Source organism: Spiroplasma monobiae MQ-1 (assembly GCF_002865545.1).
GTDB lineage: Bacteria > Bacillota_I > Bacilli_A > Mycoplasmatales > Mycoplasmataceae > Spiroplasma_A > Spiroplasma_A monobiae.
In genome coordinates, this window is sequence record NZ_CP025543.1 from 230687 (window position 1) to 288357 (window position 57671).

Here is a 57671-nt window from a genome sequence, read left to right on the forward strand (position 1 = left end):
TAATTCTGGTTGACGTTTTAAAAAATAAACTAAACAAATAATAAAAACTAAAGAAATGGAGAAACAAATATGGCAGATATTAAATTTATGGCCCTTGGTGGTCAAGACGAAAGAGGAAAAAATATTTTTGTTATTAGTGTTAATGATGATTTGTATATTTTTGATGCTGGTATAAAATTTCCAGAAAGAAGTGTTTTAGGAATAGATGTAATTATTCCTAACTTTGAATTTTTAAAAGCAAATGCTAAAAAAATTAAAGGTATTTTTTTATCAAACCCAAGCTCAAATAACTCAGGAGCTATAAGTTATATTTTGAGAGAAATAGATGTACCAGTTTATTGTAATGAACTTACAACAACTATTTTAAAATATAGAAATATGAAATATAGAATTAAAAATAGAGAGAATAACTTCAAAATAATAAATGATAAAGATATTGTTTCATTTGGTGATGTTAAAATCGAAGCTTTTAGAACAACTGCAGCCTTCCCAGAATCATTTGGATTTGCAATGCATACTGAAGATGGTGTAATTGTTTACGCTGGAGATTACATTATTGACGGAAATGAACAATCATATTTTTCAACAGACATGAACCATTTAAATGAAATTGCTAAAAAAGGAGTATTAGCTTTGATTAGTGATGCTGAATACGCTTCGAGAATTGGATATACTGTTCCAAACCACAGAATCGATAAATTTATAGCAGCTCCAATGAAGGACAAAAAGAGACGTTTAATCTTAGGTATGTTTGAAGAAGATGTCTTTAAACTATTCGAAATTATTAAACAAGCCAAAGCAAATGATAGAAAAATTGCTGTTTATGGAAAAACTATAACAAAGGTTGTTGAATCAAAAGTTATTCAAGAAAGTTTACAAATATCAGAGAAAGATATTATAAGCATTGAAGAATTTACAAAATCAGAAGATGGTATTTTAATGTTAACTGGAGCAGGAGATTTGCTATATACTAGACTTGCAAAGATTGCTGCAGGTAATGATGATAAAGTAGAATTTACTGAAAACGACACAATTATATTAGCCACCCCTCCAGCAGCAGGTGTTGAAAAAAGACATGCTGAAATTTTGGATGAATTAGCAAGAACTAATGCTAAATTAGTTTCTTTAAGTGATAAGAACATTTGATCAATGAGAGCAAGTTATGAAGATATTAAATTAATGACTAGAATCATGAGACCAAAATCATTTATACCAATCAAAGGATTATATAAAGATTTCTTATCTGCTGAAAGAGCTGCAATTGAAGCTGGAGTAGAAAAGAAAAATATTCAATTAATTAATAATGGACAAATTTTAAAAATAGCAGAAGAGGGTAAATTGATTATTGCTTCTGATTCTATTAAAACAGCAGATGTTTATGTTGATGGAATTGGTGTTGGTGATATCGGAGCTGTTGTTTTAAATGAAAGAAAACAACTTGCAACTGATGGGGCTGTAATTATTGGTGCAAATGTAAATAACAAAACAAAGGATTTAATATCATTGATTGATATTCAAATGCGTGGAGTTATCTACATTACTGAAGAAAATCCAATATTTAAATTAATGCAAAAGCAAATAGTTGATATATTAGATAAATACAAAAATGAATCTAAAACAAACCCAAGTGCATATGATTTAAATGCTATTAAAAAAGAGATTGTTTCAAGAATTAGAACAACACTAAAACAAGAAACGGGTAAACAACCAATTGTATTGGTAATAATAAATGAACTAGATGGATCATTCTTTGAACCAAGACAAAATAGAACAAAAAACTCATAATTTAGTTATGGGTTTTTTGTTAATTGATTAAAAAAAATCTCTAAAATATATTAAAATCATATGGTAAGGGCAACAAACGAAGGTGGAATCATGAATAATTTTAATGGGCTAAACAATGAAAATGATAACGATCGCACAAAAGCCTTTACTATACAAAAGAAGCAAAGAAAATCAGATTCTGTTTCTTGAATAGTAGGGGCGCTATTATTATTCTTCTTAAATTTAATGTCATTAGGAAGAATTACAATCATCGGACAATTTATAGACGATGTAATTTTTAATTTACCATTTGGTTGATTTAAGTACTTTTTATATTTGTTATTCTTTATGATTGATTTTGCAATATACTTTGGAATTAAATTTAAACCTAAGAAAAGATTTTTAGCTATGGTTATTTTAACTTGAATAGTTTTATGCTGAATAATATCTTCAATATTATTCATTGTTGCATTTCATACAAAAACAGAATCATTTCAAATAGAAAAAATATGATCAACTTCTATACTTAAAGATTCTGTTGGTTCATATATTTCTAATTGAAAGGCAAACTCTATGTTTGAAAAGAATAGTGGAAGTATTTGAATAGCTGACCCATCAACTTACTTCACTTTTTGATCTGGTGGAGGATTAATTGGTACTGTTCTTGCTGGGATTGGTGCATACACTTCAATTTACTTTGGGTTAATCATTGCTCTGTCATTTTTTATAATAGATATGGTTTGAATTTTTACAGGAGATCCCTTCTATTTCTTAAAACCTAAAGGAAAACGAAGAGGTAAAAGATTAAGAATTCTTTCTTTGAAAAGTTTTGCCTATTCAAATACGAATCAAAATTATAAATCTAAAAAACCCAAAAGAACTAAAAGCATTTTCAACTTGATTAACGTTGAAGATGAAGATACTTTTGATGAAAGAATGATTATTTCTTCTGTTAAAGAATCAGACTTTACAATAGAATTACCAAGTTTCAATAGGCATAACGAAAGAAATATATATGAAGAAGTACACACTGATTTCTATAATGATGACTTTGCTAATATAAACTTGGAAGACTATAATCCAAATCAAAACTATAAAGATGAATTTATCATTAAACCTGTTCAAAGCATGAATAGAGTGGTTGATTTTAATTTAGATAAAATTAGAGAAGAAGCAAAAATGCGCGCCGAATCTTCAATAAAAGAAGAACCGATTTATTCTCCTAATTATGATGAAGAATATGATTATAATTTGCCACTTCCATCAGAATCAAAATATGGTCAAGTTTCTACAGAACAAGCCAGAGAAAGATTGGCTAAAGAAACAAACATTACACCATTTGGTGCAAATGGTAAAACTCAAGAACTTTTAAATTCAAGAATTAAAAAAGATTCTAAAAAAGAAGTTGCTCCTGAAGGTCAAATAACTTTAGACTACTTTATAAATGAAACTAAAAAGGAAAAAGAAGAAGCTAAAAAAGCAATGGAGGATTACAGTGACTACACTTCTCCAATGCAAGAAAATCTAGCAAGAAATATATTATTCCCATCTTCAGGTTACCAAGCGAGAAATAATTACAACCATACAATGGAAGTAAATACTAAAAAGGCTGTTGAAAAAGAACAATATGTAAATGACCTATATGAATTACCATCAGCTAACATATTAAAGGATCAAGAAGTTAATCAACAATATCAAGAAGAAGTTAAAGCTGCTGCAAATAAAAAGGCAGAAATAATCAATGAGACATTTAGACAATTTGGTGTTAAAGCAAGTGTTACAAACATGAGTATTGGACCAACTGTTGTTAAATTTGAAGTTCAACCTGAACCAGGAACAAAAGTTAATAGTGTAACTTCACTTGAAAATGATTTAAAATTGGCTTTAGCGAGCCAAAACGTAAGAATTGAATCTCCAATTCCAGGTAAAGCAGCTGTTGGTATTGAAATACCAAATGATAAACCAGAAATTGTTCCTATGAAATCTGTTCTTAATGGAGCTCCTCCTTTAAAAATGGGAAATAAATTATTTATGGCAATTGGTAAAACTGTAACGGGTGAGAACTTGTTTGCGGAATTAGATAAAATGCCTCATTTGCTTGTTGCAGGATCAACAGGTAGTGGTAAATCAGTTATGATAAATGGAATTATTTCATCTATTTTAATGAGGGCAAAACCACATGAAGTAAAATTTTTGATGATAGACCCTAAAAAAGTTGAATTATCAGTTTATTCTTCAATTCCTCATTTATTAGCTCCAGTCATAAGTGATATGAATATTGCAAATAATGCATTAAAAAAAGTTATAAACGAAATGGAAAGAAGATACGCTTTATTTACAACTCATGGAGTTAAAAATATAGCAGACTTTAATAAGAGGCAAGAAAATTCTTCCACTAGACTTCCTTACTATGTAGTTATTATTGATGAACTTGCAGATTTAATGATGACTTCTAATAAGAAAGATGTTGAAGACTCAATTATGAGATTGACTCAATTGGCTCGTGCATCTGGAATCCATTTAATTGTTGCAACACAAAGACCATCAACAGATGTTATTACTGGTGTTATTAAATCAAATATTCCTGTAAGAATTGCATTTTCTGTAACTTCTGCAATTGACTCAAGAACAATTCTTGATGCAAGTGGTGCTGAAAAATTAATTGGTAAAGGAGATTTATTATATACTCCTCCAGGAAGTTCGAGTTTAATTAGAGCGCAAGGTGCTTATATTAGTGATGAAGAGATTGAAAATTTAGTAAGACATTGCTCAAGTCAACAACAACAAATATTTGAAGCAGAGTTTATGAAACAAGATGAAGATAATCGTTCTATTGAATCAGGTGCAAGTTCAGATCCTTTATTTGAAGAAATAAAAGAATTTATAATTAAAACAAAGGGAGCTTCAACAAGTTCAATTCAAAGAAGATTTAATGTAGGTTATAACAGGGCTGCTAGAATAATTGATGAATTTGAAATGCTAGGTTTCATTGGGCCACAAAACGGTTCAAAACCAAGAGAAGTTTATATTACAAATGAAGACATTGAATAAAATCAGCAAAAATAAATGCTGATTTTTTTTAAGACTATATAATAATACTGAGGTGAGATTTTATGGAAAACATAGTTAAAAATTTACCAGAAAAACCTGGATGTTACTTATATAAAAATAAAGACAATAAAATTATCTATGTTGGTAAAGCTAAAAATCTCAAAAAAAGAGTTTCAAGTTATTTTAATAAAGCTCATAACTTTAAAACAACACAACTTGTCAGAGATATTGTTGATATTGAAACGATAGTTACAGATAACGAAAAAGAATCTCTAATATTAGAGCAAAACTTAATTAAAAAGTATAGACCAAGATATAATATTGTGTTAAATGATGATAAAAAGTATCCTTATATTGCAATAACAAAAGAAAAAGACCCTGTCTATGTTTATACAAGAAATTTTGATAATAAAAATCAAATATCTTTTGGACCATTACCAGATGGCACAAGCGCAAGAAATATATTAAAAACATTAGAGAGAATTTATCCCTTAAGAAGATGTAAAGGTAACTTAGGTAAACCTTGTATTCATTTTCATATAGATCAATGTTCGGGTGCTTGTTTTCGAGAAGTTGACCCAAAATTCTATGATGACCAAATTAATAATGTTAAGAATTTTTTCAATAGAACAAATGAAGACTTCAAAAATAAGTTGGAAGAGAAGATGTTTATAGCATCTGACAATCTTCAATTTGAGGAAGCTCAAAGAATAAAAGACATTATAAGTCATCTAAACTTTTCTGTGACCGAGCAATTTGTAGACTTTAACGATAATCTGAACAGAGATGTATTTAACTTTTTTGAAACAGAAGAATATATTGCATATGTTGTTTTATTCTATAGGAGTGGAAAACTTATATTAAAAGATCAAATTATAGTAAAAAATAAGTCTCAAGATCCAAAAGCTTTGTTTGAAAATTTTATTATGCAAATATATGCAAAGAACATGCTTCCTGATTTTATTGTTATTCCTAAAGAATTAGAAAATACAAGTTTGAAACTTTTATTTAAAGACAAAATAACTTATGGGAATGACGAAGGAAATTTAAAGGTTCTAGAACTGGCAAAAAATAATGCAAAAGAATTTATTAGACAAGAAGAAATGTATAAAAGTCAAAAATCAATTAGTAAGGAAGAATTACTAGATAAGTTACAAAAAACTCTTAAGCTTCCAAAATATCCATATCATATTGAAATGTTTGACGTAGCAAATATATTGGATGAATTTGTAACTGGAGCAATGGTTGTGTTTAAGGGTGGTCAACCTAGCTTTAATGATTTTAGAAAATACAATATCATAATAGATGAAAAAGGTGATTTTCAAAGAATGCAAAACATGATATATAGAAGATATCAAAAAGATTTAAATCAAGAAATTAATTTACCGGACTTGATTATTATGGATGGGGGTAAAATTCAAGTGCATGCTGCAAAATCACAATTAGAATTATTAGATTTGGATATACCAATTATTGGTTTAGTAAAAAATGATAAGCATAAAACAGAGTATATATTAGACACTAATGAACAAGAAATTAGATTAGATAAAAGTTCTGAAGAGTTTAAATTTTTAGAATTGGTACAAAATAGAGTTCATAACTATGCAATATCAAGTTTTAGAAAAAAACAAGCAAAATCATTTTCTAAAGATGATCTTTCTTCAATAAAAGGAATTGGAGAGAAAATGATAATAAAAATAAATCATTCATATCCTTCTAGAAATGACTTTTATAACGCTAGCCATGAGGAAATTAAAAAAATAGTAAAGAAAGATGAAATAGTTCTTGCAATCAAAGAGTTGAAAAACAAATTAGAAATCAAAAAATAGAATAATATACTTATTTTTCAATCAAAAAAATGTATAATATTTTAGTTAAATAAAAGGGGATTAATATGACAGATAAAGATATTATTTTAACAGCTGAAGGGCTACAAGAATTAAAAGATGAATTAGCACATTTGATAAATAACATTCGTCCGCAAGTTATTCAAGAACTTGTTGAGGCTCGTGCACAAGGTGATCTATCAGAAAATGCTGATTATGATGCAGCAAGAAACAGACAAGCAGAAGTTGAAGCTAGAATTAAAGAAGTTGAAGCAATGCTTTCTAAAGCAAAAATTATTGAGGACACTAACTCAAAAAACAAAGAAGTAAAAATTGGAAGCCAAGTTACATTTACAAGTCAAAAAACTAAAAAAGACATGAGTGTAAAAATTGTTGGTGCTATTGAAGCTGACCCATTTGAAAACAAAATCTCAAACGAATCACCATTAGCAAAAGCTATGATGGGAAAAGTTGTTGGAGATTCAGTTGAAGTTAGAGAACTTAAAGAACCTTACAAAATAACAATTAAAGAAATTAAATAATTTGACCTAATAAATCTATTAGGTTTTTTTATACAAGGAGTAAACTATGCTAAAAATACAAAGCACATTTAAAAATGAGTTACCTACAATTTATTTAGTTGGAACCCCGATAGGGAACCTTGATGATATATCAAAAAGAGCTATAGAAGTTTTTGAAAAAGCAGATGTCGTATATTGTGAAGATACTAGAGTTAGTTTCAAATTATTTGAAAAACTTAATTTAAGCAAAAAACTAAAAACTTTACACAAGTTTAATGAATACTCTATAAGCGAAAGTTTTATAGAAGATATAAATAAATATAGCAATATTGCTGTTATAAGTGATGCTGGAGTTCCTTGTATAAGTGATCCTGGAGCAATTGTTATAAAACAAGTTTTAGAATCAGATGTTGAAGTTAATATAACTTCAGTAAATTGCGGTCCTGCATATGTACATGCTATAGCGGCATCAGGTTTTGTTTCTAGAAGAAATCTTTTTTTAGGGTTTTTAGATAAAAAAAATATTGAAAAAGATATCAAAAAAGTTATAGACAAACAAAAAAATGAAGAAGTTATAATATCTTTTTATGAATCTGTACATAGAATTCAAGCTACTATAAATCAACTTTCATTAATTTTAAATGAAGATACAAAAGTTGTTATTGCAAGAGAATTAACTAAAATAAACGAAGAATATCTAAGAGGTACTGTTAAAGAGGTGAGTGATTATATAAACTCTAATCTTTTAACTCTAAAAGGAGAGTTCTGTGTAGTTATTGATTCTTGGTTTGAATCAAATAACGGCTCTGAAATTGATATGGATAAAATAATATCTGAAGTTGAAAAACTAATTAAAGAAAATATAAGCAAAAAAGATGCTATAAAAACTATATCTAAAAAATATAATGTAAACAAAAATGACTTAACAAAATATTTTTATAAATAATTACTTTTTTAATATTTAAAGCGATATAAATATTGGGAGGTTTTCATATTATGGAAAAACTAAATTTAAATCAAAAAAGAGAAATTGTTGGTGGTAAAGGCATTACTGGTGCGCTATTGAGTGGAATTGGTTCGATTGCAAAAGGCGCAGCTGATTTTTTAACTAATACAGTTGGGGCTATATCAACAACTGTATTTACTGCTATGTCATTGAATAAAGTTGACAAGTTAGAATCAAAAATTGGTAATTCTACTTTTAAAACAGATAATACAACTTCTAATAAAATTAATTTAGAAGCTGATTATAAAACTCCAAATGTTGTTAGTTTATTCTAAGGTCTTATTGACCTTTTTTATTAAAAAAATACAAAAAACTAATATTTTTATATTAATTTAGTATAAAATTATTTAGGTTGCTAGTTTCAACCGCACTTTGTATGTAAGAAAGTAGTTTGAAAAATAACTCACATGCAAGGCGAGTCTAGACTGGAGGAATAAAGATGTTCGCAATTATAAAAACAGGTGGAAAACAAATAAAAGTTTCAAAAGATGATGAAATCTACGTAGAAAAATTAGAAGTTGAAGAAGGTAAAAAAGTTACTTTTAATGAAGTTCTAATGATCGATGGAACAGTAGGGTCGCCTTTAATCAAGGGGGCAACAGTTACAGGAACTGTTGTTAAACAAGGTAAAGGTAAAAAACTTAGAGTTGTTAGATATCACCCAAAGAAAAACGTTAATAAAGTTTATGGTCACAGACAACCATATACAAAAGTTAAAATTGATGCAATTTCATTAGGTGGATCAAAAACAACAACAGATTCAGCTGAAACAAAAACTACTGCAACAGCACCTAAAACAGCTGCTGCACCAAAAACTACTACAGAACCAAAAACTGAGGAATAGTAAATGGTAAAAGCTAAGATTGTTGAAAAATACAATAAAGTAAATTCATTTGTAATAAAAGGACACGCAAATAGTGGTGAATATGGTCATGATCTTGTGTGTGCAGCTATTACAGGGATAGTGGGCGGAGCATTAAATGCATTTGATATTAAATTTAATGAAAATGTAAACATTAATGTTACTGAAAATGAAATAAAAATTGAAGTTATCAAAGAAGATGAATTACTAGATTCTTTAATTAATTTTATGATTATTCAGTTAGAAACTATTCAGGTGCAATATCCAAAGAATTTTAAAATAGAAAGGATGATTTAATATGCGTTTCTTATTAGGATTACAATATTTTGCTTCTAAAAAGGGAGTTGGGTCAACTAAAAACGGGCGTGACTCAGAATCAAAACGTTTAGGAGCTAAAAAAGCAGATGGACAATTTGCTAATGCGGGTTCAATTATTTTCAGACAAAGAGGAACAAAAATCCATCCAGGTGCAAATGTTGGACGTGGTGGAGATGATACACTATTTGCTTTAGTATCAGGTATAGTGAAATACCAAAGATTTGGTAAAAACAGAACTAGAGCTGTAGTTATTCCACAAGAATCTAAATAATAATACAAAAGGCTCGTTTTTCGTGCCTTTTTTTAGTGAGAAGAGGATTAAAATTGTTACTAATATTAAGTTTAGGGTTAACTTTTATTATTCTTATATTTATAATATTTTACTTATTAAAAATATTTAAGAATAAAAACAATAAAAGTGATAATAAAAATATAAAAAAGGATTTAGAGGATTTCAAAAAAGTATATCAAAATCAATCAAACAAGAAAGTTAGAATTGAAGATGTTGGTGTTGTTGAAACATTCAATAGATTTCCATTTTTGAGTGAATTTAATGAAGTTTTTAAAAAATTTCCAAGTGAAACTTTGATTAATTCTTTAAAACATACTCAAAAAAGTTTTTACGAGTATTGAGCCAATAAAGAGTTTGATTTCTTTGTTATTTTTGAAAAACTCTCAAAAGAAAAATTAGTTATTTTTGGATCTGAGAGTTTAATAAAGATTTACAATGAATTTTGTATAAGCATATTCAATTTATATAAAGAAACTTTTATAAATTCTGTAATACCAGCAACAATTTCTAAATTTGAAAATGAAGTTTATAAGTTAATGAATCCAGAATTTTTAAATGATTTTGTGGATTCAAAATTTCTTGAGTTTTGTGAGGGTATTGATAATATAATATCAACAATAGAAAAAGAAATGTATCTTGGTAAAAACGGTCGTCAAAAAACAGAACAACAAAATTTTGATGATAGAGAAAAAGAAGAAAAGTTAAGCAAAGCATATAGGGTGTTGGAAGTATCGCCATTGGAAACTGATGATAAAATTAGAAAATCTTATTTAAGATTAGCAAAAATTTATCACCCAGATAAAAATGATAAAGATTATGCAAAACAAAAGATGTCAGAAATTAATGATGCTTATGACACTGTTGTTAATGATAGAAAGAAAAATTAGGTAAAAATAAATGAATGTAGAAAAAGAAATCTTGCTTGGTCAATATTTTGATCAAGCTTTAGAAGAAACAAAAAAAATAGTAGCAATCCCTTCATATAGAAGAGATTTGACTTATGGAGCACCAGTTCATGAAGATACAAAAAAAGTTCTTGATCATTGTGTTGAACTTTTAAATACATTTGGATTTAAAACTTTTATAGCACCAGATTATAGATATGGATATGCGGATTACGGTGATGGTGATAAATTATTTGGAATTATTTGTCACTTGGATGTGGTTCCTGCTGGAAATATTGATGAATGGGAAACAAATCCTTTTGAACCAATTATTAAAGATGGTAAATTAATTGGAAGAGGAACTTTTGATGATAAAGGTCCAACAATGATGAATATATTTGCTTTTAAATATTTAATTGATAATGGTTTTGAACCAGATTATAAAATTCGCTTCATATTTGGTACAAGTGAAGAAACAAATTGAGAGTGTATGGAAGCTTATGTTAAAAATGAGCAATTATGTGATTTGGGATATGTCCCTGATGGTCATTTTCCTGTTGTATATGCAGAAAAATGAATTGCAGATGTTGATTTAATTGGCAATTTTGATTCAGAGTTCGAATTGAGCGGTGGAGAAGTATACAATGCTGTAAATGACATTGTTAAATATAAAGGGCCAAAACAAAATGAAATAGCATCTTGATTAAAAGAAAATTCAATTGAATCTTATGAGAGCGATGGATACCTTTTTGTAAAAGGGGTTTCAGCTCATGGTAGTTTGCCATTTAAAGGAGTTTCAGCTTCTACTTGATTGTTAAAAGCAATCCATGAAAATGGTATATATCACCCTTTAAGTAGTTTTGTTTCAGAATATGCTCATTTAAATTTTGATATGAAAGAAATTTTTGGAGATTTATCTGATGAAACAGGTGATTTAACTGCATGTAATGGTATTGTGAGTGTTTCAAAAACAGATTACAGATTCACAATAAACTTTAGAATTCCTTGTACAAAAGACCCTAAAAAAGATGTTGTTGAGGTTTTGGAAAAATTTGTAAATGAAAAAGGACTTAAAATGAAATTATCTTCAATAGAAGATAGGGTTTATTTTCCTAAAGACAGTGATGTTGTTAAAAACATTATGGAAGTTTATAAAGAAGTCACTGGTGATTTAAAAGCAGAACCAATTGCAATTGGTGGAGGGACTTTTGCTAAATCTATGCCAAACATGATTGCGTTTGGGGCAGAATTTGATTTAAATGACTCTACAATGCATGCTTATAATGAATATGTAAAAATTGATGACTTGAAAAAAATGATGGAAATTTATGCAAAATCTTTAGTGAAATTAACTAAATTTAAATAGTGAAAAAAGAACTTAAAACATTCAAATACGCTTCTATGAATGAAGCTAATTCATACTTGTTAATTAATAAAGAAAATAAAAAGGCAATTCTTATTGATGGTGGTTACCAACAAGAGACAATATTAGCTTATTTAATAAACTACAACTTGGAATTAACAGACATACTTATAACGCATTTTCATCACGATCATACTGTTGGTTTAGATAAACTGGCAATTAAAACAAAAGCGATTATACATATACATGAAAAAGATTATCCATTTTTATTGGACAAAAGAATTAATGGGAGTCAATATGGACACAATATTAATTTTGAAGACGGTTCAATAAAGTATGATTTATTTAATGATTTAAAAGAAATTGTACTAAATAATTTTGAAATACAAATAATACCAAAAGGTGGTCATTCAAAAGGAACTACTTTTTATCAAGTAGATAAAGAACATTTGTTTATTGGAGATACATTATTCATTAATGGATTTGGATATCACAAAAAAATGTTTCAAAATAGTGAACACCCTTTAAAATTAATGTTTGAGTTAACTTGTGATGATAAAATATTCTTTGAGTCAATAAAATCTATTGGTAAAGAATATTTTAATTATAAGCTTTATCCAGGGCATTGAGAATCTGGATTTAAATTGGTAGATATCACAAAACAAGAAGATCATCCTTATAATAAACTTTAAAATAATGCTTCAAGCATTATTTTTTTGTTTAAAAGAGTAGTTAAAAAATGTTATACTATACTTGTTTGTATATTTATTTTGGGTATGCAATCACATTTGGGAATTTTAACTCCCAGTGCTCGTTAACTTTAATTAAAACGAGTGGAGTTATTTAGAACCATAATGGAAGACTAACGAATCAAACTTGAAAGGAGCCTTAAACATGGCAAAAGATTTAACAAGAGAACAGTTATGAGATGCTGGAGCTCAATTTGGACACCAAACTAAACGTTGAAATCCAAAAATGAAACCATATATTTATGGTGCAAAAAACAAAAATCACATCATTGATTTACAACAAACTATCTGAAGATTAGAGGATGTTAAAAAATATGTTACTACAATTGGACAAAAAAAAGAAAAAATTATTTTTGTAGGAACAAAAAGAAGTGCTAAAAATGCAGTTAAAGAAGCTGCATTAAGAAGTGGAAACTTCTTTGTAAACTCAAGATGATTAGGTGGAACTTTAACAAATATGAAAACTATTTCATTAAGAATTAAAGCTCTATGAGATATTGAAAATGAAGAAAAAACTGGAAAAATTAATTTAAGACCTAAAAAAGAGCAAATTCTAATTAAAAAAGAAAAAGCTAAATTAGAAAAAACTTTAGGTGGAATTAAACAAATGCATAAATTACCTGCAGCAATGTTCGTAGTTGATCCAAAAACTGATGAAATCGCAGTTAAAGAAGCAAGAAAATTAAGAATTCCAGTTATCGCTATTTGTGATACAAATGTTGATCCAGATATGGTAGACTTTGTAATCCCTGCAAACGATGACATTCAAGAATCAGTAAATATTATCACTAACTTTATAGTTGATGTTTATGCTGATGCTGCTGGAATCAAAATGCAACCAAGTAATTTAAAAGTTGTTGCACAGAAAAAAGAAGACAGAGAATACAATGGTGAAAGAAGAAATTACACACCAAGAAACAATGATTCACACGGTGAAAAACCAGCATACAAAAAACCTGCAGTTAAAAAAGAAGAAACAAAATAGGAGAGATCAAAATGGCAGTTACACCACAATTAATTAAAGAATTAAGAGAAATGACTTCTGCTGGAATGATGGACTGTAAAAAAGCTCTAGAAGCTACAGACGGAAACATCGAAGAAGCAGTAGTTTGATTAAGAGAAAATGGTTTAGCAAAAGCAGCTAAAAAAGCTGACAGAGTAGCAGCTGAAGGAGTTTCATTTGCTAAAGCTAACGATAAAAGAGCGATTGTTTTTGAAGTTAACTCAGAAACTGACTTTGTTTCAAAAAATGATAAATTTATGTCATTGATTGAAAACATAGGAAATGCTTTATTGGAATCAAGCGCTTTAACTTTAGAAGAAGCATTGGAAGTTAAATTATCTTCAGGACAAACTATCAAAGAAGCTTGTGTTGAAGCAACAGCAACAATTGGAGAAAAAATTGAGTTAAGAAGAATTGCTGCAGTTGAAGGTGGAAAAGTATCAATTTATAACCACGCAAACAAAAGAATTTCAGTATTATTAGGATTCGAAGGAAACATTAATGACGAAGATGCATACAATGTTTGTATGCACGTGGCAGCTATGGCTCCAAAATACTTGACAGAATCAGATGTTCCTCAAGAATTTAAAGATAATGAAATGCACATTATCAAAGAAACAACAGACCTAACAGGTAAACCTGAAAATGTTGCTGAAGGTATTTTAAAAGGTAAGTTAAACAAAAAACTTGCTGAAGTTACTTTATTAGCACAAGGGTTTGTTATGGACGAAAAACAAACTGTTGGTAAATTCATTGAATCAAAAGGCGCTACTTTAACTAAGATGTTTAGATTTGAAGTTGGAGAAGGTATTGAAAAAGTTACTACAGATTTTGCAGCAGAAGTTGCAGCACAATTGGCAGGTAATTAATTATGAATTTAACATTAGCTTCATTGAGCAATAATAACTTGATGTTGTTATCAATAATATTATTATTGGTGATACCTCTTGCTTCTATATCTGCTTGATATCTGACAATTAAATTTAAGAAAAATAAGTCAGAAATTAAATTTGTAAATACACCAGTTTTAGCAACTATGTTGACATTGCAAATTACATCAATAATTACTGCAATATTGTCATTACTATTTTATTTGGGTTTCATAATTGAAATACCTGCAAATGAAGAATTAGCATTGACAATGATGATAGTATTCATTGTATTATCTGTAGTATTATCTGCAGCATGATTCTCAATGGTTATTTTCTTTTCAAATCAAATATGATTTTATATTGATAAAGAAGAAGGAAAATTAGTAACTTTAGGGGAAAACATAAAGTTATCAAAAATAACAAAAATTATTGAAGATGAATCAAAAAGTGCTGTTTATATAAACTATTTAGAGGGTAAAAGAACACTTAAAAAGCTTAAATTTAGTAAAACCACAACAATTGGTATGTATTTTTTAGAAAATGCATCAGCAACTGGTTTTAAAGTTGAAAATGGTAATGAAATAAACTACTTTAAAGAAGAAGTTGCAAAAATTAGAGCGACAGCTTTGAATGTTTCTAAACCTGAAGATAAAAAACAAGAAGCTAAAAAAGAAAAACAAGAAAATGAAGATAAATAATTTTTAAAACACATTTTAAATGTGTTTTTCTTTTATTTAAATATAAAATTATATTGAAAAAGGCAGAGGTAGTTTGAAATTCAAACTTGAGAAATACTCTTAGAACCTGATCTAGTTAATACTAGCGTAGGAAGTCCTTTAAAGACAGTTCTGCTTTTTTCATGGAGGATTTCATGAAAAATAAATTATTTAAAATTACAATAACATTAACAATTTTAAGATTAATACTATTTTTAACTTTAACAATTTGTTCTATAATAGCTGTTTCTAATGCCATTAAAATTAATGGTGAATTAGTTCTAAGTAAGATAATTACAATAAGTATCTGTTTTGTTTTGGTATATTTAATATTTTTGACTATGAATATATCTCTTCTAATAAATTATGTCTATGGCGGCATAAAGAATAATAAAATAATGATTTCTTTATCAATTCTTACAATTAATATAGAAATGCTTGTAGCAACCATTAAAGAAAGTGAAATTAGATTTAAAATTAAAAAAATTCAAAAATTAACAATATTTGATTTAACTGCAATCTCAATTTTACTATGTTTATACTTTGTAATTTCATATGTCACAACTTTTATACCAACAACACAATTCTTTTATATTGAATTAACGTTTAAATATATACCATTATTTTTTGGTGCCTTTATTCTAACTAAAACTTCAAGTTTTATACTTTGTTTTATGGCAGCGAGTCTCACTATTCTTCTTCCTGGAGTATTTTTCTCTTTTTGACAGTTCTTTTTCGATTATTGATTAACAGCATTTTGCATATTTATTTCATCATTTTTTGCCCCTAATATAAAAGCTAAAAACTGATTTATTAAAATGGCCATTTGGTTTTCATTTATAACAATACCTATGATAATAATTTACTTTTCAAGAGTAACTTCAGGTGTTATTTTTTGATTGAATCCAAACAAACATGAACAATGACCACAATTTGAGTGATCAAATACAGTTGGTTATTCATTTATATATAACTCAGTAAATACAATTTTTGATTATGCTATGTTGATGATATGTATACCTTTAACTTGTGAATCGCTTTGAGTTATTAAAGAAAGATACTTCATAAATAAAGAAATACCAACAGAATAAAATAATTTACCCATATCTTTCCAAAAAATATGGGTTTTTGTTATAATCAATCTAGCGAGGTAGATATGGCATTAAAATATAAAAGAGTTTTATTGAAAATATCAGGTGAAGCACTTAAGGGTAGCGGAGATATTTATGATAAAGATAAATTAGATGAAGTTGCAAAGCAAGTTATTGAATTAACAGAGCAAGGATTACAAATTGGAATTGTTATTGGTGGAGGTAATATTTGAAGAGGTAAGTTGGCAGATACTCTGGAATTATTCAGAATTGAAGCTGATTACATGGGAATGCTTGCAACAATTATGAATGCATTAGCATTTGAAGCAACATTAAGAAAATTGGGATTTGATAAAGTTAAAGTGTATTCATCTTTAGAAATCAAAACAGTTACAAGTTCATATAATTATAGAAATGCAAGAGAAAAACTTGATGAAGGTTATGTAACAATATTTGCTGGAGGAACTGGATATAGTTACTTTACAACAGATACAGGAGCAAGTATAAGAGCTATTGAAATTAAAGCTGACGCTTTATTAATGGCAAAAAACGGAACAAAAGGAGTTTATGATTCAGATCCAAATACAAATTCTGAAGCAAAATTCTTAGAAAGTTTAACTCATAACGATCTAGTTGCGGGAAATCTGCAAGTTATGGATTCAACAGCAGCTGCTCTTTCAAGAGATGGTAAATTAAAAATAGTTGTATTTGACATGAATGGTCAAGACAACATAATCAAAATAGCTCACGGTGACTTAGAATGTACTGTGATTGATTAAAAAATTAAGAGAGGAAAAATAAAAATGGCACACGAAATTATTGAAATGACAGAATTAAGTATGGAAGAAACTATTGATAGTTTCAAAGATTATTTAGCAAAAGTTAGAACGGGTAGAGCAAATGCTAATATGTTGAACAGTGTTATGGTAGATTTCTATGGCACACTAACACCGATTAATCAAACATCACAAATTTCATCACCTGAACCACAGCAATTGGTTATTAAACCATATGATAGAAGTCAAATTGGAGCTATTATTGCTGGAATAAATAAAGCTGATTTGGGATTAAACCCATTAGCTGAAGCTGATTTGGTAAGAATTAATATACCCGCTTTAACAGAAGAGATTAGAAAAGATTTAGTTAAAAAAATATTAAAAGAACTTGAGGGGTTCAAAGTTAGAGTTAGAAATGCAAGAAGGGATGCTAATGATAAAATAAAAAAAGACGCAGCAACTCCTGAAGATGTTAAAAAGGACTTAGAAAACCAAGTACAAAAATTAACAGATAAATATGTTGAAATGTTAGATCGATTATCAAAAGAAAAAGAAAATGATTTAATGAAAATTTAATCAAAACTAGCTATGCTAGTTTTTTTGTTTTAGTTTTTAAAATAAAACTCTTAAAGTTGTAAAAGATTTTTTTATATATATACTAAATATTAGAGAGGTATAACTTTATGGGCTTTAATATGGGGATGGTTGTTTCATACAATCAACAAAATTATGTAATAGTAGAAATTATAGAAAAAGAAGTAACTGAGGGAATAATCAAGTTTTTAAAAATTAAAAACTTGATTAACCAAGAAATTTTAACAGTTGATTCTAGCAAAGTTTCTCAAATTGAATTAAGAAAAAAAGAAGATAGACAAATTGAAGAATTTGAAAATCAAGTTACTGATACAAGTTATATAGAGTCTTTATTTTCAGGTGTTGGGGCAACAGAATCTGAAGATTTAAGTTTATTTGATTTATCTGGAGAAAATACTTTTACTTTAGATGACATAATCTTAGATGAATACAAAAATAATGATGATCTTGAACTTCAATTAGACCTTGAACCATTTGATAAGGTTGAAAATGAAAATACAAAAGGATTGGTTCAAAATTTCCAAATTCCTGAAACTAAAGTTCATCTAACACCAAGAAGAGCAGCTTCTTTTGAAAACATTCCTCCAATAAGCGAAACTTTTAGTGATTTGCAATTGATTGGAGAAATACCTACTCAAACAACTGAGTTTATTCCAACAAGAGTTCAAAATGAACAGAAGGTTCAAACTCAGTTTGTTCAAGAGGAAAAAAGTAATTTTGATGAATCAAAAACTAATGAAGTGTTTATTAAAATGGGTGAAGAAAATGAAGATATTGTAAGAGTTGAAAAAACTACTGCTTCAGATTTATTTAATCAAATTAATGCAAATGTTGTGGAAAAGAGAATGTTTGAAGAAAAGAATGTTCTTGTTAATGAAAATCTTCAAGAAGACTTTACTGAAACTTTAGATAAGGAATATGTTGAAAAAGAAGTTACTTTACAAAAACCTCAAAAAGACATAACAGGAACTTTAGATGAAAAGCACTTTGACACTTTGGAAACAGGTCCTTTGAATACAAAAAGGCTTTTTGAAAACTTTAATAGGCAACAAAAAATTCAAGACAATTTGAATGATGAATTAAGTAAAAATAGTGAAAATACAAATACTTTATTTGGTGTAAGTGGTGGATTTAATCATGATGCATTGAAAAACTCAAGAATTTACAAAAAATTTAGAGTTATGAGTGGATGATTGATCACTTTATTGGTGTTTATGCTAATTACACCTTTAATTGGTATGTTTGCAAAAGCGGCTATCATGTGAGTTAATGAAGAAGAAATTACATTAGCATCAATTTTTGCATTTAGTTTAACTAAAATTGTAGATATTGCTATTATTGGATCTTCTTTATTGATGGGTCTTATATTTATTGTTTACACAGTTTGTTATTTAGTTTCAATAAGTGATAAACAGTATAAAAAAATTGCATTCTATAATTTTCAACTAGAAAATAGAGTAGAAATTATAGATTCAATTCAAGAATATAATAATGAATCAAGTGTTTACTTGATAAAAGTTCATAACGAAATTAAAAAAATGAAAAAGGATATTAAAAAATTAAATCAAGAAAGAATAACGCCATCTGTAAACAATACAAATGAAAGTACTCGTAAGATTTCACACTAAAAGGTCATTTAAATGACCTTTTATTTTTTATTTGTAATAAAATATATGTTGAGGTGCAAAATGCAATTTTGAGATTTAAAAATATTATTTCCAATACTATTTATAGCATGTATTATTTCCATGATATTTTTGTGTTTAAAAGAAAAACTGCAAAAGACTTCTTATATGTGAGTTGCGCAAATAGTTTTATTTTGAATTGCTGCTGGTTACATAGGCGATCAATTAAAAAACCAAGTAAACGAGCTACAATCTACAAGTTTTATAGTAATGACGATTTTTTCAACATCATTATTTCTAGTTATATTAAAACCTCTTGCAACAATAGCAACAGGTTTGTTAAAAAATAGAAAAATATGGATACAAATAAGTAGTTGTATGATGATAATTTTAGCAATAATTTTAAGTATTACTAATTTACCTTTATGATTATTGATTATTGCAACATTAATGCTTTCTTTTTCATTGGCAAGCTCAACTTTATTTTACTTATTTTTAAATGAACAAAGTTTTTATAGAATTTATATTCTTCCAACGGTTTGAATTACATTTGTTTTTATGACATTTTCAACTGTTTTTGGAATATATTTAAGTAATTTAAATACTTTTGTTTCAAATAACAGTATTACTGCAAATGTTATTCTAACTGTTTTAATGGTAACCATGATTATAGTTGGTATTGTTTTGAGTTTATTTTCTAAGGAAAATAAGAATATGATACAAGTTTTTGATTCAGAGATACTTGAAAGTTTGCCGAAAAAAAATAAGACAGTATTTTTTGTTTTATACTTACTAGGTTTTTTACTTTGTTTGACTAGTGCAATGAATAATTCTTTAGTAATCAAAATGTATATAGCTTTAAATTTAAATGAATTTAATTTAAATAAAAATTCTATAGAACTATGATTAAGAATTAATAATTTTGCATATTTGCTACCAACAATCATAGCATCTGTAGTTAGTTATAAATTACTTAGAAAAGTATTTGAACAAAAGTATTTAATTTTTATAAATCTTTTTGTTTTATTCGCAGTATACACATCAATGGCGTTTATACAAAACCCATTTGTATTTATTTGTTTAAATATATTTGCAGGCATTTGCTTTAATCAAGTCATATACTCATTATTTTCTGTTTGTTTATTTTGAAACTATAGAGCAAAAAATAACCCAGTTACCGGATATTTTGGTAGTGCAATGGTATTTTCGTATCTTATTGTTGATATAACACAAAATGCAATGATAAGTTCAAGAACTGGGGTATTTAAATATTTTACTAATATAGATGACATTTTAAAACGTGAATCGAATGAATTAAAAAGTGCTTTAAACTTATTTGACAATGTTTCAACAATAATGATGTCAATAGCGTGTGTAATTATTTTAATAACAATTATTATATTCTATTTCATGAGTAACAAATTAATGGCGGATTATGCAAAATATAGAGTAGCAACTCAGAATTTAAAAGTATTAATTAAGAAAAGGGTTATTGCTAAAACTAAAACTAAAATTAATGTAGAGGTTGCAATTGATGAGGGTGTGAATGAATATGAATAAAATATTTAATGATGATATTGAAGTAGAATTTTCAATTAATCCTTTTGAAATAAATAGTATAAAAAAATCTGGAAATGAAATAATATATCAAAAAACCTCTGCTTGAAAAAAAACCTGACCAATATTATTTCCTGTTTGTGGAAATTTAAAAGAAAACCTAACTCATAATGGCTTGGATTTAAAAATCAAAAGACATGGTTTTTTTAAAGATATATCTAGATGAGAGATTGTTGATAAAAAGAATGAAAGAATTGTTTTAAATTATAAATCTGAAAAAGAGTTTTATGATTTATACCCTTTTAAATTTGAATTGGAAATAGAATTAAAACTATTAGAAGATGAATTTTTATTCACAATAAAAGTAATAAATTTAGAAAATGAAGTAATGTACTTTTCTTTGGGTCATCACCCAGGGTTTTTATTTAATGAAAACTCAAAGCTAAAACTTGAAAAAGAAGATCTTTTTACTGATAAATTTGAAGAGGGTTTGGTTTCTGATTTAGCAAAGGATATAAAAATAAAAGAGATTACTTTTTATGGCTTAGACTTTTATAATTCTAAATCTTATATGACTGATGAGTATAATTTAGGAAAAATTAAAGTTAATAATGGTAATGTGCAGTTTGATATTGTGGCAAAAGATTTTAAGGATCTTGTTATTTGAAGAGAGAGTAATGACTGTGACTTTATTTGTGTGGAAAATTGAAATGGAATTCCTGATGTCATATCTAATAATTCAAGAGAAATAAAAGATAAAAATAAAATTTTAAGTTTAAATATTGGGGAACAAAAAGAATTTTTATATAAAATTAAGTTTTAAAAAAGATGCTATTGCATTTTTTTTCATTCATCATAATATTCCATTATTAAATCTTTTAATTCTGGAACCAGCCTATCTTGTTCAACGGTCTTAAATATTTTACCTTTTTTAAAAATTATTCCACCTTTATTACCTCCGGCAATTCCAATGTCTGCCTGGCTAGCTTCTCCAGGACCGTTAACAACACAACCTAAGATAGCAACCTTTAAAGGAAATTGTAGTTCTTCTACAAATTCTTCAACTTCTTTAACAACTTCTCTTAGTGAAAACTCTAATCTACCACAAGTTGGGCAAGCAATAACTTCAACCATATTTTCAAATAAACCCATTGAGTTTAATAATCTCTTTGCAACTTTAATTTCTTCAACGGGATCTTCACTTAAACTTATTCTTATAGTGCTTCCTATTCCTTTGTGTAATAAATAACCTAATCCAAAACTGGATTTTATAGCTCCATTTAATAAACTACCAGCTTCTGTAATTCCAAGGTGAGCTGGATAATCTCAGTTTTCACTTGCCAGTTCATAAGCTTCTATAGCCATTAATGGGTCTGTTGCTTTTAAAGAATATATTATATTTTTAAAATCATACTTTTCTAAAATTTCAATGTGCTCTCTTAAAGATTCGACCATAGCTTTTGCTGTTCATCCATATTTTGCAACCATTTTTTTTGGAAGACTTCCTGAATTGACACCAATTCTTATTGGTATGTTTTTTTCTTTGCATTTTTCTACAACAGCAATTGTATTTTCTTCAATTCCAATATTTCCTGGATTAATTCTAATCTTTGCACAACCAGCATCTGCTGCTATTAATGCAAATTTATAATTAAAGTGTATATCTGCAACTATAGGAACTGGTGATTTTTCAACAATTTCCTTTAAGGCGTTTGCATCATCAATTCCCAAAACGGCAACTCGAACTATTTGACAACCCTCTTTATAAAGAGAATTTACTTGTTTTAAAGTTTCTTCAACATTGTGTGTTTTAGAAGTTGTCATAGATTGTATTACCACTTGGTTATTTCCACCAATTTGAATATCTTTTACCATCACTTTTCTAGTGTTTATTCTATTTATCATTAAATTCACCTTTAAAAGATTGTCTTTCCTCAAATATTATACACTTCTTTTAATTAAGAGTTTTTACAACTCAAAATCAAGGTATAAAAATTTTTTATGTATAATCAATATAGTAAGGAGTGAGCATTATGGCAGAAAAAACAACATTAAAAGATATTGTTCATATAAATAAGATGCTTGCTTCAAAAAACTACAATACAATAAAGGAGTTTCAAGCGTACACCGATGTAATTCAAGAATATGTTGACGATACTTTCTTTAAAAATGATGCAATTATCCAAAAATTAGTAGAATATAGTGAAAATAGCGGTAGATATTTAGATATTCATTTCAAAAGTCCTATTAATGTTGAATTAAAAGTAGAAAACATACACGATTATTTATCAAATACAAAAAGAGCTATTGAAAAAGCTATGTTTATAGAGGAAGAAATTTTTGATCATGTTATTTTTGTTGAAATAAAAAGTACATTCAGATACTTCTTAGAAAAGACTTATGAGTTTGATTCTTTAACTGACTATGAAACTCTTTATGGAATTAATACTGTGGAGTTTCATCAACAAAACGAAAGTTTTAAATACTTATATACAATTTTTGATAAATTAACTTATATTGCAAAACATTTAAATGAGAAATACTGTAAAAAGGAAGTTGTTCCATATGGTGGAGAAAGTATTAAATTTGCAACGGATTTCTTAAAAGATATTTCATTTTTAGCGAATAGTGCTGGTGAATATCAAAAACTAAGTGATATTATTGAAACCATCACCTATTCAAAAGCATGACATTATATAAGAAGGCTTAGAAATTCTATAGAACATGATTTTGTAGATCCGACATTTAAATATAATATTTGCTTTTCTTTAGAGTTATTGTTCATAATTATTGGTAGAATAATGCTAGCGATAAATAAATATTTAAAATCTGACAAAGAAGTTAGAAAGACACTTGATCACTTGAAAAGAGAAAAATAAAAATTGGGGAGGGTACATTATGAATAAATGAAATGAAATACAATTAAATAACTTTAATGGACCCTTAGATCTATTGCTACACTTAATAAAAGAAAAAGAAATGAATATTATGGATATAAATCTTTTAGAGTTGTCTTCACAATATATTAACTATATTAAAGAATATGAATCTTTAGATATAGAAATAGCAAGTGAATATCTTGTTATGGCAGCATATTTAATAGAGCTTAAATCAAAACTTTTAATACCAAAAGAAGAGGTAGAAGTTGATTCTAATTATGAAGAACAAGAAAGAGATGAATTGATTAGAAGATTAATGGAATACCATAAGATCAAAGAAGTTACTGATTTTTTCAAAAATAAACAAGAAGATTTTTTGAAAACTTTTAGTAAATCAAAAAGTATTATTAAAATTGCAAAAATTGATGACGATAAATTGCCGTTGGCTGAAAATAATATTGATATCGATAAATTCTCAAATATTTTCTTAAGAGCAATAGAAAAGAACAAGTTTAAAAAAATGGAAGTTAATACAATAACTTCTATTGAAGTTTCTCCTGAAGAAATTGCAGAAGAAATAAAAGATTTCTTGAACAAAAATAAAATTAATGAAATTGAACTTGGAAAACTTATTGAAATAAAAGAATTCTCAGTAAGAGTTATGGTGGCAACATTTTTGGCTGTTTTAGACCTAGCTGCTAAAAAATTTATCACACTTTCTCAAAAGAATGAAGAAGTTATTGTAAAATATTTAGGTTAACAAATTTGGAGGTAAATTATGGATAATAAAAAGAAAATGGCAATTGCTGAAGGTTTGCTATTTGTTAATGGTGATGAAGGAACTACAATAGAGGATTTGCAATTCATATTAAATGATGTTAGTGAAGATGAAATTGAAGTTTTGATTGATGATTTAATCCAAAAGTATAACAAAGATGATTCTTCTGGTTTGAGTATTCAAAAATTTGCTAAAAATAAATACAGAATGATCACTAAAAAAGAAAATGCTGAGTTTTATGCAAAACTTGCAAATGTTAAAACAGAATCTAAGTTATCAACAGCAAGTATTGAAACATTATCTATAATTGCATACAAAGGTCCAATATCTAGATCTAATGTTGAAGACATTAGAGGTGTAAATTGTGAAACAATATTTTATAAATTGAAATTAAGAAATCTAATTGAAGAAGCAGGTAAGTCAGATGAAATTGGTAAACCAATGCTTTATAAAGTAACTGAAGATTTCCTTAAATACTTTAACCTTAATAGTTTAGATGATTTACCTAAATTAAAAGAGGCAATAGAAGAAGAAAAAGATATCTTCAATAGAGGTTCATAATGGAAGAAAGATTACAAAAGATTATAGCCTCAAGAGGATACTGTTCAAGAAGAAGAGCTGAAGAACTTATTGTTCAAGGAAGAGTAAAAGTCAATGGAGATGTTGTCAGAGAACTTGGTTCCAAGTTTGATACAAATGTAAAAATTGACATTAACAATAGAGGTTTAGAAGAAGTTAAAGAAAAAGTTTATTACTTATTTAATAAACCAAGATTAGTACTAACAACTATGCATGACCCAAAAGATAGAAAAACTGTTGCTGAATTTTTTAAAGATTCAAAATTTAGAGTCTATCCGGTTGGGAGATTGGATTATGATGTTTCGGGTGCACTTATAATGACAAATGATGGAGAATTTGCAAACTTTGTAATGCACCCAAAATATGAGTTTAGAAAAACTTATCAAGCATTGTGTAAAGGCAAAGTACACAAATATCAAATAAAACAACTTGTTGATGGTGTAACAATTGATGATGATTATAAAACAAAAGCAATTCAAGCAAGGATTTTAAAATATGATGAAGAATTTGATGAATCAGTTATAGAATTAACTATAGCTGAGGGTAGAAAGCATCATGTTAAAAAAATGCTTATTGCTGCAGATATTTATTTAAGAAAACTTAAGAGAACTCAAATTGAGTTTTTAACACTTGACGAACTACCTATAGGTAAATTTAGAGAACTAAAGTCACATGAAATTAAACAATTTTATGGAATATATAATTCATTGAAAGTTAAAGGGAGAAAATAAAAGATGAGAATAGCTATTTTTGGAACAGTGGGCGCAGGAAAATCTACTGTAAGTGAAGAAATTTCAAAGAGATTGGGATATGAAATATTCCCAGAACCAATTGATAATAATCCATATTTTGATGATTACTATAAAGATATGCAGGCAAATGTATTTAAAATGCAAATTTATATGTTAACTGCAAGAAGTCAACAACTAATAGAAGCTAGAACTTTAGAAAATGTTATTTTTGACAGAACAATATTAGAAGACCCTATCTTTGTTGCTGTTAACCATGAATTAAAAACAATGAATGATGTAGATTACAAAACATATACTGATTTTTATGAACATGTTGTTATACCAAATCTTGCTCATAGAGCAAAATTTGATGTAGTAATCTATTTAAAAGTTTCAACTGATAAAGCAATTGAAAGAATCAAAGAAAGAGGGAGAAATCAAGAGTTAGATACTCCAAAACAATATTGAGAAACTCTTAACAAAAAATATGACGATTTCTTCGAAAGAAGAAAACACATGTTTGATTTCTTGGTTGTTGATGCTGAAACTGATGATCTAGAAGAAAAAATGGAAGTTATAATGAATAAACTTTATTCAATAGATCCAAGTTTAAAAAAATAAGCATTTGCTTATTTTTTTATTTTGTCATATTTAAAAATGGTGTAAAATCTTAAAGTAAAGATTTTACCAATAAGGAGATTTTATTATGGGAAGAGCACATGAAGTAAGAAAAGCGAGTATGGAAAAAACTGCTGCAATGAAGTCAGCGATTTATGGGAGAGCTTCAAAAGAAATTTATATGGCAGCAAAAGCTGGAAGTAAAGATCCTGAAGCAAACTTAGCATTAAGAAGTGCAATTGATAAAGCAAAATCAAAACAAGTTCCTGCAGATGTAATTCAAAGAGCTATTAAAAAAGCGGAGGGTGGAGATGCTGACAACTATACATCAAATAGATATGAAGGATATGGTCCTGGAAATTCTATGATAATAGTTGACTCACTTACAAATAATGTTAATAGAGCTATTGCAGAAATAAGGGATGCATTTAATAAAAATGGTGGAAAACTTGCAAACAGTGGAGCTGTTTCACATTCATTTCAATCATCAAGTGTATTTGTTTTTGAAGGAAAAACTGTTGAAGAAGTTTTAGAATTATTAATGGAAACTGATTGTGAAGTAAATGATGTTGTCGAAGAGGAAGGTCTAACTGTTGTATATGCTCCTTTCCAAGCATTTAACTCAGTTAAAACAGCTCTTGATAATTCTGGTATAAAAGAATATAAAATGGCCGAAACAACTATGTTGGCAGATGAAACTATGATAATTTCTGATTCTGAGGAAAAAGCTAAATTTGATAAATTAATGGATAAATTAAATGAACTAGAGGATGTTCAAGATATTTATCACAACGTAGAAGAATAAAAAAAGTACTTAATTAAGTACTTTTTTTATTATCATATTTTAATTCTTTTTTCTTTTTCCAAGTACATTAAATCACCTGGTTTTGTTTCATAGGTTTCATGGAATTCATCAATATTTATTAAAACCCCATTACATCTAAACTCTTCTGGTGAATGCGGATCAATTAGTAATCTAGTATTTTTTAATTCAACTGTTGCTTTTCTCATTCAAACTGTTGCATAGTTTTCGAAAAATAATTTTATATCTTCCGGACATTGTTCTTTGCAGATATCTAATGCAGCTGCAACCCCACTCAAGTCTCCGATATTTTCTCCTAAAGTTAATTTACCGTTAACTTTAGTTCCGTTAACCTCATAATTATTGTATTGTTCAACTAATCTTTCAGTTCTTAAACTATATTGTTTATAATCGTCCTCTGTTCATCAGTTTTCAAAGTTACCATTTTTATCAAATTTACTTCCTTCATCATCAAAACCATGACTAACTTCATGCCCAATTACCGCACCAATTCCTCCTAGGTTTTTAGCTCTTGGTTCATTGATATCATAAAATGGTTTTTGAAGTATCCCGGCTGGAAAACAAATTTCGTTAGAGGTTGGGTTATAATAAGCATTAACTGTCTGAGGATCCATATATCACTTAGTTTTATCTACGGGTAAGTTTATCTCTTTCAATTCTTTTTTAATAAAGTATTTTGAAAGGTTTCTCATATTTTCATATAAATTTCCACCTTGTTCATAACTTTTTATATCTATTTTTGAATAATCTTCAAATTTATCTGGGTATCCAATTTTTACTGTAAATGAGTTTAATTTATCAATAGCTTTTTCTTTTGTTGTTTCACTCATTCAATCTAATGATTTAATTCTATTAGAATAAATTCTTATTAAATCTTTTACCATTCCCAAAACATCTTCTTTTGCTTCTTGTGAAAAATGCTTTTTAATATATTCTTGTCCTAATAGGTCTCCAAGTCTAGAATTTGTAAATTCTACAGCTCTATCTATTTCTGGTCTCATTTCTTTAACTCCGCTAAATACACTTGAGTAATTAAAGTTTATTTGATATAAATCTAAACTTAATATTGAAGAATAGGCAACTAGAGTTTTTAATTTTAAAATGTCTTTCAAATCTTCTAATTCTATTTTTTCAAGCATCACATTTAATTTGCTCATAAATTTAGGTTCTGTTAAAATTCAAACCGAAGCCTTTGAATAACCTATTTCATTTAAGTATTCATCTCATCCAATAAAAGGACAATACACATTTAACTCTTTTGCTGTTACAACATTATAAATATTTTCAGGACTTCTTAATTCCTCTTGTTTCAACATACTTTGAGAAATTTCCTTTTCAAAGTTATAAACTAAATCAAATATATTGTTTGTGCTAAATTCTATTTTTGATGTTTTTGACATATCTTCCAAATAAACTTTATAAGCTGCTTTTATTTCTTTGTGTCTTGGATGGCTTTCTTCATAGAAATCTCTATCTGACATTCCCAATCCCATTGAACCAATTGATAATGCTCTAACATTACTATCTTTAAAGTCAGAATCAATTCCTTTTGAATGAAAATATGAAACGTTAAATTCTTTAAAACATTCAATTAAAAATTTAGTAAATTGTGATTTATCAGTTAAACCATCAATTTTTGAAATCAATTGTTTAATTGGTTCAATTCCCTGTTTATTTCTTTCTTCTTTATTTAAGTAGTTACTAAATAGGTTAACTATTTTTTCTTGATCAGAATTCAAAGAACTCATGTTCTCTTTAAATTCCAAAATCATTTCTTTTATATCATCTATTGATTTCTTGTGTAACATCTCAAAACTACCTCATGATGGATAACCGCTTGGTAACTCTGTAGTATCAATTCATTCTTTGTTCATATAATCAAAGAAATTATCTTGCGCTCTTACTTTTGACATAAATACATCTCCTTATTCATTAAAATGATTATAAAACTTATATTCAAATAAACAATAGCAAACACTAAAAGAAGCAAGTATTTATTTGTTATAATTAACGAGTAAGAGGTATTAAGATGAATAGAGATATTGTTTTGTTGAGAACAGTTGAAGTGGCTGCAATTGCTTCATATAAATATATTGGTAAAAAGGATAAAGACTTGGTTGATCAAGCTGCTGTTGAAGCTTTTGAAGTTATGTTAAAAAACGAAAAGGGTTTTAAACTAAAGGTTGTAAATGGTGAGGGTGAATTAGATCAAGCTCCAATGTTATTTGTTGGACAAATTTTAGGAGACTTGGAAGATCCAAGTGTTATGACATATGATGTAAGTGTTGATCCAGTTGAAGGAACACATCCAGCCGCTTATAACTTTGCAGGAAGCATTGCAACTATTGCTTTTTCAAAAGAAAATACAATGTTACAACTGCCTGAAATGTACATGGAAAAACTATTTGTTAGTACAGATTTTATTGATCAAATAGATCTATCTAAAGGTATTATTTCTTGTATAGAAGAAATGCAAAAACATGCTAATAGAAAAGATCTAAAATGCATCATTTTAGATAAACCTCGTCATAAAGAAGTTATTGAGAAAATGAATGAAATGGGAATAATAGTTCGCTTAATACAAGATGGTGATGTTCTTGCAGCAATTGATGTTGTAAATGGAGATGCAGATTTTGTTTATGGTATTGGAGGGGCTCCTGAAGGCTCTTTAATGGCCTCTCTTGCAATATCTTCGGGATGTAAAATGCAATCTAAATTAATAAGATATGAAGAAGTTTGACCCAACGAACAAGAAACCAAATTAAGAAAAGATAAAGAAAAGGCCTGATTGGATAAGTATAATTTAGATTTTGATTCTATATTAGATGATTTTGATTTGGTAGCAGATAAAAGTGCAAGATTTTTTGCAGCAGGTTTAACAGCTGGTGGAAGTTTAAAACCCGTTGATTATAAAGATGGTAAATTCTATGTGAATGCATTTATGTCTTCTCATGGAATGGTTAGAAATATTGATTCTGTTTATGATATTGAAAAAGTAAATGTTTTAAAACCAGAAATTAAATTTTTGTTTGATAAATACAAAAGATAATTAATATAAAAGAATATAATAATTAAAAGAGAAGGTGAATGCGTGGATTCATTAACAAAAGTTTTATTAATAGCTTTGGTTTTATCGTTAATAGTATTATTAACTTTAAGGTTATATAATACATTTGTTTTAAATAGAGTTGTTGTTCATGAAATAAATTCAGCAGACAGTAACATCTCGAGTGGTAAAATAGAATCTATTATAGCTAAATTTAAAACATACTTAAGAGCAGAAGAGTTGAATATAAGTTATGGAGAAAATGAAAACTACTTGAGAGTAAATCAAATGCTTAACAAAAAACATAAAACCATAGCAATTCCTAAATGAATAATGCCAAGTGTTGGTTATGAACTCGACTATATATTGGCAAGTATTTGATTTAATACAAAGTTATTCCAAAAGGATAGTGAGATAAAAAAATTTCAATTAATAATTAAGTGAATTCCTTTATTGCTGCACTTAGTTTATTACATAACTATCGTCATTTCTTTTCTTCTTTATTTTTTAAATAAAGAAGAAATAGTACAAAGTACTGGATCTAAGTTTTTAATTTTCATTTTTGAAAAGCCTGTCTTTGAATTAATAGCAGTAACTTCTTTTTTAGCTATTGTTATAGTTATATTTGCTTCAAATAATTTGAAAATGAGATTAGAAGAAAAATATGAAATGGAAATTATTCAATTTGTAAAAAATGAATGTGAAAGTTATAAAAAAGATATATCTGCAGCTAGAATATACTCAAAAGAGTTTGGGAAAATTGATTTTAAAATATTCAAATTTAATGCAAAAACTTCAAATTTGAAATTTGTAGGTCCTTTTACATTGCTTTAAAAATAAAAAAATTGAGATTAACTCAATTTTTTTATTATCCCTGACCTAAGCCTTTTTCTTTTCATTCAGACATTATTTCTTCTTTACCACCTGGTTTAGAATATCTTTCTTTGTATTCAGCGTATCTTTCTGTACATTCTTTTAATTCGTGCATAGCTTCTTCGGCTGTTCCTCAACCATTAATTTTAACTTCTTTTTTTTGTAATGCTTTGTATTGTAAGAAAAAGTTTTCTATTTCGTCTTTTAAATGTTGTGGCACATCACTTAATGTTTTGTAAGCGTCAAATCTTCTGTCATCTGCAAAAACACCAAATAATTTTGTATCTATCTCTCCAGCATCAATCATTTTAATTGATCCTAAAATTCTTACATTCACTCCAACTCCAGGAAGAGTTGGGTAAGTTACAAGACTTATAACATCTAATGGATCTCCATCTCAATCAAGAGTATTTGGTACAAAACCATATTCTCCTGGATAAAAATTTGCTCCATATAGTACTCTGTCTAAACTAATTTCATTAGTATTAATATCATATTCATATTTGTTTGAACTACCTTTTGGTATTTCAACTATCATTTTTATTGTATTGTTTTCCATTGATAAAATCTCCTCTACAAAATAATTTTATATTAAAAAAAGAAACTATATAAATAGTTTCTAAAATAAATGTTTATTAATTAGTTTTACAAGTATCTTTAAAGATACTGCCAAAAAAATTAAATTTAATATATATTTAATTAATGTAACACCAAAACCAACCAATAAAAATAATAATCAACTCTCTTTTAGTATTTTTTCATAGTCTGGATAAATTAGTATATATAAATCAAATACAAATATGTCATTATATGACATTGTAAATACTCCCGTTAAAAAAATAGATAATATACCTGAAATGATAACTATTCCAAGATAGTATTTAATTTTATTCTCGCTCTTAACTTTTAATAATCAATATTTTTTTAAAAAGAAAAATGTAATAGAAAAAACAATTAAAAATGTAATATCAGCTAGTGTCATTGCCAAAACACCAACCCAGTCACTTCCACCAGGAACTACTATTCTTATAGAATTAGATACAATACAAATAATAGATGCATATGTAAGATTTGTTGATATATATGCAAACATAATTCCAAAAAAGGACATTTCAATTGTATATGTATTCATTATTAGTAAAAGTCCAAAAGTGTATTTATTGATAATTGTCAAAACTATTTCAAAAGCTAATAATAAAGAAATAAAAGCTATTTTTTTTATATCCAATTTATAACTATCTTTTAAAACTAAACGTCAATTATACTTATTTATCTCAGCAAAATCATATTTGTGTGATCAAAATCCGTATTGTTCTTCCATTCGAAAAACCCTTTCAAAAAAACCCCTATTTAAATAGGGGCTTTATAAAGCAAAAAATTAAATCTCTAAGAATTTAAAAAAATTTGCTAGGCATTTTCTCACATCCGGACTGTACCGTCGGTTTCAGAATTCCACTGAATCATGCTCTTTTTGAGCTCATAGACTTTCACTATCGGTAAGGAATTTAACCTTGCCCCGAAAATGCTCACAAAATAATTATAGACTAGCAATAAGAAAAAGTCTAAATTATAAAAATTATAAATTATAATTATAATTTTTATAATTTAGTATATAATTATTTTGAATTAAGAAGGAGAAATAAATATGGAAGAAAAAAATCACAAAATTCCAAATCATGACGATGAAACAGAAAAGAAAAAAGATCATTATCATGATGAACACCACTTTGATTCTCTGGGTAACCATGACGATATCGATGATGGGGATTTTCATTGAAAAAATAGTTTATTTACAAGTAGAAGAAATTTAACATTCAAAATTACACTATCAGGAGTTTTTTTGGCTTTGGCAATAGCAATTTCTGCATTTGAAATGTGAATGGAATTTGTGTTAGATAAGATTCAATTTCAAGGAGTTTCAATACCTTTTAGAATCTTAGATCTAATTGTAATTACATTATCACTTTCGGCTTTAGGACCGATATTTTCGAGTTTGATTGCTTTTATTGCACCGTTTATACATTTAGCAGATGGATTTCATAACCCAATATCTGTTGTAATTGATTGTGCTGGGTATTTTGTCTCTGTTTGGGTGATATGATTCTTTTATTACTTTGCTTTTAGAAACTCAAGTATTCACAAGCACCCAATAAATAGTGTTGACAAGTTTAAAAGATGAACACCAATGGTGGCATATGTTCCAATAATGTCTATATTGTATACAGTTATAGTTTTTGGGATGATGTATTTAAATTTAGAATTATCAAATTCAGGACATAACTATGATCATTCACTTTTTGTAAATAATATTTCACCATTACATGAGGGACATGAGCATGGTGAATGGGAAGAGGTTGTTGAACATTTGGGAATCTTTATTGGAATAATTTCAGCAATTGAAATAGTTAGGTTTTCAATAGTTTATTCATTATTTGCACTAGTAGAACCACAAGTTAAGAAAATCAACCACTATTACAAGTAAAAATAATTAATCTAATTTTTTTAATCAATATTTGTTAAAATCTATTTATAAGCATTAAATAGATTGGCGAGGAATCAAATATGGCAGGAAAAAAACCAATATATGTTTCTATGGATTTAGGAACAGCCTATACTTTAGTTTATGTAGAAGGTCAAGGAATCGTTTATAACGAACCTTCAATCGTAGCATACAGAATTAAAGAAAATAAAATTGTAGCAGTTGGAGCGGAAGCTTATAAAATGATCGGTAAAGGTAATAAGAACCTAAGAATCGTTAGACCAATGGTTGACGGAGTTATTACTGATATTAAAGCAACTCAAGCACAATTAAACTATATCTTTGCAAAATTAAGAATAGAAAAAACTTTAAGAGGATGTGTAATGTTATTGGCATGTCCATCAGTTATTACTGAATTAGAAAAATCAGCACTTAAAAAAATTGCAACTAACCTAGGTGCATCAAGTGTATTTATTGAAGAAGAAGTAAAAATGGCTGCATTAGGTGGGGGAGTAAATATCAATGCTCCAACAGGAAACCTAGTTGTTGACATGGGTGGAGGAACTACTGACGTTGCTGTTATATCATCAGGTGATATAGTTCTTTCAAAATCAATTAAAATAGCTGGAAATTACTTAAATGAAGAAATCTTAAAATTTGTTAGAGCACAATACGGAATGGAAATTGGTATTAAAACAGCTGAAACTATTAAAATAAGCATCGGTTCATTAGCAAAACATGCAGATGAAAAATCAATGAAAGTTTACGGACGTGATGTTGTTTCTGGATTACCAAGAGAGATCGAAATTACTCCAGAAGAAATGAGAGAAGTTTTAAAAGTACCATTATCAAGAATTATCGAATTGGTAGTTCAAGTTCTTGAAGCTACACCAGCTGAATTGGCTGGAGACATTTTCAGAAATGGTGTTGTCTTATGTGGTGGAACAGCATTAATAAAAGGTATTGCTAAATACTTTGGTGATACATTACAACTACCAACAAAAGTAGGAGAATCTCCATTACTTGCTGTTATTAATGGAACAAAAAAATACGAATCAGAAGTATTTGAAATGTTAAGAGCAGAAAAAAACGAATTAGATTACTAAAAAAATGCCGTAAGGCATTTTTCATTGGGAAATTATTGGAAAAAAATTCTAAAAAAAATTACATTTTTTATAACTTTTTTTATCTACTATGCTATAATGAAATTGAAATTACAAGAGATTGTAATTTTACATATATCAATCAGGGATGTTGAAAAAAAGTTCAAAAGAATAACGTGATATCTAAATTTTAAAAGTAAATTCTCTAGTGTTTTTGGGATGAGTGAAATATTAGAAAAATTACTTTTATTTAGATATAAAAAATTCTCTTACGAGAATTTTTTTTATTTTATTTATTCGTCACCTATTTTAACAGCACCAGTAGGACACACCATTTGTGCTTCAACCAATTCAAGATCATTTTCATTAGCTTCTGCAAAACCATCTTCATCCATGAAAAGAGTACCAGTTTCATCTACTTGCACACATGCCATACACCCTATACACATTGGTTTATCTATTCAAGTTTTTTTCATAAAAATCATCTCCGTTTCATTAATATAATAACAATAATTTTAATTATTTCTATATTTAATTTATAATATATAGGTTAATGGGGTGAAAAAAATGAACCTAACAAGAATGGAAAGAAATAAGTCAATTCACGATAGGGTGAGAAAAGAAATTGCTTATAAAAAGAATGTTCAAGACGAAAAGTCTCTTATACATGCAACTTTTGAAAAACTTAAAAAAATTGATCCTGAATTCTTTAAGGAAAAATTGGCTTTATTTGATGCTAAACATGAGTTTGAAAAACCATATCTTGATAGGGATAAATCATCAAGTTTATTTCCTGAAGAAATCAAGTATGAAATGAAACTAGAAATTTCAGAACTTAAAAAGTTAGGTAAAAGCGAAGTGGTTTCGGCTCCTGCAGTAGAAGTTGAAGAAGAAGAACTAAACTTAAGAAGCGAAAAGTATAATAATTTATATAATAGTTTACTTGCTAATGAAAAAAACTTTCAAAAAAACATTAACAAATTGAAAGAAAAACAAGCTGGTTTAAAAAATAATCCCCAAGATATTTCTATGACAACTGTTCAACAAGTTAGAAGCAAAGATAATAGAAGTACACAACAAATGATCTTAGAAGTTAGTGAAAAAAATGAAAAAGGTCAAAATAGAGTTTTAAAAAACTGAAAACTATATGAAAAAAAATATAGATTTAAATGAGCAATTCCGGTTTTAATTGTGGTTGCATTAATAATGACTTTAGCAATAATAATACCTATCTTTGTTGCTTAGAAAGGTAATGGACATGAAAAATATTAATATAGCAGTAGATGGCACTGCTGGATCTGGTAAAAGTTCTGTAATGATTAAAGTTGCTGAAAAATTGAAAATGAATTTTATTGATACAGGTGTGATTTATCGTGCTTTTACAAAATTATGTATAGAAAACAATGTTGACTTTTTAATCGACCAAAAGATAGAAGAACAAATACAAAATTTTGATTATAAATATATAAATGAAAGTTCAATAATTGTTAACGGTGTTGATTTTGGAAAAAACATTTTTGATTATGATGTAGCTGAAAATATAAAATATGTTGCAAAGAACAATAAAGTTAGAGCATTTATGGTTGAATCGCAAAGAAAAATGGCACAAAGCAAAAATAATATTGTCATTGGAAGAGATATTACAACCGTTGTTCTTCCAGAAGCTGAATTAAAAATATATTTTGATTGTTCTGTTGAATCTAGAGCGAAAAGAAGGTTTGAGCAAAACAAAAGAAAAAATGTTGAACCTAATATTTATGAAGATATTTTAAGACAAATTCAACAAAGAGATGATTATGATAAAAAAAGAGAAGTTGGAGCTCTTAAGATTGCTCCAGATGCTTGATATTTAGATACAAGCAACTTTGATATAAATCAAGTAATAGAGCTTGTGTTAAAAAAAATAGAAGAAATTAATTAATTTAACAATTAAAAGAGGTGTAGAATCATGGCAAGAAAAGGTATAGTGGCAGTTGTTGGAAGACCTAACGTTGGTAAATCTACACTTTTTAACAGAATTATTAGAGAAAAAAAGGCTATTGTAGAAGATAAACCCGGAGTAACTAGAGATAGAATGTATGGTAGAGCAGAATGACTTACCATGCCTTTTATTGTTGTAGATACTGGTGGAATAACTTTGCAAGATAGTCCTTTTTCAAAAGAAATAAGGATGCAAGCTGAAATAGCTATAAAAGAAGCTGATGTTATAGTTTTTGTAATAAATTATAAAGATGGTATTACCCAAGAAGATGAAGCTGTTGCTAAAATATTATACAAAACACACAAACCAGTAATTTTAGCTGTAAATAAATATGATAAAAAAGAACAATTTGATGAATCATTTACCTTTATGACTTTAGGTTTTGGTGAGCCATTTATGATTTCTTCAACACACGGAATTGGTGTTGGTGATTTATTAGATAAAATAATGGAAAGTATGCCGAAATTTGAAGATAATTTAGACGATAGCGAATTAAAATTGGCGATTGTAGGAAGACCTAATGTTGGGAAATCCAGTTTAGTTAATTCTATGGTTGGTGAAGAAAGAATGATAGTTTCAGACATTGCCGGAACAACTGTTGATTCAGTTGATAGCAAAGTTAAGTATAACGGTAATGAATATACAATTATTGATACTGCTGGTATGAGAAAAAAAGGTAAAATTTACGAAAACCTTGAAAAGTATAGTTACTTAAGATCTATTACAAGTATAAACAAAGCAGATATTGTTCTTTTGGTTCTTGATTCAAGTGAAAAAGTTGCTGACCATGATACAAATATTGGTGGGGTTGCATTTGAGGAAAATAAACCTATAATAATTATTGGTAATAAGTGGGATTTGGTTGCAAATAAAGAAACAAATACCATGAAAAGAAAAGAAGAAGAAATAAAAGCCTACTTTAAGTATTTAAACTACACAAAAGTTCTATTCTTATCGGCAAAAGAAAATAAAAGGGTAAATAAAATATATGAAGTTGTAGATTTAGTTCAAAAAAATATCAAAAAGAGAATTAGAACTAGTTTATTGAATGAGATTTTTAATAAAGCTCAATTAATAAATCCAGCACCAAACCACAATGGTGGGAGATTAAAAATATTCTATGCATCACAAGTTGAAGCATATCTTCCAACTTTTGTTTTATTTGTAAACAACCCAGAATTTGTACACTTCTCATACAAGAGATTTCTAGAAAATCAAATCAGATCTCAATTTGATTTTAGTGGAGTGCCAATAACAATTATCTTCAGGGAAAGGAAATAAAAAAATGGCAAAAGAAAAAATAGCAATTATAGGTACAGGAGCATATGGGACAGTTTTGGCTAATGTTTTAGCTGATAATGGACATGATGTATTGATGTATGGAATTGAAGAGTCAGAAGTTGAAGACATCAATAACAATCACTTAAACTCAAAATTCTTCCAAGACCTATTGATAAATACAAACATTAAAGCAACAACTGATTTTGCAGTTGCGATGGAAAAAGCAAACATAGTTATACTAAGTGTTCCGACATTTGCATTAAATAGTGCAATTGAAAATGTTATAAAATACGGTAAACGTGAAATGCACATTATAAATGTCGCTAAAGGTTTAGACGAAGAAAATCTTGATGTATTAAGTAAAAAAATTAAAAAACAATTTGAAGGAACTGGTGTTATGAAGTCTTATGGGGCGATATACGGACCTTCTGTTGCCATTGAAGTTATTATGAGAAAACCAACTTGTGTTATGAGTTGTAATGAAGATTATGCAACAGCAGAATACATTGCGAAAGTATTTTCAAATGAGTATTTTGTTGTTAAAGTATCAACTGATGTGGTGGGTTGTGAAATAGCAGCCGCTTTAAAAAACTCAGTTGCTATTGCAGCTGGAATTTTACATGGATTTTCATCTGCAGATAATGCAAAGGCTTCATTAATTACAATTGGAAATGCTGAAATTTACAATATTGCTAAACATTTTGGGGCTAAAATTGAAACTTTTATGAACTTTGCAACTCTTGGAGATCTAATTTTAACTGCATCATCACTAAAATCTAGAAACTTTTCATTAGGTGTTCAAATTGCACAAAAAGATGACGCTAAAAAGGTGTTAACATCACACAAAAATACAGTTGAAGGTGTTTTATCTTGTAAATTAGCATACGAAATGTGCAAAAAATATAAAATAAATGCACCAATGTTTGAAATACTATATAAAATACTATACAATAATCATAAGCCTAGTGGGTTGATAAATGACTTTTTCCAACACGCTAAGGTAGTATAGATATAAGGGGTGGAGAAACCATGACAAAAAAAGAATTATCAGAAAAATTATCAGCTGAATTTGGTAGCACTAAAGCAGAAGCTGAAAGAATGGTAAACTACGTATTTGACGAAATCTCAAATGCATTAGTTAAAAAAGAAGAAGTGGCAATCGCTGGATTCGGTAAATTCGTTACTGCTGACAGAGCTGCTCGTGAAGGTGTTAACCCAGCAACTGGAGCAAAAATTAAAATTGCTGCAACAACTGTAGCTAAATTTAAAGTAGCTAAACAATTAAAAGAAGCAGTTGCTAAATAATTTACTATACATTAAAAAAACTTGCTAATAGCAAGTTTTAATTTTGTTAAATACATATGTTTGAATTATTTAAATCTGGATTAATAAGCAAAAAGGCTCTTTTAATATTAAACTACTCTAAAATTAACATTAATGAAAACCAGTTAGCTATATTATTGATAATTATGGAATTATCAAATGAAGATCAAAAGAACTTTACACCATCAGAAATTGCACAGCACATGATGATTTCAAAAGAGGAAATCGAACACGAAATATCAGAATTATTAAAGAATAGAATTATTAAACTTGAACAAAAAGGTAAAAAAACTATTCTTGATCTAACTCCCTTATTTAATAGACTACTTGTGGATTTAGAAGAGGAACATTCTAAATTAAAAACAGATAATACATATAATTTTATTGAAAAAATACTTAATTATAAGTTGAATAAGCAAGAAATCGATAAAATTGAAGACTATATTGAATTAGGAATATCTAAACCAAAAATAATGTCAGTAATAAATGATAATAAAATCAATAACATAGATGAATTATTTAAGAAGTTAGAAGAACAATCTAAAAAAACATCAGTAAAAATAACTATGTATAACTGATTAAATGATTAAATAAATCATTAAAATTAAAACTAATACCATTAGAACTTATTTCAAAGCAATTATCCTTGAAATAATCAATTGGTATTTTTTTTGTTTTTAAATTAACAATATCTTTAATATGTAAAAAATACATTTTTTCTTGATTATGGAAGTAAATTATTAAAAAGGCAGCTCCATTATTTAAATCTACTAATTTCAACTTTTCTAATTGATGTTTTTTTATATTATTTAAATTAAAAAAGTCTTTCTCTGTTTCTTTCGCTTCAAATTCAATATAAATACCTTTTCAAAGACCTATATAATCACAAAATGGATTTTTATTTAGCCTTGCAGTTACTACATTGTCATCGATTGAAATTATATTATTGCTTAATGGCATTTTATATATAAATCCGTATTGATTTTCCAATAAACTAATACTATTGTTAATAATTGTTTCTAAATACATCCCTTTATTCTTAATAATCACTAAATCACCTCGATATATTAATCGTTATATATTTACAAAAATTTCTAAAATAAGATACAATAAAACTAAATGGGGGCTAAAAAAATGGCAGATTACATTAAATTATCAAAACAAGATATTTTAGACAAAGACTTTGAAGTTGAATACAAAGGATATAAAGTAGAAGAAGTTGATTCATTTTTAGATATGGTTGCAGAAGATTATAAAACTTTTACAGATAGAGAATCTAAAAAAGATGAAAAAATTAAATTGTTAGAAGATGAAGTAAAAAGAGTTACAAATGATTTAAATCAAACAATTGCAAGTTTAAAACTTACCGAAACTCAAATTGAAGATCTTGCAAGAAAAGGGCTTAACAACTCAGATATTATTAAACGTATCTCTAATTTAGAAAAAGACACATATAATAAATAATTTGGTATAAAATAATGATTGAGATTAATCTGAATCAACTGCTATATTTGAAAGATAATATAGAGGAAACTCCACGCTTGCACATTCTGAGATGAATGTAGTGATTGTGCTAGAGGAAAAAATAACTCTAGGTACCAATTTAATTGGTAACGACTTAAGCATAATCTAAGGGTACTTGTACCTATGATGAGCTTTTTAAAGTGCCACAGAGACGAATAGCTAGAAATAGTGAAATGGAACGCGGTAAACTCCACAAGCAAGAAACTCAAATTTTGGTAGAGGAGCTTAAGGGTGAGGAACTGAACAAGCCTTTGGGATCGCTTCGGCGATAGATAGATAGTTGATACACGCAAGTGTTACAAAACGTGGGTTACGACGATTTAATCTCACTTTATTTTTTAAGGATTTGTATATGAAAGAATTATTTGAACATTTAAAATTGAATAATTTAACAATATCTAGCTGTGAATCTTTTACTGGTGGATATTTCTCAAATGAAATTACAAATATAACTTCAGCAAGTAATCATTTTAAAGGTGGATTTGTTTGTTATTCAGATGAATTCAAATCTGAAATTTTAGGAATTGATATAGAAATAATTAAAAAATACAGTGCTGTTTCGAAAGAAACACTTAGTTTAATGTTGGAAAAAACTCAAGAAAAATTAAAAACAGACATAGTCTTTGGTTTTACTGGATTTGCACCTCCTTTGGACGGAAGTGAAAAATCAGGATTAAGTTACGTTGGATTTATAATTAAAGAAGATAAGTATATTTTTGAATTTAAAGTAAATGATAATATTTCGAGAGAAGAATATAAAAAAAGAAGTTGTGAATTTGTTATAGATAAGTTTTTAAATCTATAATTTTTTCTGAATCGATTGACGATAAATCAATTGAGGAGGAAATAACAATGATAGAAAAAAAATTAGAAAAAAATACAAATGAGGTGCTTTTAAATATGAGTAATAATAATATTTATGATGATCCAGCTTTTAAAGGTGTCTTAAAGGATATTGAAAAAACTTTTGGTAAAGGATCAATAATGCAGTTGGGAGATTCAATTAATTCTTCAATTGATGTTATTCCAAGTGGTAGTTTTTTATTAGATAGAGCTATTGGTGTTGGTGGATATCCTAAGGGTAGAATAATAGAAATTTATGGCCCAGAATCAAGTGGTAAAACTACTCTTTCTTTACATGCTATTTGTGAAGCACAGAAAAATAATGGTAGAGCTGCCTTTATTGATGCAGAACACGCTTTAGATCCAAGGTATGCACAAAATATTGGTGTAGATATAAAAAACCTGGTTGTAGCACAACCAGATTCAGGAGAGCAAGCTCTTGATATTTTAGAAATGTTAGTAAAGTCAAACACAATTGACATTGTTGTTGTTGATTCTGTTGCTGCACTTGTACCTAAAGCTGAACTTGATGGGGAAATGTCTGATCAACAAATTGGTTTACAAGCAAGATTAATGTCAAAGGCTTTGAGAAAATTAAATGGAATTGTTTCAAAAACGAATACAACAGTTATCTTTATCAATCAATTAAGAGAAAAGGTGGGGGTTATATTTGGTAACCCAGAAACAACTCCTGGAGGGAGAGCTCTAAGATTCTACTCTTCTTTAAGGTTAGAAGTTAGAAAGGGTGAAACAATTTCTGCTAATGGTGAAGCTACTGCTAATAAGGTTAAAATAAAAATTGTTAAAAATAAGGTGGCACCACCATTTAAAGCTTGTCAAATAACAATTGCTTATAACAAGGGTATTGAAAAGGATTTGGAAGTTGTAGAAATGGCCACAATTTATAATGTTCTAACTAAAGCTGGTGTTTGATATTCTTATGGAGAAGAAAAAATTGGACAAGGAAAAGAATCTGTAAGAGAATGATTTGTAAATAACCCTGATAAATATGAAGAAATTCAAGAAAAACTTAAAACTTGTATAGAATAAAAAATCGAGACACTATCTCGATTTTTTATATTTTCAAAGTGTACTAATAAAAAAGTGTAAAAATAATGTAAAATAATAAAGTTGCAAAAGCAACACCACACTTTTCTAGGATTGGAGAAACAATGCTAGTTACAAAATCAGAAGAAACAATATATATTGCGATATTGGCTGTATTGGTATTGATAGTTTTATTATCGATTGCAGCTATAATTTATTTAATTAAATCTCGTCAACGCAAATATATTCTACAAAAAGCAAATGACGAGGCAAAAGAAATAAAAATGAATATATTGGCTCAGGCCAAACAAGAAGCTGCATCAATTAAATTAAATGCAGAAAATGATGCTAAATATATTTCAGAAGAAGTATCTTTAGAACAAAAAAATTTAAAAATTAAAAAAGAAAAATTCTATAAGGAATTAGATTTATTGGGTGAAAAAGAAGAAGTTTTAATTAATGAAAAACTTCGTCTTAAAGAATTGAAAATAGAACTTGAATTAGAACGCAAAAATATTCAATCAATATTAGAGTCAAAAGCAAACTTAACTGAAAAAGAAATAAAAGAAGAGTTATTTAATATTGTTGAAACTAAATATTTAAATGAACTTTCAAATAGAGTTAAAGAATTTGAAAATAATTTAAATAAAAAAGCACAAGAAAGAGCTTCAAAAATACTTATTGATGCAATGCAAAGTTGTCATATTGATATTACTAATGAAAAAAACACAACTTTCTTTGAATTAGAAAATGATTCATGAAAAGGAAGGATTATTGGTAAAGAAGGAAGAAATATAAAAACCTTTCAATCATATGGTGGTGTCGATATAGTTATTGATGAAACTCCAAATAGAATTGCTATTTCATCTTTTAATCCAATTAGAAGAGAAATAGCTTATTTAACTTTGCAAGAACTAATGAAGTCAGCAAGAATTCATCCAGCAACAATTGAAGAACAATTGATATTGCAAGAAGAAAAATTAGAAAAACATTGCTATGAAATTGGTTTGGAAACTTTATCTAACTTAAACATTGACGATTTACCACAAGAAATAGTAACTCTAATTGGTAAATTAAAATATAGACATAGTTATGGTCAAAATGCTCTTCAACACTCTGCAGAAGTTGGAATCATTTCTGGGAAAATTGCTCAAGAAATGGGACTTGATCAAAAAACAGCACTTAAAGCAGGATTGTTACATGACATAGGAAAAGCTGTGGATTTCGAAAAAGAAGGAAGTCATGTAACTTTGGGTGTTAAAATTCTTAAAAAGTATGGAATTGATAATATTATTATAAACGCCGTAGAAGCTCATCATAATGAAGTTGAAAAAGAAACTTATTATGCTGAAATTGTAGCAATAGCTGATGCTATGAGTGCTGCAAGACCTGGAGCAAGGAATAATGATATTGAGGATTATTTCGCAAGAATGCAAGAAATTGAAGATGTTTGTTTAAAACAAGAAGGAGTTTTAAAGGCCTATGTTTTAAAATCTGGAAGAGAAATAAGGGTAATGGTAAATCCTGGAATAATAGATGATTATTCAATGGCTAAACTCTCTTATGCTTTAAAAGAAAAAATAGAACAAGTTAACAAAACTCCTGGAGATGTTTATATTACGATTATTCGTGAAAAACGTGAAACTATAAGAATATAAAAACACCAAGCAAAATGTGTTTTTTGTTATAATTATTTGTGATTGGAGTGAAACATATGGGATTTGGAGATTTTTTAACAGGTAGAATGAAAAAATCTATCGAAAAAAACCTTAAAAAAAGCACACTAAATAGTGAAAATGTAAAAGAAGTATTGAGAGAAATTAGACTGGCTCTTTTAGAAGCTGACGTTAACGTTGATGTTGTGAAGAAATTTATAGCAAATGTTGAAAGAAAAGCAGAAGGAGCATTTATTGAACAAGGTGTTAGAGCAGATCAACAAATGATTAAGATTGTTCATGAAGAATTAATTGAAATACTTGGAAAAACTAATAAACCATTGGAAATTGAAAAAAAACCTTCTATTATTATGATGGTTGGTTTACAAGGTGCTGGTAAAACAACAACAGTAGGTAAACTTTCTCACTTAATAAGTAAGAAGAATAAGAAAAAAACTTTAATGGTTGGACTTGATATATATAGACCGGGAGCTATTGATCAATTGGTTGAATTGGGTCAAAAAAATAATTTAGATGTTTTTGAACAAGGAAAACAAGATCCGGTAAAAACAGCAAAACAAGCAGTTGATTATGCTCAAAAAAATGGATATGAGGTAATTATTCTCGATACAGCTGGTCGTTTACAAATTGACAAAGAATTAATGAAAGAGCTAAATGATATTAGAAAAGTAACATCACCTCAAGAAATTATTCTTACAGTTGATGGTATGACTGGTCAAGATATTATAAACGTTTCACAAGAATTTAATAGTTTACTAAAACTAACTGGAGTAATTGTTACAAAACTTGATGGTGATGCTCGCGGGGGAGCAACACTTTCAATTACAGATATCACCAAACTACCAATTAAATTTATTGGGGAAGGTGAAGGAATTGGTGCACTTGCAGAATTCCACCCAAAAAGAATGGCTGACAGAATCCTTGGAATGGGAGATGTTGAGACATTATTTGAAAAAGCAGCAGATGTTATTGACGAGCGAACAATGGAAAAAACCATGAAAAGAATGTTTGCTGGTCAATTTGATTTGGAAGATTTAAGAAATCAAATGGAACAAGTTGCTAAAATGGGAAATTTAGGAGGAATCATGAAAATGATGCCCGGATTAAATGGAAAAATAAGCGAATCTCAAATAGATCAAGCCCAACAAAAACTTTGAGTTGCAAATATTTTAATGAGTTCTATGACTTTAAAAGAGAGAAGAGAACCAAGGTTATTAAAAGCAATTACTAGAAAACAAAGAATTCTAAAAGGTTCTGGAAGAAGCGAAAAAGAATACAACGAGTTATTAAACCAATTTGATAAAGGTAAAAAACAAGTTCTTGAAATGTCAAAAGCATTAAAATCAGGAAGAATGCCTAATATGGGCGGTATGAGATTTTAAAAATTTAAAAAATGTCTTAATTAAATTGAGACATTTTTTTATGATAAAATAAAATTAAAGATATAAAATATAGATATACAAATTTAAACAATATTTGCTAATCTATAGATTTGAATGAATTCAAAATAAAATAAAGGTTATAAAAAATGATAAAAATAAATAAGATGGTTAAATTATTTAAAGAATTTAACCTTTCTGATATAAATTTAATAATTGAAAAAGGAGATTTAATAGCCTTAGTTGGTGATAACGGAGCAGGTAAAACAACTCTAATTAAATCAATTTTTGGTATGGTTGAATTAAATTCTGGAAAAATAACTTTCAATGATGAAAATATATTTGATAATAATAATTTAAGTAGAATTGCATTTTTCCCTGATTCAAATAATATTCCTTTAAATATAACTGTAGAAAATTATATGAAATATATTTCTATTGTTGCAGGTGTTAACCAAAAAGAATTTAATTCCAGAGTGGATAAAATTATTGAAATGTTAGAAATACAAGCATATAAAAATAAAACAATAAAAAAATTATCAGCAGGAATGAAAAAAAGAGCAATAATGGCAGGGGTTTTAATAACAAAACCTGAATTTATAATTTTTGATGAACCAACTGCAAATTTGGATGTAGAAGGTAAAAATGAATTCCTATCAATAATTAAAAAACTTCACGAAAGTAATGTTGGTATGATGATTACAAGTCATATAATTGAAGAATTGCAAGACTTGTGTAATAAATTAATAATATTAAAGGAAGGTAGCATTATTTATAACAATAAATTTGATAATAAAAAAGAGAGTATAAAAAATATTTATTTTAAATATATTGATAAAAAGGAAAATAAATATGAAGGAGTTAAAGACATTTATGAATAAAAGTAATCTAAATAGATTAATAAAGTTAAACATTATATCTATTTTAAAAAGCAAGAGTTTGATTGTTAATGTGTCTATTATTTTTCTAAATCTACTTATTTTTACAATTATTTATTCACTAAATTCAGCTGATTATATATACAAAAAAACTGCTATTGTTAATATTGAAACTATGATTACAATATGTTTATTTGGAGTTTTTTCAATAATAATGGTAGGTCATTTATTATCTTCTGGAGAGGCAAAAAACTTTCAACAATTAGAACAAAGATATGGAATAAAAGCTAAGTTTTCTTATTTTTTTAGAATCATAACAATTAGTTGTTTATTAACTGCATTGACTTTTATTTACTTTTTAATTCAAACATTAGCAATTTCATTTCAAGATAATCATAGTGAAGCTTTAAGTATAATTTGTTTACCTAAAATTAATTTGATTTTATATAATCTATTAATTCTTGCGATAACTGTACTTATGGGGGTACTTTTAAAAGCTAGTTTGGGAAATGTGCTAGCAACTCTTTTTTTAGCATCTGTGGCAGTAGGTCCTTTCTTTAGTTTTTTGGGAAATGAATACTCATCTAAAGATAAAGGTATTGAAGAAATAATAACTGAAAATAATTTTAAAATTTATATAGGTAGTGAATTTCATGACACTCTTTTAAAAGATGGAATAAATATTTATGATAATAAATTAAATTTATTTAATAATCTAACAACTGATGGTAATGCCTATTATAAAGGAAAGCAAAATTTCAAATCAATTATCATTAACCCGAATCAAAGTGATGATTACATTAATAGTTTATTTCTATCTTATTATATGGGACAAACATTAAACAAAATATCGGATGATCAATCAGAAAAGCAAGTTTTTGAATTTGATGATGAATACTATGAAATGATAATTTTGTTAAAAAAATCAATTGAAGAAGTTGGTACTTCAGGAGCATACAATATAGAACAAGTTCCATTTTATGTAGAACCTAGTAAATATAAAGGAAAACTAAATTTGGATAAAACTTTAAAATCATTGTATAAAACTGAATTTGGAATAAAATATAAAAATTTATTAGATTTTATTTACAAAAATTATTATAGTATTTTTAATCAAATCGGTTATAACTCCAGAAATAATCCATTGTTTGGAAGATATAATTATGTAGATACTCCATTTTCAAATAAATATAGTAATTATTTTGAATTTTATGAAAAATATCCTGAATTTTTAGCTATATCTCAAGTTATTAATATTGGATTTATGAATTCTTTTAACACAACTATTTTTTATGAACAAATCTCAAGAAATGGTAAGTATAGCTTCTTGGAATTAAGAGATTACAATGACTATTACAAAGATATAAAGTTAAAACAGTTTTTAAACTTTTTTAACTTTGTTGCATATCAAAACACCGCTTTTGCAGAAGATAAGTATGCAAAATTCATACAGTACTCAGAACCTTCTTTAAATTACATTGATCAAATTTATCAAATAAATTTTAATTCTTTAAATGATGTTTATAAACCATTAGAAGGTCAAACTCCTGGATCTAGCTCATTCAACCCAATGAATACAAATTTTTCAATTTTTGATAAAGGTGCTTTAAAAATAAGAACTACAGGAATTATTTTATATTCATATATTGTTGAAATTTCTTTAGTAATAGCATTTACTTATGTTGGTTTTATATTTTTTAGAAAAAATCAAAAAATTTAAAAATAAAACTAGTTTTATAACTAGTTTTATTTTTTTGCTTCAATTTTCTTGATGTCTTTTTCTTGTTGAGAAATGGCTTGTAATCTTCTGTTTGCTTCTTCAATTGTTTTTTGAGTAACTTCCATTTCAATTCTGCGTTTTTCTGCTTCTTTGATTTTTTTTCAAACTCCAGCTTTCATTGCATCTGACATTAAAAGCACAGTTACAATAGCAACATTAAATAAATCGTTAATTGATTTTTCTACATGTTTCTTTTCTTTTGCAGATAAATTTTCTGATTTATATTTTTCTAAAGTTTCAACCTCTTTGAAGTAGTTTGTAGCAAATTCAGTTCCAAATTTTTGAAAAACTAATGCATTTCCTTCGTGTACAAATAAAGCAACATTTTTGAATAAGTTTAATTTTAATTCAACTTCTTCAGCTCCTGCGGCTCTAAATTGACCAATAACATTATTTAATCTGTCATCGTGATATTGATCCACTAATTCTTCAACAACAATTCTTGTAGATTGACCAACCAATTTTAAAATAGGTTTTTTAGTTGCAGTTTCTGAATCTACAAATTTATAGTTCATAGCATTTATGTATTTTTTAATACGTAAAGGTAAAATATACATATCGTATGCAATATACTCTGAGTATCTTCATTTTCTTGCAACTATTTGTGAAATTATATTGTAAACCATTTCTAAAATAGTTAAGTTTAATGTTCTTTCATTTAATTTAAATTCTAATTTGTTCAATCTTAATAACTGGTAGTACTCAAAACCATAGTATTCAAGAGCTATCATATTAAAGTAAGTTTGAACAGTTGAGTTGTTCATAATTGCAGAATATGAAAATTGAATATCTGGAACTAAGGCATCAATTATGTTTTCAAATTGAGGTCTAAAGTCCAATATAGATTGAAATTGTTTTTTTTCAGCCATAATATCTCCTCCAAAATCATATAGATATTTTATCATATATTTTTTTGAATAAATATGATAAGTGTATAATATTAGTGGTTTTTAGGAGAAATTATGAAAATAAAATTGATATGTTTTAACAAAGTTAATAAGGAATATAAAGAAGTCTATAGTTCTTATATTAATAAACTAAAAAATCATTGTGATTTAGAAATAATTGAAATAAATGAGTTTGATCATGGTGATATTAAATCAAATATGACAAAAAATGAACAAAATATAGATCTAAAACTAAACGATTTAAAAGATTATGAAGTCTTTTTGTTAGATATAAACTCAAAACAATATACTTCAGAAATGATAGCAAATACACTAGTTGAAAATAAAAATTATAAGGGTGGAAAAGCTTGTTTTATAATTGGACCAAGTGATGGTTTTAGTCAAGATTTTAGAAAATTACATCCAAATAAAATAAGTTTTGGTTTAATTACACTACCTTATAACTTAGTTAGAATAGTGCTGTTAGAACAAATTTACAGAGGTTTCAAAATTTCAAAGAACCAAAAGTACCATAAATAAAGAACCATAACAATTTACAAAAAAATAGACTTTTTTAAAATTAAACTATAAAATGATACTATCGCTAAGGAGGTAATCCTATGTTTGACGACAAATCAACTTTTAATTGATTTCCAGGTCACATGAACAAAAGTATTAAAGAAATTGAAGAAAAGGTTTCAATAGTAGATTTGGTTATTGAGATAGTAGATGCAAGAGCACCTTTCTCTACTCAAAACCCTTTACTTAGAAAGATACTTAACAAAAGACCGAGATTAATTATCATGACTAAGTTTGACTTATCTGATAAGGAAATCACTAACCAATGAACTGAATATTTTAAATCAGCAGGACACAGAACTTTCATTGTAAAAGATAAGCAAACAGACATATACAACGATGTTTTAAAATTAATCAATGAAATGACAAGAGAAAGTCAGTTAAAACAAAAAAGCAGAGGTATAGAAAATCCACAATTAAACGTTTTGGTTGTTGGAATACCAAATGTAGGTAAATCAACAGTTATTTCTAAGTTGTCAAAAGGTAAAACTTTAAAAATTGGAAATAAACCCGGCGTTACTAGAGGGATGCAAAGAATTGTTATGACAAATAACATAACACTTATCGACACTCCTGGAATACTTCCTGCAAGATTTGAAAATGAAACAGTTGCATGTAATTGTGCTGCAACAAACTCAATAAGATTAGATGTTATTCCAAAAGAAAGGATGGCAACTAAATTAATGAGATACATTTACAATTCATACCCATCATTAATTGAAAATACATATAAAATTAACAAGAATGTTTTGAGACCAATAAACTATGATGATACATTTACAATTTTTGAAGAAATAGCCAAAAGAAATAAATTTACTATTCTAGATGAAATTGCAGATGTTGAAAGAGCTATTGAATTATTTGTTCATGATGTTATAAACAATAATTTGGGAAGAATTTCGTTTGAAAAACCAATTGAAATTAAAGAAATCTCAAAACAAGCAATTGAAGAAGATGATCTAGATTCAACAGTAGTAAGTGACTTGACAGTAGAATGATAGAGAATCAAAGATATTTATTTGATCAAAAGATCAGAATAGAAAATGATGTTATTTTAATTTCAGGAAGTGATGAGGTAGGAAGAGGTGCTATGGCAGGGCCAATAGTGGTTGCTTCAGCTATCTTAAAACCAGAATACAATAATCCTAAAATTAAAGACTCTAAGTTATTAAATGAAAAACAAAGAGAAGAATTATATGAGGAAATAAAAGCAAACTGTGTAGCTTACAGTATTTGCGAATATGATTCAAAGTTTGTAGATGATAATAATCCAAAAAAAACTAGTCAAATTGGAATGATTGAATCTATTAAAAAACTAAAAATAAAGCCAGATATTTGTTTAATTGATGGTGAAAATATTGAATTAGAAGATTATAAGTGTTTACAAGTTATTAAGGGAGATAATTTAAGCATTACTATAGGAGCTGCAAGCATACTTGCAAAAGTTTATAGAGATAGAATCATGAATAATTATCATCTTGAATATCCACAATATAACTTTATAAATCATAAAGGCTATTGTACTAAAGATCACCAAGAAAGAGTAAAACAGTTTGGTGTATTAGATATTCATAGACTTTCTTATAAACCTATTAAATTTCTAAAGGAGAAACAAAATGAACTTTAACAGAAACAATGAAGTGTATCAAGAATGAATTAATTCAAATCATTTGGATGAAACATTAAAAGAAGAATTATTAAATGCAAGTGATGAAGAATTAAATGCAGCCTTCAATATTCAATTAGAATTTGGGACAGCTGGAATAAGGGGGATACTTGGTGCTGGTCCAGGAAGGTTTAACTTATATACAATTAAAAAAGTGACAATGAGTTATGCAAAACTTTTAATATCAAAATATGGGGATGAATTAAATAGAGGAGTTGTTATTGGGCATGATAACAGAAAATACTCAAAAGAATTCTCACAACTAGCAGCTGAAATTTTAACAAGCTTTGGAATTAAGGCTTATCTATTTGAAGATAACATAATGAAACCAACTCCAGTAGTTTCTTATGCTACAAAAGACTTAAATGCAATTGGTGGAATTGTTATTACAGCAAGTCATAATCCAGCTATTTATAATGGTTACAAAATTTATGATGAGTTCGGATGTCAATTAATTGATGAAGATACAAAAGTTATTGCAGAATATATGGAAGAAATTCAAGATATTTTAAGTTGAAATTATAAAACCGATGAATCAATTCTTGAAGTTGTTCCTCAAAAAGTTTTAGATAACTATAAAGAAATGATTTCAAATTTACAATTTTACAAAAACAAATCAAGAGATGGTTTTAAAATGATTTACTCTGCTGTTAATGGAACAGGAACAGAATTTACACCACCTTTATTAAGAAGTTTTGGTTATGATGTTATTGAAGTTGAAGAACATGCTTTTGAAGATTCTACTTTCAAAAATGTAGGCAATCCAAATCCAGAATTTGAGCCAGCATGAAAAATACCATTTGAATATGGAGAAAAAAATCCTGATGCATCAATTATGATAATTCAAGATCCAGATGCAGACAGAATTGGTTGTGCAATTAATCACAATGGTGAATGAATTAGAATTGATGGAAATCAAACTGGTCCTTTATTAATTGAATGAAAATTAAGTCAAATGAAAGAACATAATTTAACACCAGAAAATCCTGCAATGTATTCAAGTTTTGTTACAAGTGACCTGGGAGACAGAATTGCAAACGAAACTTATGGAGTTAAAGTTATTAAAACTTTAACTGGTTTCAAATGAATGGGTTCTGAGATATTAAAAGAACCTGAAAGAAACTTAAACTTTGTATTTGCTTATGAAGAAAGTTACGGTTATGTACTTGATTCTTCAACAAGAGATAAAGATGGAATACAAGCAACGACAATGTTAGTTGAAGCTGCTTGATATTACAAACAACAAGGTAAAACTCTAATTGATGTTTTAAATGATTTGTATGAAAAGTATGGTCATTATTATACATATACAGAAAATTTAAACTTTAAACCTGAAGAAATTAAGTCTAAAGTTGAGCCAATAATGAAAAAACTTAGAGAAGAAGAGTTTACTACTTTAGGTGGATTAGAATTAAGTTATGCAGAAGATTATATTGATGGTTTATTCAATATGCCGGGACAAAATTTAATGAAATTCTACTTTAATGATGGAAGTTGATTTGCAGTTAGACCTTCTGGTACTGAACCTAAAATTAAAATCTACTTTATATGTGTTGATAAAGATGAAAAATCTGCAAAAATTAAATGTGATGCAGTATTTGAAGATTTAAAAGATTTCTTGGAAATTTAATATTTAAAATAATGCTTATGCATTATTTTTTTATTTAAATAATAAAAAAGACTTTTACTACAATATAATTATATTGGTATTATATTTTTTGCAAAAAAAAATGAGGAGATAAAATGAAAACTTTAATCATTGGAGGTAGTGCGACAGGAATGGGAGTTGCTGCCAAACTAAAAAGAAATGATCCAAGTATCGAAATCGCAGTCATACAAGACAAGGATTATGTATCTCTTGGGGCCTGTGGTCTTCCATACTTTGTGGCAAATAATTTTGAAAACAAGAATAACTTAATTGCAAGAACAAAAGAAGAATTTGAAAAAAACGATATTAAAATTATTTCAAACTCAAAAGTAGATTCTATTGATTTTGAAAATAAAAAAGCATTCCATAACGGAAAAGCTGAATCATATGACAAATTGGTCATAGCAGTAGGTGCAAAGCCTATAGTACCAAATATTAAAGGTGTTGATGGAGAAAATGTATTTACTCTCACTACACTTGAAGATGGAGTAATGTTAAAAGAAAAAATGAACAATGATAAAGACATTAAAAAAGTTGCTATCATTGGAGCTGGTTTCATTGGTTTAGAAATGACCGAAACTTTAAAAGATTTGAATAAAGAAGTTTATTTAATGGAAATGGAATCAAAAGTTATGAAAAAGGCTTTTGATGAGGAAATTTCAAATTTAATTGAAGAAAAATTAAAAGAGAAAAATATTAAATACTTTTTTGGTGAACAAGTTATTGAAATAAAACTATTAAACAATAAAGTTGGTTCTATTTTATTAAAAAGTGGAAATGAAATTGAAGTTGATGCTGTTTTATTATCTGTAGGCTTTCAACCAAATACATCTTTCTTAAAAGGAAGTGGTTTGGAAATGAATGAAAGAGGAGCAATAATTGTTGATCAAAAAGGTGAAACAAATATTGAAGGAGTTTACTCTGCAGGTGATTGCGCAATTTCAAAAAATTATATAAACAATGAAGATATTTACTCGCCTCTAGCAACAGTTGCAAGTAAATTTTCTAAAGTTATTGCAGATAATATTGCTGGTAAAGAAAATATTTATGTAGGTTCAATTCAAAGTGCAATACTTAGAATGTTTGATCTTGAGATAGCCAGAACTGGATTAACAGAACAAATGGCAATTTCAAATAACATAAAAGTTAAGTCGGTTTTCATAAAAGATAAAGATCACACTAACTACACACCAAATCAAAAAGACTTATATCTTAAATTAATAATGAATGATGATACAAAAGAAATCATCGGAGCACAAATGGCTGGAAGCAACAATTCTATATTAAGAATTTATGCTTTGGCTGCACTAATTTGACAAAAAGCTAAAGTAGATTACGCATTAGAACAAATTGATTTACCTTATGCACCACCTTTTTCGAGAAGTGTGGATATAATACATATAGCTTTATCAAAATTAAATAAATAATAAAGGAGAAATAAAATGACAATCTTAGCAGAAGATACAGGTCATAATTTGCTTAGAGATTTTCTAGCAATTAGTACATGACAATCACTTGTAGCAATTACAATATTTATATCTTTACAAGTTGGTTTATGATTCTTTCTAAAGAAATATAAATTTGCTTTTATGTATAGAGTTATTTTGGGAATGGCAATAGGTTTAATATTTGGTATTGTATTACAATCAATTATTGGCTTTCCTGGATCAGATGGTTTTGAAGAAATATCAAAACCAACAAATAAATTATATTGAATTTATGAATTAAATATATGAGCTTCATTCTTTAAAAATATTTTTATTAATGGAGTTTATTTATTGACTGTACCAATCGTATTTATTGCGATATTTAAAATTACTTCAAAACCAGGAGAAACTGGTTTGGGAAGAATTACAGTAAAAGGAATAGCATTATTGTTATTTAATGTTGCTGTTATGTTCACAATAACCTTTTTTATAGGTTTGTTATTAAAGGTAGGAGAAGGTTTTGATTTATCATCAGAAAGTTCTGTTCCGAATAGGGATAATGTCCCATTGCCCCAAATTATTTGAGGATATATTCCTAATAATATTATTGGGGCTATGGCTACTAATTCAATCATACCTGTAATGGTTGTTGGAGCTTTGGCCGGAGGAAGTGTGAAAATTCTTTCAAAGAAAAAACAAGTTGAAATGGAAGCAATTAGAAAAGCTATGAATACAGGCTGAGATATTATGATGTCAATTTTAATGACATTTATGAAAATTATGCCATTAGCTGTTATGTCTATGATAACTGTTTCTATAACTTCAAGACCAATTGGGGCTCTTGCTACAATTGGTAAAGTTATTGGAGTAGGTTACTTGGGAGTTATTATTGCGTTGGGGATACTGACTTTAGAAATTTTCTTAAGTGGTGTAAAAGTTGGTGCTTGATGAAAAAAAGCTTGAAGACCTTTAATACAAGGATTTTCAACTCAGTCTTCAAATGCATCACTGCCTGTTGCTATGGAAACATTAACTGAAGATATGAAAGTTAATGGAAAAGCGTCAAATACAATTCAACCAATTTCTACAACAATGGGATTGATTGCTTGTGCTGGTGTTCAATCAGGGTTAGCAACAAGTATTTTATGAACTGGAACAACAACTGGTAGTGCTGTTCATGATATGGGATTATTCACATTCTTTATTATGGCATTATTTGTAACTGTTATTGCTTCTTTGGGAATAGCGGGAGTTCCGGGAACTGCTACAGTTGTTACTGTTGGTGTTCTTGGGGGAATGGGGTTTGGTGGATATGCAGGAAGTGTCCTTGCTGTTATTGCACCACTAGACGGACTATTTGATATGGGAAGAACTGGAGCTAATGTCACTGGTGGTGTTGCTGTTGCAACTATTGTCGGTAAATCTGAAGGACTCATTGAGGAAGGTTCTGATCTATTGGGTGAAAAAGGAATAAAATTACAAAAACAAATTCTTGAAAAACACAAATATAGAGATGATTATATAAACTCTATTAACTCTTTAAAAATTTCTGCTTCAAAGGAATTAAAAAATAAGGAATTAACTGTTGACGATAAAAAAGTCATTACAAACAAATTAAAAGAGAATTTATTAAAAGAAAAATTAAACTTCAAAGAAAAGAATAAGTTTTTAAAAGATAAGAAATAATTACTAAAAGTAATTATTTTTTTATATTTATAACGATATTAATACTTGGAGGAATATAAAAATGAATAATGTAACAATAATCGGACAAATTGAGGGTAATCCTCAATTGGTATTTAACTCAAAAGATGGAGAAAAAAAATTATATAAATTTACTTTAAGAGTTCCAAGGAATTATAAAACAAAATCAGGAGAACTAATTGATGATTTTATTAATGTTAAAGTTTGATCGAACATTCTTGGCGATGAATATGAGTACTTTGATCAATCATATGTTGGTATTGAAGGAAGACTATTTTCTTTTGGAAACAGCGAAAAAAATAATTATGGTAATGAATTAGTTGCAAATAAAATAATTCATATTAATTAATGGAGAATGTCTTATTATATTTTTCAATAAAATATAATGGTGATTGAGATAAAATTTATCATGCTTTAGACACTAAGGAAAAAATAACACACAAAGACTTAGATGAAATATCTTCTAGAATTGAATGTAATTTTATTACAATTTTAAGCCCTTTATATCCAACGTACCTAAAAAACACACACAAGCCACCATTTGTAATTTATTATGAAGGTGACATTACTTTACTTTCTAAGTATCATAAAACAATAGCTCTTGTTGGTGGAGGAGATGTTGATGATTATGGAGTTAAAAATATTGAAAAACTAATGGAAGAACTTAATGCTGAAAATTCTGTATTTTCAACAATTGAAAGTACAGGTGTTAACAGTGAAGTTTTAGATTATGCATTTAAAAATGAATATAAAGTAATACAAGTTTTAGAAGAAAGTATGAAAGATTATCTTAAAAAAACCATAGATTTAAAGGAAAGAAAGAATTTTTTAGCAATTAGTGAATTTTATGAAAATGAAAAGAATATAAACACTCAATCAACAGATTATTCAAATAGAATGATTTGTGGAATATCAAAAGGTGTAGTTTTTATACAATTTAAAATTAATGAGCCTATAAATAAGTTATTTTCATTTGCAATTAATGAGGGTAAAGAAATTTTTGCTGTCCCTGATAGAAATTTTTCAAAGAACGGTACTAATAAACTTATTAAAAATGGGGCTAAACTAGTTGAAAATGCAAAAGATATATTAAATGAAATTTAATAGTGATATAATGATTTTGTGGTAGAGATATCACACTTGTAAGGCTTAGGCCAAAAAACTAAGTATAAATTAAACTAATCATTTTATTCCCGACACACAAATGATAAGAGTAATTTTAATTTGAGAGAGATTTTATCTCTCTTTTTTCATTTTTGGAGTATAATT

58 protein-coding genes, 1 other RNA gene, 1 pseudogene, 2 riboswitches and 1 other annotated feature are annotated in these 57671 nt (G+C 27.6%); of the genes and pseudogenes, 53 read left to right on the forward strand and 7 right to left on the reverse strand.

Translation table 4 applies throughout. The features are described from left to right. The first annotated feature begins 69 nt into the window (after positions 1–69). The 21 genes and pseudogenes from SMONO_RS01120 to SMONO_RS01220 all read left to right on the forward strand — a co-directional run bounded on the left by SMONO_RS01120 (position 70) and on the right by SMONO_RS01220 (position 21693). Complete coding sequence (locus SMONO_RS01120) at positions 70–1785, forward strand: ribonuclease J (protein WP_101780507.1); 1716 nt, start codon at positions 70–72, stop codon at positions 1783–1785. Between the two features lie 90 nt (positions 1786–1875). Beyond that, the gene (locus SMONO_RS01125) at positions 1876–4815 is read left to right on the forward strand and encodes a DNA translocase FtsK (RefSeq protein WP_158637881.1); all 2940 of its coding nucleotides are present in this window, start codon (positions 1876–1878) and stop codon (positions 4813–4815) included. Between the two features lie 62 nt (positions 4816–4877). Beyond that, complete coding sequence (gene uvrC / locus SMONO_RS01130; RefSeq protein ID WP_101780509.1) at positions 4878–6644, forward strand: excinuclease ABC subunit UvrC; 1767 nt, start codon at positions 4878–4880, stop codon at positions 6642–6644. Between the two features lie 65 nt (positions 6645–6709). Next, positions 6710–7183 (forward strand): transcription elongation factor GreA, encoded by a 474-nt coding sequence (gene greA, locus SMONO_RS01135; RefSeq protein WP_101780510.1) that lies wholly within the window; start codon positions 6710–6712, stop codon positions 7181–7183. 46 nt (positions 7184–7229) lie between these two features. Further along, positions 7230–8108 carry a 16S rRNA (cytidine(1402)-2'-O)-methyltransferase gene (gene rsmI, locus SMONO_RS01140; protein WP_101780511.1) on the forward strand — a complete coding sequence of 293 codons (879 nt, stop codon included), beginning with the start codon at positions 7230–7232 and terminating at the stop codon, positions 8106–8108. A gap of 50 nt (positions 8109–8158) precedes the next feature. After that, complete coding sequence (locus SMONO_RS01145; protein WP_101780512.1) at positions 8159–8443, forward strand: hypothetical protein; 285 nt, start codon at positions 8159–8161, stop codon at positions 8441–8443. Positions 8444–8521: 78 nt separating this feature from the next. Next, positions 8522–8600 (forward strand) — a sequence feature (ribosomal protein L21 leader region). A gap of 7 nt (positions 8601–8607) precedes the next feature. Beyond that, positions 8608–8904: pseudogene (gene rplU / locus SMONO_RS01150) on the forward strand (50S ribosomal protein L21); the annotation flags it as partial. 111 nt (positions 8905–9015) lie between these two features. Beyond that, complete coding sequence (locus tag SMONO_RS01155; RefSeq protein ID WP_101780514.1) at positions 9016–9327, forward strand: ribosomal-processing cysteine protease Prp; 312 nt, start codon at positions 9016–9018, stop codon at positions 9325–9327. Position 9328: 1 nt separating this feature from the next. Beyond that, a complete protein-coding gene (gene rpmA / locus SMONO_RS01160) occupies positions 9329–9619 on the forward strand; it encodes a 50S ribosomal protein L27 (protein WP_101780515.1) in 291 nt (96 codons plus the stop codon). A gap of 53 nt (positions 9620–9672) precedes the next feature. Beyond that, the gene (locus SMONO_RS01165) at positions 9673–10527 is read left to right on the forward strand and encodes a J domain-containing protein (RefSeq protein ID WP_101780516.1); all 855 of its coding nucleotides are present in this window, start codon (positions 9673–9675) and stop codon (positions 10525–10527) included. Between the two features lie 10 nt (positions 10528–10537). Beyond that, positions 10538–11890: a Sapep family Mn(2+)-dependent dipeptidase gene (locus SMONO_RS01170; RefSeq protein WP_101780517.1), complete on the forward strand. Its 1353-nt coding sequence runs from the start codon at positions 10538–10540 to the stop codon at positions 11888–11890. Then, the gene (locus SMONO_RS01175; RefSeq protein ID WP_101780518.1) at positions 11890–12579 is read left to right on the forward strand and encodes an MBL fold metallo-hydrolase; all 690 of its coding nucleotides are present in this window, start codon (positions 11890–11892) and stop codon (positions 12577–12579) included. Before SMONO_RS01170 ends, SMONO_RS01175 begins: the two co-directional genes overlap by 1 nt. A gap of 202 nt (positions 12580–12781) precedes the next feature. Further along, the gene (rpsB, locus tag SMONO_RS01180) at positions 12782–13621 is read left to right on the forward strand and encodes a 30S ribosomal protein S2 (RefSeq protein WP_101780519.1); all 840 of its coding nucleotides are present in this window, start codon (positions 12782–12784) and stop codon (positions 13619–13621) included. A gap of 11 nt (positions 13622–13632) precedes the next feature. Beyond that, on the forward strand, positions 13633–14508 hold the full coding sequence (gene tsf, locus SMONO_RS01185; RefSeq protein ID WP_101780520.1) for a translation elongation factor Ts: 876 nt from the start codon (positions 13633–13635) through the stop codon (positions 14506–14508). 2 nt (positions 14509–14510) lie between these two features. Then, entirely contained in the window at positions 14511–15209 is a 699-nt protein-coding gene (locus tag SMONO_RS01190) for a hypothetical protein (protein ID WP_101780521.1), read from the forward strand. A 54-nt stretch (positions 15210–15263) separates the two neighbouring features. Continuing rightward, positions 15264–15360: riboswitch (TPP riboswitch) on the forward strand. A 22-nt stretch (positions 15361–15382) separates the two neighbouring features. Next, positions 15383–16318 carry an energy-coupled thiamine transporter ThiT gene (locus tag SMONO_RS01195; RefSeq protein WP_101780522.1) on the forward strand — a complete coding sequence of 312 codons (936 nt, stop codon included), beginning with the start codon at positions 15383–15385 and terminating at the stop codon, positions 16316–16318. A gap of 65 nt (positions 16319–16383) precedes the next feature. Continuing rightward, the gene (gene pyrH, locus SMONO_RS01200) at positions 16384–17097 is read left to right on the forward strand and encodes a UMP kinase (protein WP_101780523.1); all 714 of its coding nucleotides are present in this window, start codon (positions 16384–16386) and stop codon (positions 17095–17097) included. A 24-nt stretch (positions 17098–17121) separates the two neighbouring features. Further along, on the forward strand, positions 17122–17670 hold the full coding sequence (gene frr / locus SMONO_RS01205) for a ribosome recycling factor (RefSeq protein ID WP_101780524.1): 549 nt from the start codon (positions 17122–17124) through the stop codon (positions 17668–17670). A 107-nt stretch (positions 17671–17777) separates the two neighbouring features. Continuing rightward, a complete protein-coding gene (locus SMONO_RS01210; protein WP_101780525.1) occupies positions 17778–19316 on the forward strand; it encodes a hypothetical protein in 1539 nt (512 codons plus the stop codon). Positions 19317–19481: 165 nt separating this feature from the next. Then, a complete protein-coding gene (locus SMONO_RS01215; RefSeq protein WP_158637882.1) occupies positions 19482–20873 on the forward strand; it encodes a hypothetical protein in 1392 nt (463 codons plus the stop codon). Further along, on the forward strand, positions 20866–21693 hold the full coding sequence (locus tag SMONO_RS01220) for an aldose epimerase family protein (protein ID WP_101780527.1): 828 nt from the start codon (positions 20866–20868) through the stop codon (positions 21691–21693). The genes SMONO_RS01215 and SMONO_RS01220 overlap by 8 nt, the downstream gene beginning before the upstream one ends. 8 nt (positions 21694–21701) lie before the next feature. On the opposite strand, the gene ispG is transcribed toward SMONO_RS01220, so the two are convergent. Next, a complete protein-coding gene (gene ispG, locus SMONO_RS01225; protein ID WP_101780528.1) occupies positions 21702–22775 on the reverse strand; it encodes a flavodoxin-dependent (E)-4-hydroxy-3-methylbut-2-enyl-diphosphate synthase in 1074 nt (357 codons plus the stop codon). Positions 22776–22903: 128 nt separating this feature from the next. Between ispG and SMONO_RS01230 the strand changes: the two genes are divergently transcribed. The 6 genes from SMONO_RS01230 (at position 22904) to SMONO_RS01255 (ending at position 27260) form a co-directional block, all read left to right on the forward strand. Beyond that, complete coding sequence (locus SMONO_RS01230; RefSeq protein ID WP_101780529.1) at positions 22904–23749, forward strand: hypothetical protein; 846 nt, start codon at positions 22904–22906, stop codon at positions 23747–23749. Positions 23750–23768: 19 nt separating this feature from the next. Further along, the gene (locus SMONO_RS01235; protein ID WP_101780530.1) at positions 23769–24509 is read left to right on the forward strand and encodes a segregation and condensation protein A; all 741 of its coding nucleotides are present in this window, start codon (positions 23769–23771) and stop codon (positions 24507–24509) included. An 18-nt stretch (positions 24510–24527) separates the two neighbouring features. Further along, positions 24528–25088 carry an SMC-Scp complex subunit ScpB gene (gene scpB / locus SMONO_RS01240; protein WP_101780531.1) on the forward strand — a complete coding sequence of 187 codons (561 nt, stop codon included), beginning with the start codon at positions 24528–24530 and terminating at the stop codon, positions 25086–25088. Further along, positions 25088–25837, forward strand: a complete 750-nt coding sequence (locus SMONO_RS01245) for a pseudouridine synthase (RefSeq protein WP_101780532.1) — start codon at positions 25088–25090, stop codon at positions 25835–25837. Before scpB ends, SMONO_RS01245 begins: the two co-directional genes overlap by 1 nt. A 3-nt stretch (positions 25838–25840) precedes the next feature. Further along, on the forward strand, positions 25841–26458 hold the full coding sequence (locus SMONO_RS01250; protein WP_101780533.1) for a deoxynucleoside kinase: 618 nt from the start codon (positions 25841–25843) through the stop codon (positions 26456–26458). Positions 26459–26543: 85 nt separating this feature from the next. Beyond that, positions 26544–27260 (forward strand): YebC/PmpR family DNA-binding transcriptional regulator, encoded by a 717-nt coding sequence (locus tag SMONO_RS01255; RefSeq protein ID WP_101780534.1) that lies wholly within the window; start codon positions 26544–26546, stop codon positions 27258–27260. 29 nt (positions 27261–27289) lie between these two features. Here SMONO_RS01255 and SMONO_RS01260 read toward each other — a convergent pair whose 3' ends face one another. Beyond that, positions 27290–29191 (reverse strand): M13 family metallopeptidase, encoded by a 1902-nt coding sequence (locus tag SMONO_RS01260; protein WP_101780535.1) that lies wholly within the window; start codon positions 29189–29191, stop codon positions 27290–27292. A 116-nt stretch (positions 29192–29307) separates the two neighbouring features. On the opposite strand from SMONO_RS01260, the gene SMONO_RS01265 reads away from it, so the two are divergent. Together SMONO_RS01265 and SMONO_RS01270 are read left to right on the forward strand one after the other, a co-directional pair. Then, positions 29308–30327, forward strand: coding sequence for a fructose-bisphosphatase class II family protein (locus tag SMONO_RS01265; RefSeq protein ID WP_101780536.1), 1020 nt, complete (start codon positions 29308–29310; stop codon positions 30325–30327). 42 nt (positions 30328–30369) lie between these two features. Further along, positions 30370–31158, forward strand: coding sequence for a hypothetical protein (locus SMONO_RS01270; RefSeq protein WP_101780537.1), 789 nt, complete (start codon positions 30370–30372; stop codon positions 31156–31158). Positions 31159–31192: 34 nt separating this feature from the next. On the opposite strand, the gene SMONO_RS01275 is transcribed toward SMONO_RS01270, so the two are convergent. Beyond that, positions 31193–31756 (reverse strand): inorganic diphosphatase, encoded by a 564-nt coding sequence (locus SMONO_RS01275; protein WP_101780538.1) that lies wholly within the window; start codon positions 31754–31756, stop codon positions 31193–31195. Between the two features lie 60 nt (positions 31757–31816). After that, entirely contained in the window at positions 31817–32518 is a 702-nt protein-coding gene (locus tag SMONO_RS01280; RefSeq protein WP_101780540.1) for an ECF transporter S component, read from the reverse strand. Between the two features lie 88 nt (positions 32519–32606). Beyond that, positions 32607–32725, reverse strand: a riboswitch (FMN riboswitch). Positions 32726–32842: 117 nt separating this feature from the next. Here SMONO_RS01280 and SMONO_RS01285 point away from each other — a divergent pair. Both SMONO_RS01285 and mreB read left to right on the forward strand, forming a co-directional pair. Further along, a complete protein-coding gene (locus tag SMONO_RS01285; protein ID WP_101780541.1) occupies positions 32843–33679 on the forward strand; it encodes an ECF transporter S component in 837 nt (278 codons plus the stop codon). Positions 33680–33759: 80 nt separating this feature from the next. Continuing rightward, entirely contained in the window at positions 33760–34782 is a 1023-nt protein-coding gene (gene mreB / locus SMONO_RS01290; protein WP_101780543.1) for a rod shape-determining protein, read from the forward strand. 290 nt (positions 34783–35072) lie between these two features. Here the strand turns inward: mreB and SMONO_RS01295 are convergent, their stop codons facing one another. Next, positions 35073–35255, reverse strand: coding sequence for a ferredoxin (locus SMONO_RS01295; protein ID WP_101780545.1), 183 nt, complete (start codon positions 35253–35255; stop codon positions 35073–35075). A 91-nt stretch (positions 35256–35346) separates the two neighbouring features. On the opposite strand from SMONO_RS01295, the gene SMONO_RS01300 reads away from it, so the two are divergent. From SMONO_RS01300 to SMONO_RS01325, 6 genes are read left to right on the forward strand one after another with little or no spacing between them, the layout of a single operon-like run. Then, a complete protein-coding gene (locus SMONO_RS01300; protein WP_101780547.1) occupies positions 35347–36024 on the forward strand; it encodes a hypothetical protein in 678 nt (225 codons plus the stop codon). 13 nt (positions 36025–36037) lie between these two features. Further along, positions 36038–36700, forward strand: a complete 663-nt coding sequence (gene cmk, locus SMONO_RS01305) for a (d)CMP kinase (protein WP_158637883.1) — start codon at positions 36038–36040, stop codon at positions 36698–36700. Positions 36701–36727: 27 nt separating this feature from the next. Beyond that, positions 36728–38041: a ribosome biogenesis GTPase Der gene (gene der, locus SMONO_RS01310; RefSeq protein ID WP_101780550.1), complete on the forward strand. Its 1314-nt coding sequence runs from the start codon at positions 36728–36730 to the stop codon at positions 38039–38041. A 4-nt stretch (positions 38042–38045) separates the two neighbouring features. Further along, positions 38046–39050 (forward strand): NAD(P)H-dependent glycerol-3-phosphate dehydrogenase, encoded by a 1005-nt coding sequence (locus SMONO_RS01315; protein WP_101780551.1) that lies wholly within the window; start codon positions 38046–38048, stop codon positions 39048–39050. Positions 39051–39070: 20 nt separating this feature from the next. Then, on the forward strand, positions 39071–39346 hold the full coding sequence (locus SMONO_RS01320; protein ID WP_101780553.1) for an HU family DNA-binding protein: 276 nt from the start codon (positions 39071–39073) through the stop codon (positions 39344–39346). A gap of 56 nt (positions 39347–39402) precedes the next feature. Further along, positions 39403–39954, forward strand: a complete 552-nt coding sequence (locus tag SMONO_RS01325) for a DnaD family protein (RefSeq protein WP_101780554.1) — start codon at positions 39403–39405, stop codon at positions 39952–39954. Here SMONO_RS01325 and SMONO_RS01330 read toward each other — a convergent pair. Further along, the gene (locus tag SMONO_RS01330; RefSeq protein ID WP_101780555.1) at positions 39929–40414 is read right to left on the reverse strand and encodes a Holliday junction resolvase RecU; all 486 of its coding nucleotides are present in this window, start codon (positions 40412–40414) and stop codon (positions 39929–39931) included. The genes SMONO_RS01325 and SMONO_RS01330 overlap by 26 nt on opposite strands. A gap of 84 nt (positions 40415–40498) precedes the next feature. Between SMONO_RS01330 and SMONO_RS01335 the strand changes: the two genes are divergently transcribed. From SMONO_RS01335 to SMONO_RS01370, 8 genes are all read left to right on the forward strand, one after another. After that, complete coding sequence (locus SMONO_RS01335) at positions 40499–40828, forward strand: DivIVA domain-containing protein (protein ID WP_158637884.1); 330 nt, start codon at positions 40499–40501, stop codon at positions 40826–40828. A gap of 26 nt (positions 40829–40854) precedes the next feature. Beyond that, an RNA gene (rnpB, locus tag SMONO_RS01340) (RNase P RNA component class B) lies at positions 40855–41206 on the forward strand. Between the two features lie 34 nt (positions 41207–41240). After that, positions 41241–41693, forward strand: a complete 453-nt coding sequence (locus tag SMONO_RS01345) for a CinA family protein (protein WP_101780557.1) — start codon at positions 41241–41243, stop codon at positions 41691–41693. Positions 41694–41740: 47 nt separating this feature from the next. Further along, entirely contained in the window at positions 41741–42781 is a 1041-nt protein-coding gene (gene recA / locus SMONO_RS01350) for a recombinase RecA (RefSeq protein WP_281254166.1), read from the forward strand. Positions 42782–42903: 122 nt separating this feature from the next. Next, entirely contained in the window at positions 42904–44436 is a 1533-nt protein-coding gene (gene rny / locus SMONO_RS01355) for a ribonuclease Y (RefSeq protein WP_101780558.1), read from the forward strand. A 56-nt stretch (positions 44437–44492) separates the two neighbouring features. Continuing rightward, a complete protein-coding gene (gene ffh, locus SMONO_RS01360) occupies positions 44493–45836 on the forward strand; it encodes a signal recognition particle protein (RefSeq protein WP_101780559.1) in 1344 nt (447 codons plus the stop codon). A gap of 146 nt (positions 45837–45982) precedes the next feature. Then, positions 45983–46714: an ABC transporter ATP-binding protein gene (locus SMONO_RS01365; RefSeq protein WP_101780560.1), complete on the forward strand. Its 732-nt coding sequence runs from the start codon at positions 45983–45985 to the stop codon at positions 46712–46714. Further along, positions 46707–48431 carry a hypothetical protein gene (locus tag SMONO_RS01370; RefSeq protein ID WP_158637885.1) on the forward strand — a complete coding sequence of 575 codons (1725 nt, stop codon included), beginning with the start codon at positions 46707–46709 and terminating at the stop codon, positions 48429–48431. Before SMONO_RS01365 ends, SMONO_RS01370 begins: the two co-directional genes overlap by 8 nt. A 26-nt stretch (positions 48432–48457) precedes the next feature. Here SMONO_RS01370 and SMONO_RS01375 read toward each other — a convergent pair whose 3' ends face one another. Beyond that, positions 48458–49360 (reverse strand): hypothetical protein, encoded by a 903-nt coding sequence (locus SMONO_RS01375; RefSeq protein WP_101780562.1) that lies wholly within the window; start codon positions 49358–49360, stop codon positions 48458–48460. Positions 49361–49453: 93 nt separating this feature from the next. On the opposite strand from SMONO_RS01375, the gene SMONO_RS01380 reads away from it, so the two are divergent. The 8 genes from SMONO_RS01380 (at position 49454) to SMONO_RS01415 (ending at position 57506) form a co-directional block, all read left to right on the forward strand. Next, a complete protein-coding gene (locus SMONO_RS01380) occupies positions 49454–49918 on the forward strand; it encodes a 23S rRNA (pseudouridine(1915)-N(3))-methyltransferase RlmH (RefSeq protein ID WP_101780563.1) in 465 nt (154 codons plus the stop codon). Between the two features lie 80 nt (positions 49919–49998). Beyond that, on the forward strand, positions 49999–50958 hold the full coding sequence (ylqF, locus tag SMONO_RS01385; protein WP_101780564.1) for a ribosome biogenesis GTPase YlqF: 960 nt from the start codon (positions 49999–50001) through the stop codon (positions 50956–50958). After that, positions 50952–51584, forward strand: coding sequence for a ribonuclease HII (locus SMONO_RS01390; RefSeq protein ID WP_101780565.1), 633 nt, complete (start codon positions 50952–50954; stop codon positions 51582–51584). The genes ylqF and SMONO_RS01390 overlap by 7 nt, the downstream gene beginning before the upstream one ends. Then, a complete protein-coding gene (locus SMONO_RS01395; RefSeq protein ID WP_101780566.1) occupies positions 51574–53253 on the forward strand; it encodes a phospho-sugar mutase in 1680 nt (559 codons plus the stop codon). The genes SMONO_RS01390 and SMONO_RS01395 overlap by 11 nt, the downstream gene beginning before the upstream one ends. Before the next feature lie 113 nt (positions 53254–53366). Next, a complete protein-coding gene (locus tag SMONO_RS01400; RefSeq protein ID WP_101780567.1) occupies positions 53367–54698 on the forward strand; it encodes a CoA-disulfide reductase in 1332 nt (443 codons plus the stop codon). Positions 54699–54713: 15 nt separating this feature from the next. Next, the gene (locus tag SMONO_RS01405; RefSeq protein ID WP_101780568.1) at positions 54714–56384 is read left to right on the forward strand and encodes a dicarboxylate/amino acid:cation symporter; all 1671 of its coding nucleotides are present in this window, start codon (positions 54714–54716) and stop codon (positions 56382–56384) included. 61 nt (positions 56385–56445) lie between these two features. After that, entirely contained in the window at positions 56446–56751 is a 306-nt protein-coding gene (locus SMONO_RS01410) for a single-stranded DNA-binding protein (RefSeq protein ID WP_101780569.1), read from the forward strand. After that, positions 56751–57506, forward strand: coding sequence for a DNA-processing protein DprA (locus SMONO_RS01415; RefSeq protein WP_101780571.1), 756 nt, complete (start codon positions 56751–56753; stop codon positions 57504–57506). The genes SMONO_RS01410 and SMONO_RS01415 overlap by 1 nt, the downstream gene beginning before the upstream one ends. The last annotated feature ends 165 nt before the right edge of the window (positions 57507–57671 follow it).